Genomic DNA, 57,226 nt, shown 5'->3' on the forward strand with positions numbered 1-57,226 from the left:
CGGGACGCTGGAAGTCGTAGTCGTTGAGGCTCAGCGAGCCGGGCTGGACCTCGCGCGCCATGTGCCAGTCGAAGAAGTGGTCGCGCTCGCGGTGGCCGAGGCTCGGCGGGTAATAGGGCACGCTGGTGTAGCCGGCCGGGCTGTGGTGCGCGCCGTAGGCATCGGAGAGCACCAGGATGTGGCGCTTCTTCTCGTGGCGGAACCAGTAGTAGATGCCTTCCTGTTCCATCAACCGGCTGACGAAATCGAAGCTGGTCTCGCGGTATTGCACGCAGTATTCCCACTCGCGGTAGGAGCGGCTCAGGGCGTCCTCGAAGTCGGAGAAGCCGAGGTCGCGGAACACCTGCTTGATGATGTCCGGGACCTTCTGGTTCTGGAAGATGCGGCAGTCGGAGGTGCGCGTCAGCAGCCACAGCCAGGGGCGCAGGGTGACCTGGTAGCTGGCGAACTGGCCGGCGCCGGCGCCCTGGCTGCAGCGCGCGACGATGCCGTGGAAGTGCCGCCGGCTACCGCCGGGGAGTTCCAGCGCGAGGCTCATCGGCTTGCCCAACAGGGCATCCAGAGGCAAGGCGGGATTGCTCGAGACCAGTTCGAGTTCGTGGCTGAACAGCCGGCCCAGCTCCTCGCGGCCTTCCAGCCGTTGCAGTTGCAGGACCTCGGGGCCCAGCGGGGAGTCCACGTGCACCAGACGGGTATGTTGGGAGAACAGCATGGGCAATCTTCCTTGATAGTCACCTGCGGCGGGCGGCCCGAACAACGCGCCAGCGGCGCGCAAGATGATCGTACAACCCCGTGCCGTCGCGAAAGGCTAGCCAATAGCCACGACACCCCTGCCCGCCTCCTGCGGACCCGCCGACCCTAAGCCAGAAAAAAAACCGAAGCAACGACGGCTTTGTCGAAAAGTATTTCCGCTCCGTGCGCGATGCGTCGCATTGGCCCATTGCCCGATCCCCGGCAAAAATGAGATATTCACGAACGTGAATCATTCTCATATCTCAAACCCATCTCCCCGCCTGCTGCTGGTCGAAGACGACCCGCGCCTGCGCGAGGATCTCGACGCGCATTTCCGCCAGCGCGGCTTCCGCGTGACCGTCTGCGGCGATGGCTCGCACGGGCTGAAAGCCGCCGGGCGCGAAGCGTTCGACCTGGTGTTGCTGGACATCATGCTGCCCGGCCTCGACGGCCTAGCCCTGCTGGAGTCGCTGCGCCGCGAGCAGGCCACGCCGGTGATGCTGATGTCGGCCCTGGGCGCCGAACAGGATCGCATCAGCGGCTTCACCCGCGGCGCCGACGACTACCTGCCGAAGCCGTTCAGCCTGGCCGAGCTGGATGCCCGCACCGACGCCCTGCTGCGCCGTGTACGACTGGACCGCCTGCCGTCGGCGCAGCGGCGGGATACCCGGCTGGTGTTCGACGACCAGGCCCAGGATGTGCTCCACCAGGGCCTTCCGGCGGGGCTGACGCCATCCGAATACCGCCTCCTGGCGACGCTCCGCGAACATGCCGGCGAGGCGCTGAGCAAGCCGTTCCTCTACCGGAGCGTGCTGCGCCGCAGCTACACGCGCCTCGACCGCGGTCTCGACGTGCACGTCTGCAACCTGCGGCGCAAGCTCGCCGCCGTCGCCGTCCGTCACCTACAGATCCAGGCGGTGCGCGGCCAGGGCTACCTGCTGGTGGAGACGGAACACCCCTGATGCGCAGGCACCCGCTGTTATGGAAACTGGCGCTGCTGCAGGTCGGCTTCTGCCTGCTGCTGACCTGGCTGATCTACACCTGGGGCCTGTCGGTGGAGCGCAGCACCTACTTCCTCGCCCCGGCCGACCGCCACTACCTGGCGGATTACGCGCGGCAGGCGGAGGATGCCTGGCGCAGCGAGGGCGCCGCGGGCGCCGAACGCTTCCGCAAGGAACTGTCGGCGAAGGAAGATACCTGGGTGGCGCTGGTCGGACCGCACCTGGAAAGCCTCGGCAGCACGCCGCTAAGCGCCGAGGAGTCGAGCCACCTGACCTTCATGCGCAAGCTCGACTGGCCGATGAGCCGGCGCCTGCAGGACGAACTGCCGTACGTCAGCATCGAGTTCCCCGGACATCCCGAGCAGGGCCGGCTGGTAATCCAGTTACCGGAGCGCCTGCTGCCCGGCGGACTGACCCCCTGGACCCACCTGGTCACCCACGGCATAGTCCCGACCCTGCTGGCCGCCCTGCTCGGCCTGCTGCTCTATCGCCACCTGGTGGTGCCGCTGAACCGCTTGCGCGATCGCGCCGACGCCCTGCGCGCCGACGAACTGGAAAGCACTCCCCTCGCCGCACCGCTGGCGGCCCGCCGCGACGAACTGGGCGAGCTGGCCCAGGCCCTGGAGCACATGGCCGAGCGCCTGCGCCTGAGTCTCGCCCAGCAGCGCCTGCTGCTGCGCACCCTGTCCCACGAACTGCGCACGCCGCTGGCGCGCCTGCGCATCGCCCACGACAGCGAGCTACCGCCGGAACAGTTGCGCCAGCGCCTGGATCGCGAAATCGGCGACATGCAACGACTGCTGGAAGACACCCTCGACCTCGCCTGGATGGACACCGAGCGCCCGCAACTGCCCACCGAGCCGGTGCTGGCGCTGTCGGTGTGGGAAGCGCTGCGCGATGACGCCTGTTTCGAAAGCGGCTGGGACCCGGCGCGGCTACCCTGCCGCTTGGGCGTCGACTGTCGCGTCGAGGTCCACCTGGACAGCCTGGCCCAGGCCATGGAGAACCTCCTGCGCAACGCCATCCGTCACTCGCCCGAGGACGGCACGGTCAGCCTCGACGGCGAGCGCGAGGGCGACTTCTGGCACCTGCGCCTGCAGGACCAAGGCCCTGGCGTGGCGGAAGACCAGTTGGAACGCATCTTCCTCCCCTACCAGCGCCTGGACGATAGCGCCGGCGAAGGTTTCGGCCTCGGCCTGGCGATCGCCCGGCGCGCCATCGAGCTACAGGGCGGCCGGCTCTGGGCCAGCAACGGCAAGCCCGGATTGTGCCTGCACCTGTGGCTGCCGGCGGCCGCCTGAGGGCGAAGTGTTTAGAAAGTTAATGCGCTTTACTCTCAAATAACAATCAATATCATTCGTGATCTCTTGCATTTCGCTGCATTGCCCGGAGATCACCGATGTCCTCACGCGCCCTTCCCGCCGTTCCCTTCCTGCTGCTGTCCAGTTGCCTGCTCGCCAACGCCGTACACGCCGCCGGCCAGGGCGACGGCTCCGTCATCGAGCTGGGCGAGCAGACCGTGGTCGCCACCGCCCAGGAGGAAACCAAGCAGGCGCCGGGAGTTTCCATCATCACCGCCGAGGACATCGCCAAGCGACCGCCGAGCAACGACCTGTCGCAGATCATCCGGACCATGCCGGGGGTCAACCTGACCGGCAACAGCTCCAGCGGCCAGCGTGGCAACAACCGGCAGATCGACATCCGCGGCATGGGCCCGGAGAACACCCTGATCCTGGTCGACGGCAAGCCGGTCAGCTCGCGCAACTCGGTGCGCTACGGCTGGCGCGGCGAGCGCGACAGCCGCGGCGACACCAACTGGGTGCCGGCCGACCAGGTCGAGCGCATCGAAGTGATCCGCGGCCCGGCGGCGGCGCGCTACGGCAACGGCGCGGCGGGCGGCGTGGTGAACATCATCACCAAGCAGGCCGGCGCGGAAACCCACGGTAATCTCAGCGTCTACAGCAATTTCCCGCAGCACAAGGCCGAAGGCGCCAGCGAACGGATGAGCTTCGGTCTCAACGGGCCGCTCACGGAAAATCTCAGCTACCGCGTCTACGGCAACATCGCCAAGACCGACTCGGACGACTGGGACATCAACGCCGGCCACGAATCCAACCGCACCGGCAAGCAGGCCGGCACCCTCCCCGCCGGTCGCGAAGGCGTGCGCAACAAGGACATCGACGGGCTGCTCAGCTGGCGCCTGACGCCCGAGCAGACTCTCGAGTTCGAGGCCGGCTTCAGCCGCCAGGGCAACATCTACACCGGCGACACGCAGAACACCAACAGCAACAACTACGTGAAGCAGATGCTCGGCCACGAGACCAACCGCATGTACCGCGAGACCTACTCGGTCACCCATCGCGGCGAATGGGACTTCGGCAGCTCGCTGGCCTACCTGCAGTACGAGAAGACCCGCAACAGCCGGATCAACGAAGGCCTGGCCGGCGGCACCGAAGGTATCTTCGACCCCAACAACGCCGGCTTCTACACCGCCACCCTGCGCGACCTGACCGCCCACGGCGAGGTCAACCTGCCGCTGCACCTGGGCTACGAGCAGACCCTGACCCTCGGCAGCGAGTGGACCGAGCAGAAGCTCGACGACCCCAGCTCCAACACCCAGAACACCGAGGAAGGCGGCTCGATCCCCGGTCTCGCCGGAAAGAACCGCAGCAGCAGTTCCTCGGCGCGGATCTTCTCGCTGTTCGCCGAGGACAACATCGAGCTGATGCCCGGCACCATGCTCACCCCAGGCCTGCGCTGGGACCACCACGACATCGTCGGCGACAACTGGAGCCCATCGCTGAACCTGTCCCACGCGCTCACCGAGCGGGTCACCCTGAAGGCCGGTATCGCCCGCGCCTACAAGGCCCCCAACCTGTACCAGCTGAACCCCGACTACCTGCTCTACAGCCGTGGCCAGGGTTGCTACGGGCAAAGCACCAGTTGCTACCTGCGCGGCAACGACGGCCTCAAGGCCGAGACCAGCGTGAACAAGGAACTGGGCATCGAGTACAGCCACGACGGCCTGGTAGCGGGGCTGACCTACTTCCGCAACGACTACAAGAACAAGATCGAATCCGGCCTGTCACCGGTCGACCACGCCAGCGGCGGCAAGGGCGACTACGCCAACGCGGCGATCTACCAGTGGGAGAACGTGCCCAAGGCGGTGGTCGAGGGCCTCGAAGGCACCCTGACCCTGCCCCTGGCCGACGGCCTGAAGTGGAGCAACAACTTCACCTACATGCTGCAATCGAAGAACAAGGAAACCGGCGACGTGCTCTCGGTGACGCCGCGCTACACCCTCAACTCGATGCTCGACTGGCAGGCCACCGACGACCTCTCGCTGCAAGCCACGGTCACCTGGTACGGCAAGCAGAAGCCGAAGAAATACGACTATCACGGCGACCGTGTCACCGGCAGCGCCAACGACCAGCTCTCGCCCTACGCCATCGCCGGCCTCGGCGGCACCTATCGGTTGAGCAAGAACCTGAGCCTCGGCGCCGGCGTCGACAACCTGTTCGACAAGCGCCTGTTCCGCGCCGGCAATGCCCAGGGCGTGGTCGGCATCGACGGGGCCGGCGCGGCGACCTACAACGAGCCCGGACGGACCTTCTATACCAGCCTGACCGCGTCGTTCTGAGCCATAACGAGAAAGCCTGATGAGAACCTCCCTGCTCGTCGCCGCCCTGGGCCTCGCCCTGGCGGCGGCCCTGCCCGGCGGCGCGCCGCTGGCGCAACCGTACCCCGAGGCGACCATGGACCGCAGCCTGCTGCAACGCCAGGACCTGCCCTATCGCTTCAGCGCCGTGGACCTGGACTCCGTCGATGGCCAGCGGCATTACCGGCTGTGGCTCGGCCGACCGCTGCAGGCACCGCCCGCCGCCGGCTACCCGGTGGTCTGGATGCTCGACGGCAACGCCGCCGTCGGCGCCCTCGACGCGTCCACCCTGAGACGCCTGGCCGACGGCGACGCACCGCTGCTGGTCGCCATCGGCTACCGCACGCCGCTGCGCATCGACCGCGCCGGGCGTACCTTCGACTACACCCCGGCGAGTCCCGGCCAGGCCGATCAGCGCGACCCGCTCAACGGCCTGCCCAGCGGCGGCGCCGACGCCTTCCTCGACCTGCTGCGCGACGGCATGCGCCCCGCCGTGGCGGCGCAGGCGCCCCTGGACACTGCGCGACAAACCCTCTGGGGACACTCCTACGGCGGCTTGCTGGTGCTCCACGCACTGTTCACCCGTCCCGGCGAGTTCGCCCGCTACGCCGCGGCCAGCCCGTCGCTGTGGTGGCGCGACGGGGCGATCCTCGGCGAGCGAGCGGGGCTCGAACAGCGCCTGCGCGGAAAGCGCGCGGAACTCCTGCTCTGGCGCGGCAGCGCCGAACCGGCCAGCCCGCGCGGCTCGCTGAAAGCCGAGCCGGGCCAGGCGATGGCGCGGCTGGTAGATGACCTGCGCCGGGTTGCCGGGCTCACGCTGGACTTCCAGCCGCTCGACGGCCTGGGTCATGGCGAAACGCTGGGGGCCTCGTTGCGCCTTCTGCTCGCCCGTCCGGCGGTGGAACGCCAGCGCTGAAGGCGCACGCTCCCAAGAGAACCGAGGCAACGGCGGATAACCGCTTCGCGGTTATTCGCCCTACCGGAGGCCAGACATCCGCGCGCCGCGACATCCCTCTACGCTGCACGGCATCCTCTCCCGCCTGCGGGAGAGGGTTGGGGTGAGGGAAAATCGCCCTACGCCACCACCGGAATCAGCGGGTCGGCCGCCGCCAGCGCCACGGCGCGGTCCGCCGCCGGCGGGTAGATCCACACGCCATTGATCTCGGTCTTGATCTTCTTGCCCTCCTCGCGCACGAACCGTACCTGGCGGTCCCAGCCCTCGGTGAACACCGCGCCCCAGCCGCCGAGGTCGAGACAGGTCACGTACTTCACCTGGCTGTAGGGAATCGGCTCGACGCCGAGCAGGTCGGCGGCCACGTTATTGCCGGCCGAGCGACCCAGGGCGATGGCGTGCTGGCAGGTCATCAGGGCATGGTTGCCGAGGTCGTCGGTAGCCGCGCGGGCCACGTCGCCGGTGGCGTAGACATCGTCGAGACCGAGCACCTTGAGGTTGCGGTCGACATGCAGGCGACCCTGGGCATCGCGCTCGCCCGGAATCTGCCCGGTCAGTGTGCTGGCCCGCACGCCCACGGTCCAGACCACGGTCTTCGCCTCGATCCGCTGGCCGTCGTCGAGCGTCACGCCCTCGGCATCCACCGCCGCCACCGAACGCCCCAGGCACCACTCCACGCCCAGTTCCGCCGAGGCCTCGGCGATCAAGCCGCTCAGGTCCGCGCCCATCGATGCGCCGATGGCGGCGCCGCGGTCGACCACGATCACTCGCAGCGCCGCTTTCTCGCCGAGGATCGCCCGCAGGCGCGCCGGCATCTCGGTGGCGGTCTCGATGCCGGTGAAGCCGCCGCCGGCGACCACCACGGTGTTGCGTGCCGGCGAATCCGGCAAGTCGCGCAGGGCATGCAGGTGTGCCTCCAGGCGCAGGGCGTCTTCCAACTGGTCGACATCGAAGGCCGCGTCGATGCCGGCGACACTCGCCGGACGCCACACGCCGCTGCCGGCCGCCAGCACCAGGCGGTCGTAGTCCAGCTGCGCCAGCGTGCCCTCGGCATCGCGGTACTCCACTCGCTTGCCGGCCACGTCGATGCGCTGCGCGCTGCCCTGCACGAAACGCACGCCGACCGCGGCGAACAATTCGCCCAGCGGCGCCGCCATGCGCTGCACGTCAGGCTCGTAGAAACGCGGGCGGATGCGCAGCTCGGGCTGCGGCGCGAGCACCGCGACCTCGACGTCGTCGCGGCCCTGGCGGTCGAGCTGGCGCACTGCGCTCAGCGCGCTCCACATGCCGGCGAATCCGGCACCGACGATCAGGATACGTTGTTTCATTGGGGGCTCCTGGAGGGAAAGGACGGGATATCCGGAGAAAAGCCTCTCCGTAACTACGACTATATTTGTCGTAGTTAAGAAGATCAATCCCCGAAAAGCGTTCCGACAGGCAATCGCCCCTCGCCGTGAAAGAGAGGAAAAGACGTCGAAAACATACGAAAAGGATCGGAGATAGAGCGCTTCGAGGCGGAAGACAGCGAACGACCTGTCCTTGTGAGCGGCCTGAAAACCGCGCAGAATATTGCGAATATTTCTGTCGGAGTTAGTGATGGCTCTCTATAGCGCCGGCGTCGAATACGGCATCCACTGCCTGTTGTTCCTCGCCGACGAGAAAGGCGACAGCCGCGAGTCCAGCGTACGCACCCTCGCCGAGTTGCAGGGCGTGCCGCCGGAACTGCTGGCCAAGGTCTTCACCCGCCTGGCCAAGGCCGGCCTGGTGGCTGCCACCGAAGGCGTGCGCGGTGGCTTCCGCCTGGCACGGCCGGCCAACGAAATCAGCGTGCTCGACGTGGTCCGCGCCATCGACGGCGACAAATCGATCTTCGAATGCCGCGAGGTCCGCGAGCGCTGCGCGATCTTCGAAGGCAACCCGCCTTCCTGGGCGACCCGCAACACCTGCTCGATCCACGCGGTGATGCTCACCGCGCAGAAGCGCATGGAAGAAGCGCTGGCCCAGCAGACCATCCTCGACCTGGTACGCCGGGTGGGGCGTATCGCGCCACCGGAGTTCGGCGAAGAAGTGCTGCGCTGGATGGATGCCAGCCGGGAAGGACGCGGCGGCTCCCGCGACTAGCCCTTGGCGCATACGGAGCGGCGCCGCAAGCCCGTTTCGCGGAAAACACCATTGTCGACTGCGGTGCTAATCGCGCCGGCGTTTCTCCCTACCCTATCGCCAGAGGCCGCCGCAGAGCGGCCGCCGGCCCACTGCAATGGCCCGTGACCAACTTGCGTGATAGGTGAACGATGGAACCTGGCAGCTACCAACTGACCATGAGCGTGCTCATGACCCCCGACAAGGCGAACTTCTCCGGCAACGTCCACGGCGGCGCGCTGCTCAAGCTCCTCGACGAAGTGGCCTTTGCCTGCGCCAAGCGCTACGCCGGACGCTACGTGGTGACCCTGTCGGTGGATCAGGTGATCTTCCGCGAGCCGATCCATGTCGGCGAACTGGTGACCTTCCTCGCCTCGGTGAACTACACCGGGCGCACTTCGATGGAGGTCGGGGTGAAGGTGATGACCGAGAACATCCACGAGCGCACCGTGCGCCATACCAACAGTTGCTTCTTCACCATGGTGGCGATGGACGACCAGCGCCGGCCGGTGGCGGTGCGTCCGCTGGAACCGGAGACCGCGATCGAGAAACGCCGCTACGCCCAGGCCCTGGCCCGGCGCGAGCAGCGCAAGCTGATGGAACTGCGCTACCAGGAGATCCGCGAACAGGTGGATCACGCGATGCCGGCCTGAACGCCGCCCGGCCCGCGGGCCGGGTCCTCAGCCCTCGCCGACCAGGCTCTCGAACGCTTCTTCCAGCACGCTGGCGCTGCCGGGGCGGACCACCCGCGCCACCTCCCGGCCGTCGCGAAGAAAGACGAAGGTCGGCCACAGCTTGACCTGGAACGAGCGCCCCAGGCGGCGCCCGGGACCGTCCTCGACCTTCAGGTGGCCGACCTCCGGATAGTCGCTGAATACTTCCGCCAGCAGCGGCTGGGCGGCCTGGCAATGGCCGCACCAGTCGGTACCGAACTCCACCAGCGTCGGACCGGCGAGCCGGTCCAGTTCGTCGCGCGCCGGTGCCTCGGCGCTGTATCGGGTCTTCATACGCTGCTTCTCCATGAGCTTGGCTGACAGGACGGCAGACTCCCGCGGCGGCGCCAGGTTCGACCCGCGCGACCGCGCGACGATGGACTCAGCGTTTCCGCACGCGCGCCATGCAGCGCTGGTAGCGTTCGTCGACGCGCTTGGCGAACCAGGCGGTGGTCAGCTTGCGGGTGATCTTCGGGCTCTCCAGGGCGATCCCCGGCAGCACGGCGCGGGGCAGCGTCTTGCCGGTGGCGCTTTCGGCCAGGGCGAAGACCTTGCGGTACAGCGCGCTGTCGGCGAACTCCGGGCTGTCGCCCTGCTCCAGCGCCCGGCGGATCGCCGCGTCGCTCATGTCCAGGCGCTTGCCGAGGCTGCGCACGGCCAGTTCGGTGGAGCCCGGCGTGCGCGTGCCGTAGCGGATCAGATCGCCATCCAGCGCCAGCGGAATCCCCGAGACGCGACTCACCGCGCTCTGGAACGCGGCGTTGCGACTGGCATACCAGCCGGCGTTGAAGTCGGCGAAGCGGTACAGCGGCGCCGGGTAGTCCGCCGGATAGCCAAGCAGGTGGGCGATGCCGAAATACATGCCGCCGCGCCGGCTGAACACCTCGCGGCGGATGCTGCCGTCCAGCGGATAGGGATAGCCGTCCGCGTGCTGCTCGGCGAAAGCGATGCTGACCTGCATCGGCCCGCCGGTGTGTACCGGGTTGAAGCCGCCGAACAGCTTGCCGCCCATGGGCACGATGGCGATGAAATCGTCGAATGTCTCGCTCAGTTCCTTCTCCGTGCGCGCCGCGGCCAGGCGCTGGCTGTAGGTGCGGCCATCGGGCGACTTGATATTCAGCGCCGAGCTGACCAGGAACGCCGGCACGTGCAGCTTGCCGGCACGACGCTCGACCTCGCGGGTGGCGATCCTGCCCAGGCCGGCCACCGGCGGGTCGACCTGGTAGGTGGACTCCTGCTCGGTCACCGCCAGCACCGCACAGAGATTCTCGTCGCTGGGGTAGATCTGCTGGGCGGAAAAGGCCGCGTAGATATCGCTGGCCCACCCTTGGCGATCGCGCACCGTGGCCGGCATCAGGCGGACGATCTTCGCCCGTACTTCGTCGGGGTTGGGCGGCGGCGGCTCCGCCGACCGCGAACTGCACCCGGCCAGCGCCAGGAGCATGAGCAACCCCGTTACGCCGCGACCCTGGCGTACTGCTTTCATCTGCGATTCCCTGTTCCGTTGCGAAGTGGGCGGCCGGTGGCGACCGCCGAAGCCAGGGCATTCTAGCCGAGCATCCGGCGGCTTCCGTACCGTCCGTCACGCACGGTCGCGGTTCAGAGCGCTGCGTCGGTGCGCTGCCGCTTGACCCGACGCCAGGTCGAGGGCGAGGCGCCGGCCAGCCGGAGAAAGATCCGCGAGAAATGCGGCTGGTCGGAAAAGCCGCAGGCGACGCCGATCTGCGAAAGCGGTTCGTCGCTGCCCAGCATCAGCTCCTTGGCCCGGTCGACGCGCATGCGCATCAGCCATTCGTGGGGCGAAACACCGGTGCTGCACTTGAAGGCCTTGGTGAAATAGCTGCGCGAGAGCCCGCACTCCTCGGCCAGGCGCGCCACCGATACGCCCTCGGCCAGATGCCCGGCGATCAGCTCCTTGGCCCTGCGCAATTGCCAGGGCGCCAGGCCCTTGCCGGTGCAGACCGGGACCTGGGTCGAAGCGAAGCGATCCTGAACGTGGGTCAACAGCGCCAGCATGACCTGCTCGATGAACAGTTCGTTGCGCTCGCCCGCCCTGGCGAAGCTGGGCAGCAGCGCCAGCGCCAGGTGATAGACCACCGGATCGTCGACACCGATGATCCGCTCCGGCTCGGCGGACGCGCGTTGCCCTTCTTCGTAGAGAAACTCCTTTATCGAAGCGCGCGGCAACATGAAGCGGACATTGTCGTAAGTTGTCCGGTGCTGGCACTTTATTTCATCGCCAAGATAGGCGATGGAGATACTTTTCCGTGGATGTCCGCCATCGAAAACCAGTTTGTTTCCATTCCAGAGACGATGGGAATTGAAGTCGCGCAACTGAACGATGACGGAAAACGAATCGGCACAAGGAATATGGATCACCTTGTCCGGATCGGGAGTCGCCTCACTATTGCGAATCAAGGCGTACCCTTCTCCCCTTATGATGTTCCCTGGCGTGGATTGGTCGCCCTTTGTTCTGTCTATGGCAACAGTCATGACTCCCCCTGATTCCATGCGCCTGATGATCTCGTGACACTTTTCTCTCGACGCGAAAAACGACGCACGAAAGCTCCCCCAGAGATTAATCCGAGGGAGCCGTTCCGGGGAAATCTAACCGACGAAGATAACTACCAGATTACTGCGCTGTTACTCGATGATATAGCGCTCAACCCTTTTCCTTTTCCGACGGGCCAGCGGCCTGGTCGAGGCGATGCCGACCCGGTAGTTGCCCCAGCACATGGCCGACCGAACCCGCCTTGTCGCAGGCCGAGGCGAACGCGCAACCGCCGAGCAATTGCTTGCCGACCGGGATGACCTGCTCGCCGAGCAGGATGCCGAGCAACCCCACCAGCGCCACCAGCGGCGGAGCCGGCGAACGCACCTGCAGCAGGCTGTAGACGATCCCCACCAACAGTCCGGCGCCCAGCGACAATACGTAGAGCTTCATCTTCGTTCTCCTTCGCGGCCGTGCCGCCCGGCGGGCCGGAGCGGCACGGCCGGCATTCACTTGGCCGGATTCGGGCCGATGCGTTCGCCGTGGGTCACCCGCTCGGGCGCCTTGTGCATCATGGTGTAGGCGTAGTCCACGCCCATGCCGTAGGCCCCGGAATGCTCCTTGGCGATGGCCATCACGGCGTCGTAGGTATCCCGGCGGGCCCAGTCGCGCTGCCACTCCAGCAGGACCTGCTGCCAGGTCACCGGTACCACGCCGGCCTGGACCATGCGGTCCATGGCGTACTTGTGGGCGTCGCTGGAGGTGCCGCCCGAGGCATCGGCCACCATGTAGATCTCGTAGCCGCCCTCGAGCATGGCGCAGAGGGCGAAGGTGGTGTTGCAGACCTCGGTCCACAGCCCGGCGACCACGACCTTCTTGCGCCCCCCGGCGGCCAGCGAGTCGCGCACGTTCTGGTCGTCCCAGGAGTTCATCGAGGTGCGTTCGAGGATCTTCTGCTCGGGGAACACCGCCAGCAGCTCCGGATAGGTCGGGCCGGAGAAGCTGTCGGTTTCCACCGTGGTGATGGTGACCGGGATGTCGAATACCTTCGCCGCCTTGGCCAGGCCCACTACGTTGTTCTTCAGCGTCTGGCGATCGATGGACTGTACGCCGAATGCCATCTGTGGCTGCTGGTCGATGAAGATGATCTGGCTGTTCTGCGGAGTTAGAACTTCGAGATAGTGGCTCATGATTGTTTCCTGACAACGAACGATGAATTCCAGCTGTTGCGCACAACAGCACGCGGGCCAACAGATAATTTCCCGTGGCCGGCCAGACTATGAAGCATGGATATTGGAAAAAACAAACTTTTCGAGAAAATAAATCACTGAACTGCGGCCCCGGATAAAGTTGAACGGCGATATTCAAAATATTCGACACATCCATACAAAAAGCGCACACAGAGACAATAAAAGAAGGATTACCAGCTAGCAGAATCGACAGTCCGCCCTATAAGAAAAAGCCCCCATGAAGTTCAGGACATGTCTCGCGCCTTACTTGCTATCGACCACCAGCAAGTTGCGCTTGCAGGAGGATGCGTCATTCGGGAAAACCGCTCTTTCGTCCCGTACGTTTCCCGCCGCACCTATCCTGTCCGGTGGCCTCTCTCGCCGCCGCCCTCGCTGACCGATTCCGCCCCGCTGCCAGGAGCACGCCATGAGCCACGATCCGCCGAGCAAGGACCGCCGCCATTTCCTCACTACCAGTTCGGTGCTGGGCGCCGCCGGAGTCCTGTGGTCCGCCCTGCCCTTCGCCAACGCCGCCAGCCTTTCTCCCGCAAGCAACCCAGGAGGTTCCATGACCGCCGACCTGATCCTGCACAACGGCCGCTTCCACACCGTGGACCGCGACAACCCCACCGCCACCGCCGTGGCGATCAAGGACGGCAAGTTCCTTGCCGTCGGCAACGACGCCGAGGCGATGCTCCATCGCGGCAGCGCCACCCAGGTGATCGACCTGCAGAAGCGCACCGTGATCCCCGGTCTCAACGACTCGCACCTGCACCTGATCCGCGGTGGCCTCAACTACAACCTGGAGCTGCGCTGGGAAGGCGTGCCCTCCCTGGCCGACGCCTTGCGCATGCTCAAGAACCAGGCCGAACGCACGCCCAGCCCCCAGTGGGTGCGGGTGGTCGGCGGCTGGAACGAGTTCCAGTTCGCCGAGAAGCGCATGCCGACCCTGGAGGAATTGAACAAGGCCGCGCCGGACACCCCGGTGTTCGTCCTCCACCTGTACGATCGCGCCCTGCTCAACCGCGCCGCCCTGCGCGTGGTCGGCTACACCAAGGACACGCCCAACCCGCCCGGCGGCGAGATCGTCCGCGACAGCAGCGGCGAACCCACCGGCATGCTGATCGCCCGGCCCAACGCGATGATTCTCTACGCCACCCTGGCCAAGGGACCGAAGCTGCCGCTGGAGTACCAGGTCAACTCCACCCGCCAGTTCATGCGCGAACTCAACCGCCTCGGCCTGACCAGCGCGATCGACGCCGGCGGCGGCTTCCAGAACTACCCGGACGACTACCAGGTGATTCGCGAACTGGCCGACCAGGGCCAGCTCACCGTACGCATCGCCTACAACCTGTTCACCCAGAAACCGAAGGAAGAACTCGCCGACTTCAAGAACTGGACCGGCAGCGTCAAGTACGGCCAGGGCAGCGATTTCTTCCGCCACAACGGCGCCGGCGAGATGCTAGTGTTCTCCGCCGCCGACTTCGAGGACTTCCTCGAACCGCGCCCGGACCTGCCGCAGACCATGGAGCAGGAGCTGGAGCCGGTGGTCCGCCACCTGGTGGAGCAGCGCTGGCCGTTCCGCCTGCACGCCACCTACGACGAATCGATCTCGCGGATGCTCGACGTGTTCGAGAAGGTCGACCGCGACATTCCGTTCAACGGCCTGCCCTGGTTCTTCGACCACGCCGAGACCATCACCCCGCGCAACATCGAGCGGGTGCGGGCACTCGGCGGCGGCATCGCGATCCAGGACCGCATGGCCTTCCAGGGCGAGTACTTCGTCGACCGCTACGGTGCCAAAGCCGCCGAGGCCACGCCGCCGATCCAGCGCATGCTCGCCGAGGGCGTGCCGGTGGGTGCCGGCACCGACGCCACCCGGGTCTCCAGCTACAACCCCTGGACCTCGCTGTACTGGCTGGTCAGCGGCCGCACCGTCGGCGGCATGGCCCTGTATCCGCAGGGCCTGCCGCGGGAAACCGCGTTGCAGCTGTTCACCCACGGCAGCGCCTGGTTCTCCAGCGAGCAGGGCAAGAAAGGACAGATCAAGGTTGGCCAGCTCGCCGACCTGGCGGCGCTGTCGGCGGACTTCTTCGGCGTCGAGGAAGAGGCCATCAAGTGGATCGAGTCGGTGCTCACGGTGGTCGACGGCAAGATCGTCTATGCCGCCGCCGAGTTCGACAAGCTCGGTCCGCCGGCGCCGCCGGTGCTGCCGGACTGGTCGCCGGTGGCCAAGGTACCCGGCCACTGGCGGCAAGGCGCGCCGCTGACCGCCCAGGTCCACCAGTGCGTCGGTGCCTGCGCGGTACACGCCCACGAGCACAACCGCGCGCGCCACTCCAACGTACCGGTGAGCGACTTCCAGGGTTTCTGGGGCGCATTCGGCTGTTCCTGCTTCGCTTTCTGACGTACCCGGGCGGGCCCTTCGCGGCCCGCCTCGCCCGGAGTTTTCCCGATGATCCGCGTTCGACCGGTCGGCCGCCTGGCCCTTTTCCTGGCGCTGGGCGGCACCTCGCCGTGCCACGCCGCGACAGAGGAAGCCAAGGCGCCCGACTACCTGGAGTGGCGCCTGCTCAACCGCAACTACTTCCTCTACAACGACTATCGCCGCGCGGACGCCGGGCGCGGCTACCGCAAGGAATGGGCACACGGCCTGATCGCCGACCTGGAGTCGGCCTATACCCCCGGCCGCGTCGGTTTCGGCCTCGATCTCCACGGCTTCGCCGGCTTCAAGCTCGACGGCGGACGTGGCCATGCCGGCACCGGCCTGTTGCCGCTGGACTCATCCGGCGATAACGCCAGCGAGTATTCCGACGCCGGCGCCGCACTCAAGCTGCGGCTCGGCGAGAGCCTGCTCAAGGTCGGCGAAATGACCGTCGAGACCCCGGTCTTCGATACCAGCGACAAGCGCCTGCAACCCCAGTACGCCAGGGGCTTCTTCCTGCAGAGCGACGACCTCGACCGCGTGCGGATCCAGGCCGGGCGCTTCACCGCCTTCAAGGAACAGGCCTCCAGCTCCGGCCATGGCGACTTCGACGGCTACGGCGCTAGCACCGCCGGCAGCGCCATCGGCTTCGCCGGCGCCAGCCTGGCGGCCAGCGACAACCTGAGCGGTTCGCTGTTCGCCGCGCAACTGGACAACGTCTGGCGCCAGGTCTATCTCAACATGAACCTGCAACGTGCCGCGTTCAGCCTGGATGGCAACCTCTATCGCACGCGCGACCAGGGCCGCAGCCGGGCCGGCGCGATCGACACCCTGGCCTACAGCCTGCAACTGAAGTACCGCGCCGGCGCGCAGGGTTTCTCCCTGGCCTACCAGCGTGTCCATGGGGATACGCCGTTCGACTTCGTCGGAGGTGACTCCATCTACCTCGCCAACTCGATCAAGTACGCCGATTTCAACGGTCCGGGCGAACGCTCCTGGCAGGCCCGCTACGACCTCGACCTGGCCCCGTTCGGCCTGCCGGGGCTGAGCTTCATGGCGCGTTACGTCAGCGGCCGCGCCATCGACGGCAGCCATGCGCCGGCCGGCGGCGCCTACAACCCGCTGGGCGCCGATGGCCGCTACCGGCCCTTGCAGGGCAGCGGCGGCAAGCACTGGGAGCGCGACCTCGACCTGCGCTACGTGTTCGCCTCGGGCCCGCTCAAGGACCTCTCGCTGAACGTCTCGCACCTCAGCCACCGGGCCAACGCGGCCCAGGCCGGCGACGACATCGACCGCCTCTACCTGATCGTCGAATACCCACTCAAAGGCTCGCTCTGACCATGACCGCACCCGCCGCCTCACCCTGGAGTCCCCTGCGCCAAGCCACCTTCCGCTGGCTATGGCTGGCCAGCATCGCCTCGAACATCGGCACCTGGATGCACGAGGTGGGCGCCGGCTGGCTGATGACCTCGCTCTCCGCCAGCCCGCTGAACGTGGCCCTGGTGCAGGTCGCCGGATCGCTGCCGATGTTCTTCCTGGCCCTGCCGGCCGGCGCCCTCGCCGATATCGTCGACAAGCGCCGCTACCTGCTCGGCGTGCAATTGTGGATGGCCTTGGTGGCCACCCTGCTGGCCAGCCTCACCCTGCTCCAGTTGACCAGCGTCTGGCTGCTGCTCGGCCTGACCCTGTGCATGGGCATCGGCACCGCGCTGATGATGCCGGCCTGGAGCGCCACCACTCCGGAACTGGTGGGCAAGGACGAACTGCCGGCGGCGGTGGCGCTGTCCAGTGTCGGGGTCAACCTGGCGCGGGCGGTCGGACCGGCCATCGCCGGGGTGCTGGTGAGCCTGGTCGGCCCCTGGCTGACCTTCGCCCTCAACGCCCTCTCCTTCTTCGCGGTGATCGCCGTGCTGCTGGCCTGGAAACGCGAGGCCGTGCCCTCGGTGCTGCCGGCGGAACGCCTGTTCGGCGCCCTGCGCGCCGGCTGGCGCTACAGTCGCAGCTCGAGGCCGCTGCAATCGGTGTTGGTGCGCGCGGTGGCGTTCTTCCTCGGCGCCAGCGCCGGCATGTCGCTGCTGCCCCTGATCGTGCGCGGCGAACTGCATGGCAACGCCATGGACTTCGGCCTGCTGCTGGGCAGCGTCGGCGTCGGCGCGGTGCTCGGCGCCGCGTTCCTGCCGCGCCTGCGCGAACGCCTCGGCAGCGACCGCCTGGTGCTGCTCTCCAGCGTGCTCTACGCACTGGTGCTGGTGGCCCTGGCGCTGCTGCGCAACCTCTATTTGCTGGTGCCGGTGATGCTGCTCAGCGGCGCGGCATGGATCGCCGTGCTCTCCAGCCTGCAGGTCGCCGCGCAGACCTCCGTGCCGGCCTGGGTCCGCGCCCGCGCGCTGGCGGTCTACATCCTGGTGTTCTTCGGCAGCATGGCCGCCGGCGGCGCCCTGTGGGGTCTGCTCGCCAGCCACCTGTCGATCACCTTCGCCCTGCTCTGTGCCAGCGCCGCGCTGCTGCTCGGCCTGTTCGCGTCGCTGCGCTGCCGGCTGCCGGTCACCGAGGCCGAGGACCTCGCGCCGTCGCTGCACTGGCCGGCACCACTGGTCGACGAAGAGGTGGACCAGGAACGCGGCCCGGTGATGGTCACCCTCGAGTACGACATCGACCCGCAGGACGCCGCGGCATTCCAGGCGGCGATGGTCGAGGTGCGCGCCATGCGTCGGCGCAACGGCGCGGTGTCCTGGGGGCTGGTCCAGGACAGCGGCAACCGTCGCCTGTGGCTGGAGTTCTTCATCGACGAATCCTGGCTGGAGCACCTGCGCCACCACCAGCGGGTGACCCGCGGCGAGTTGCGGGTCGAGGCCGCCGCCCGGCGCTTCCAGAGTGCCGGCGTGGAGGTGCGCATCCGCCATTACCTGCACGGCGCGGCCAGGCCTTGAGCCTCCCGGGCGACGGTCGTCGCCTGCCCCTGGCGGATCCGCATACGGCTGTTATCCTGCTCGGCGATGGCGCCACAAGGACGGTGGTCGGTAGCGATGCCGCGCACCCGCGGCGCCGCAAACGCAACCCACAGGGAAGTCCACGCATGTCCTACGACTACGAGAAAACCAGCCTCACCCTCTACCGGGCGGTATTCAAGGCCAACTACGACGGCGACGTCGGTCGCTACCTGCGTCCCGACAAGGAACTCGCCGAGGCTGCGGAAGTCGCCCCGCTGCTGCATCCGACCTTCGACAGCCCCAACACCCCTGGCGTCCCCGCCCGCGCGCCGGACATCGTCGCCGGCCGCGACGGCCTCTACGCCCCGGACACCGGCGGCACCTCGGTGTTCGACCGCGCCGGCGTGCTGCGCCGCGCCGACGGCGACTTCGTGATACCCGACGGCACCGACATCCCGCCGGACCTTAAGGTGAAACAGGACAGCTACAACAAGCGCCTGCAAGCCACCCACTACACCATCATGCCGGCCAAGCCGATGTACCGGGAGGTCCTCATGGGCCAACTGGACAACTTCGTGCGCAACGCCATCCGCCGCCAATGGGAAAAAGCCCGCGGGCTCTAGGAGTGAACCATGAACCTGAAACCCCAGACCCTGATGGTGGCGATCCAGTGCGTCGCCGCGCGCACCCGCGAACTCGACGCGCAGTTGCAGAACGACGACCCGCAGAACGCCGCTGAACTCGAACAGTTGCTGGTCGGCTACGACCTCGCCGCCGACGACCTGAAGAACGCCTACGAGCAAGCCCTGGGCCAATACAGCGGCCTGCCGCCCTATGACCGGCTGATCGAAGAGCCGGTGTCCTGACGGCCCGTGGGCGGGCCGTCGTTGGCCCGCCCGCTCCAGCGCGCGCAGAGAAACGACAGATGGTCTTCGGCTGGCACGGCGACACCATCACCCGCGACACCGCAGTGTGCCGCGACTAGCGCAACACCCAGGACGTACGGCGCTTCCTCGCCGGGCTGCGCGGCGCCGACTTCCGCTTCGATCGTGCCTTCATGGCCTGGATTGGCGACGGCGCGGCAAAATCCCTGGGTGAGGTGGCGGACGAACGGCGGCGGCGCCACGCCGACACCAGCCCCTCCGCCTGAGCGAGCGCTCAGGCGCGGAAATGGCTCGGCGGCTGGCCGCTCCAGCGCTGGAAGGCATGGCGCAGGCTGGCGGTCTCGCTGAAGCCGAGTTCCTCGGCGATCCGGTAGATCGGCATGTCGCCGCTCTGCAACAACTCCTTGGCGCGGGCGAAGCGCAACTCGTCGAGCAATTGCTGATAGCTGGTGCGCTGCTGCTGAAGGTGCCGGCGCAGGCTGCGCGACGAACAGTTCAGGCGCCTGGCCAGTTCCTCCAGGCCGGGCGGGTCCTGCAAGCGCTCGGCGAGGATCGCCCGGACCTTGTCCAGCCAGGCACGACGCGCGGCCAGGTCGATGTTCTGCCGCCGGCACTGTTCCAGCATCTCCCGGTGGGTCACCGGGTCGGCCAGCGGCAACGGGCGCTCCAGCCATTCGGCGGCGAAGCCGATGGCGCTGCGCTCGCGTTCGAAGTGCAACTCGCAGGCGAAACCCTCGGCGTAGGCCCGCGCCATCGCCTCGTCGCCGGCATAGTCGAAGGCCGCTTCCAGCAAGGGCAGCGGCTGGCCGAGCAGGTCGGCGCAGGTGACCTTCAACGAGCCCAGGCAAAGCTCGGTGTTGAATGGCCGCAGCGCCTCGTCCTCGCCGTAACCGGTGGCCACCAGCCAGGCGCGGCCGTCGGCGACCTCCAGCGACAGGTGGAAGTAGGTGCCGAGCAAGACCGGATAGCTGAGGCCGATGCGCAGCGCCTCGCCGAGGGTCGGCGCGGAGAGCAGCGCTTAGCCGAGCAGGCCGTAGGCGGAAATCCGCGTGCGCAGCCCCAGGCGCAGGCCGAGGGCCGGCTCGTCGCTGAGCCGGCAGGCGTTGGCGAACACCTGCTGCTCCTGCCAGGGGCTGATCAGGCGCCGCAGGTCGAGCAGGTCGGCGGGGGTGATGCCACTGCCTTCGAGCAGTTGCTCGCGGGCGAACCCTTCCTTCTCCAGCAGCGAGAGAGTGAGGGTCGACATGTGCAGCGAGTTGAGCCAGGTGGCGCGGGAGAAGGTCGAATCGATCATGGCGTGCCCATCGTTACCGGTGGCCGCGCCGCGCTGTTACCGCGCGGACGGGATACACAGGGTAGGCAAGTTGCGTGCCGCCGCGCCTGTCGCCGGTCCCGCAGGCAGTTGGCTCAACCACGCGAGAGGAAGCGCATACCCTCCTCCAGGCCGCTCAGGGTCAACGGATACATCTGTTCCTTGACCAGTTCGCGGACCAGGCCGGTGGACGCCGTGTAGTTCCAGGTGTCCTTCGGATAGGGGTTGATCCAGATGAGCTTCTTGTACTTCTCCATGAAGCGCTGCATCCAGACGTAACCGGCTTCCTCGTTCCAGTGCTCGACGCTGCCGCCGGCCTGGGTGATTTCGTAGGGCGCCATCGCCGCGTCGCCGACGAACACCACCTTGTAGTCCGGACCGTACTTGTGCAGCAGGTCGAAGGTGGCGGTGCGTTCGCTGCTGCGGCGCAGGTTGTTCTTCCACACCGACTCGTAGATGAAGTTGTGGAAGTAGAAATACTCCAGGTGCTTGAACTCGGTCTTGCAGGCCGAGAACAGCTCCTCGCAGACCTTGACGTGGGCGTCCATCGAGCCGCCGATGTCCAGCAGCAGCAACAGCTTCACCGTGTTGCGCCGCTCCGGGCGCATCTGGATGTTGAGCAGCCCGGCGTCCTTCGCGGTGTGGTCGATGGTGCCGTCGATGTCCAGCTCCTCCGCCGCGCCCTCGCGGGCGAACTTGCGCAGGCGCCGCAGGGCGATCTTGATGTTGCGCGTACCCAGTTCGACCTGGTCGTCGAGGTTCTTGTATTCGCGCTGGTCCCAGACCTTGGCCGCCTTGCCCTGGCGCTTGCCGGCGTCGCCGACGCGGACGCCCTCCGGGTTGAAGCCGCCGGAGCCGAACGGACTGGTACCGCCGGTACCGATCCACTTGTTACCGCCGGCATGGCGCTCCTTCTGTTCCTCGAGGCGTTTCTTGAACTCCTCGATCAGCTTGTCCAGGCCGCCGAGGGACTGGATCTGCGCCTTTTCCTCGTCGGTCAACAGGCGCTCGAATTCCTTGCGCAGCCATTCCTCGGGGATCAGCGCCTTGAGGTGGTCGTCGAGCTTCTCCAGGCCCTTGAAGTAGGCGCCGAAGGCCCGGTCGAACTTGTCGAAGTGGCGCTCGTCCTTGACCATGATGGTGCGCGCCAGGTAGTAGAACTCGTCCATGTCGGCGAACACCACGCGGTGCTTCAGGGCGTCGATCAGGTCGAGCAGCTCGCGCACCGACACCGGCACCTTGGCTGCGCGCATTTCGTTGAACAGGTTGAGCAGCATGGCTGCGACCTCGTCTGTTGTCCGTTGATCCCGGCGCGCGAGCGCCGGTCAGTATTGGTGTTCCTGCGGCAGGTCGTCGGCGATGACGTACCAGTCGGCTTTCGAACCCACGTAGATGTGGCGCTGCGCTACCGATGGCAGCGGCGAGTCGAGGGTGCCGAGGGCGATAGAGGTGTACGTCGGGTCCTCGTTGCCGCCAAGCCACTGCAGGTTCGATCCGCAGTGGCGGCAGAAGGTACGGGTGACGCCTGGCGACGAGTGGTATTCGGCCACCGCGTCCGCCCCGGCGACATAGCGGAACGCCTCGCGACGCACCTTGCCGTAGGTGGCGAACGCCGCGCCGTGGGCCTTGCGGCACTGGCTGCAATGACAATGGCTGGCCGATTCAATGGGCGCGTCGATCTCGTAACGTACCGCGCCGCACAGGCAACTTCCGCTGAGCATGGGATGTTCCTCCGCTGTCTGGCGTGCCGCCCCGCGGCCCTTTCCCCGGAAAGGGCCGCCGCACTCAGCGGCTGGCGCGGCGGCTCATGAACGCCAGGCGCTCGAGAAGCTGCACGTCCTGCTCGTTCTTCACCAGGGCGCCGGCCAGCGGCGGGATCGCCTTCGTCGGATCGCGTTCGCGCAGCACCGCTTCGCCGATCTCGTCGGCCATCAGCAGCTTCAGCCAGTCGACCAGCTCGGAAGTCGAAGGTTTCTTTTTCAGGCCGGGCACCTTGCGCACGTCGAAGAAGATGTCCAGCGCCTCGCTGACCAGAGACTGCTTGATGTTCGGGTAGTGCACGTCGACGATCTTCTGCAACGTCTCGCGGTCGGGGAAGGCGATGTAATGGAAGAAGCAGCGGCGCAGGAAGGCGTCGGGCAGTTCCTTCTCGTTGTTCGAGGTGATGATGATGATCGGGCGCTGCTTCGCCTTGATGGTTTCGTTGGTCTCGTAGACGTAGAACTCCATCTTGTCGAGTTCCTGCAACAGGTCGTTGGGGAACTCGATGTCGGCCTTGTCGATCTCGTCGATCAGCAGGATCACCCTCTCCTCGGCCTCGAAGGCCTCCCAGAGCTTGCCCTTCTTGATGTAGTTGCGCACGTCGTGAACCTTGTCCACGCCCAGCTGCGAATCGCGCAGGCGGCTTACCGCATCGTACTCGTAGAGGCCCTGGTGGGCCTTGGTGGTGGACTTGATGTGCCAGGTGATCAGCTTGGCGCCGAAGGACTCGGCCAACTGCTCGGCGAGCATGGTCTTGCCGGTGCCCGGTTCGCCCTTCACCAGCAGCGGCCGCTGCAGGGTGATGGCGGCGTTGACCGCGAGCTTGAGGTCGTCGGTGGCGACGTAGGACTGGGTGCCTTCGAACTTCATCAGGAAATCCTCGAACGGTAACGCCCTGGCTGGAAAACCGGGCAGTTCAGTATTGTTTGAAAACCCGACTATAACGCGGGGACAAGCGCACTGTGAACGCAGACGGGTCATTCAGTCACTGAATGCCCGGCCACCTCGCGACCCGCCGTTCCGCCCGCGTCTTCAGCCGTCGTCGTCGCGCGTCGCCGGGGAACGCTCGAAACGAGCGTTGAACGCCTCGACGAACGCGTTGCGGAGAATCCCGAGGAACGCCTGGAACGCGCTGACGTCCCGCTGGTGGATATTACCGCTCAGGCTCACACGGGTTGCGAACTGGTCTTTGCGCTGGTTCTTCAGCACCGTCTCGCCCCCGCCGACCAGCGCCTCCCACACCGAGCGGAACAGGTTCTTGTCGCCATCCTCCACGTCCTGCCGCCAGTTGAACACGTCCACGTCGCGCAGCAGCGGCTTGATGTAGCCATCCAACTGGCCGCGCTTAGCCTGGGCCTCCAGCACCAGGTCGCCGGTGCCGGCATTGAAGTCGAACTTGCCATAGGCGCTGGCGAAGTCGTTGAGCCGCTTCAGCTCGACCCGGGTGACCCGCAGGCGCAGGTCGAAGTCCTCGAAGTCGCTCAGCGGGTCGAAATGCGCCGCCACTTCCAGCGGCGCCTGGCCGAGTATCCGCGCCGTGCCTTCGAGACGCGCCGGCCGCTCGCCCCGGGCGTCGGCCACGTTGGTCAGGTTATAGATGCTGGCGTTGAGCGCCGAGGCGTGCAGGTTTACCGGCGGCTTCGAAGTGAAGTTGCGGAAACGCAGGGTGCCGTCCACCACCCGCACCTCGTTGAGGGTGATCGGCAGCAGCTTGTCCAGTTGCTCGCGCCAGTCGGTGCCGGCACCGGTCTGCGAGGCGTCGCGGTCGCCGCCGGCATCGACGAAGTTGAGCTGCGGACGCTCGAAGACCACCCGCGCCACTACTGCGTGATCATCCCAGAGCGCCTGCCAGCTCACCGACAGGTCGATGCTCGGCGCGTCGAGGAACGGCACCGGCACCTTGCCGTTGTCCTTGACGATGCTCAGCCCGTCGATCCGATACGCGCCGCGCCAGAGCGCCAGGTCGACGTCGGCGATGTGCCCACGGTAGTCGCCCATGTCGGCCAGCTTGCCGTTCAGGTAGTCGCGCACCAGGTACGGCAGCGCCAGGTGCAGCGCCAGCAACAACAGAAGCAGCGCCGCCAGGCTGCCCAGGGGAATGGCATAGCGTTTCTTCATCGGTACGGCCCTCCTGGACAGTGGACACGCGCGGCGCGCCGCTGGTTCGAACGCGTCTGGACGCGCGGGCGGGGGCGGAATAGGCTGATTGATCTTTCTCCATGCGACAAGGACACCATCATGAGCCGCATCTTCGCAGACAACGCGCAGTCCATCGGCAACACGCCGCTGGTCCAGATCAACCGCATCGCCCCGCGCGGCGTCACCATCCTGGCCAAGATCGAAGGGCGCAACCCCGGCTATTCGGTGAAGTGCCGGATCGGCGCGAACATGATCTGGGATGCCGAAGCCAGCGGCAGACTGAAGTCCGGCATGACCCTGGTCGAGCCGACCTCCGGCAACACCGGCATCGGCCTCGCCTTCGTCGCCGCCGCGCGTGGCTACAAACTGATCCTGACCATGCCGGCGTCGATGAGCCTGGAGCGACGCAAGGTGCTCAAGGCGCTGGGCGCGGAGCTGGTCCTGACCGAACCGGCGAAGGGCATGAAGGGTGCGATCCAGAAGGCCGAGGAACTGGTCGCGGGGGATCCCGGGAAGTACTTCATGCCGCAGCAGTTCGACAACCCGGCCAACCCGGCGATCCATGAGAAGACCACCGGCCCGGAGATCTGGAACGATACCGAGGGCGCGGTGGACGTGCTGGTTTCCGGGGTCGGCACCGGCGGCACCCTCACCGGCGTCTCGCGCTACATCAAGAACACCCGGGGCAAGCCGATCCTCGCCGTGGCGGTGGAGCCGGTGACCTCGCCGGTGATCAGCCAGACCCTCGCCGGCGAGGAGGTCAAGCCCGCCCCGCACAAGATCCAGGGCATCGGCGCCGGCTTCGTGCCGAAGAACCTCGACCTGTCGCTGGTCGACCGGGTCGAGAAGATCGGCGACGACGAAGCGAAGAGCATGGCGCTGCGCCTGATGCAGGAAGAAGGCATCCTCTGCGGCATCTCCTCCGGCGCGGCGATGGCCGCCGCGGTGCGCCTGGCCGAGGAGCCGAACATGCAGGGCAAGACCATCGTGGTGATCCTCCCCGATTCCGGCGAGCGCTATCTTTCGAGCATGCTCTTCGACGGCCTGTTCAGCGAACAGGAACTGACCCAGTAACCACCGACCCGCGGCGCCGCAGCGAACCGGCGCCGCCTTGCGCCAGGCGTATCGAATCATGCTGGAAACCTCGCTCTTCGTAGCCACCCTCGCCACCCTGGGCATGCTCTCGCCCGGCCCGGACTTCTTCCTGATCATCCGCAACGCGGCGCGCTACCAGCGCTCGGCGGCGATGATGACCTCGCTGGGGGTGATCCTCGGCGTGGCCACCCACATGGCCTACTGCGTCGCCGGCCTGGCGGTGCTGATCACCACCACGCCGTGGCTGTTCAACGCGCTGAAGTACACCGGCGCGGTCTACCTGATCTGGATCGGCATCCAGGCCCTGCGCTCGCGCGGCGGCGGCACGCTCGACCTGGCGGTCGGCGGCGTGCAGCGCGTCGGCCACTGGAGCGCGTTCCTCCAGGGCTACCTGTGCAACCTGCTCAACCCCAAGGCCACGCTGTTCTTCCTCGCCGTGTTCACCCAGGTGCTGAGCCTGGACTCCAGCTTCGCCGAGAAGCTCTGGTACGCCGGCATCATCGTCGGCCTCGCCGCACTCTGGTGGCCGCTGCTGGTGGTGCTGATCCAGAGCGCGGTGGTGCGCCGCGGCCTGGCCAGGGCCCAGGGGGTGGTGGACAAGCTGCTCGGCGGCCTGCTGATCGCCCTCGGGGTCAAGGTCGCCCTGAGTTGAGGCAGGCGGGCGGAGCGACGCCCCGCTGCGGTGCCGGCGCCTGTCTGCGGGCCCGCAGGTAAAAGCCGCCCCTTTCCTCGCTTCCGGCAACGCGGGATAAAACCCGGGTGCCGGCCAGCGTTGCCGGCGCCCCCTGAGCGCCGGCGGCGAACCAGTCCGTCGCCGACGTTGTCGTCAGCCGACAGGACACCTACAACAATGAAGACCCGCATCGCTTCCCTCACCCTCCTCGCCCTCGCTTGCGGCAGCGGCGCAACCCTCGCCGCGGACAACCTGAAGATCTACAACTGGTCCGAATACATCGCTCCCGAAACCGTGGCGAACTTCGCCAAGGAAACCGGCATCCAGGCCACCTACGACGTCTACGACAGCAACGAGACCCTCGACGGCAAGCTGATGACCGGCCAATCCGGCTACGACGTGGTATTCCCGTCGAACCACTTCATGGCCAAGCAGATCCAGGCCGGCGCCCTGAAGAAGCTGGACAAGTCCCAGCTGCCCAACTGGAAGAACCTCAACCCGGTGCTGCTCAAGGCCCTGGAGGTCAACGATCCGGGCAACCAGTACGGCTTCCCCTACCTCTGGGGCACCACCGGCATCGGCTACAACCCGGCGAAGATCAAGGCGGTGCTCGGCGACGACGCGCCGCTGGACTCCTGGGATATCTTCTTCAAGCCCGAATACATGCAGAAACTGAGCAAGTGCGGGGTGGCGGTGCTGGACAACGGCCCCGAGCTGCTGCCCATCACCCTCAACTACCTCGGCCTGCCACACCACAGCCAGAAGGCCGACGACTACAAGCAGGCCCAGGCGGCGCTGCTGAAGGTGCGCCCGTACATCCGCTACTTCCACTCCTCGAAGTACGTCAGCGACCTGGCCAACGGCGAGATCTGCATGGTGGTCGGTTTCTCCGGCGACATCCTGCAGGCCGCGACCCGCGCCAAGGAGGCCAACAACGGCGTGGAAGTGCGCTACTCGACGCCGAAGGAAGGCTCGCCGCTGTGGTTCGACATGGTCTCGATGCCGGTCGATGCGCCCGACGAGAAGGCCGGCTACGCCTTCATGAACTACCTGCTGCGTCCCGAGGTGATGGCCGCGATCAGCAACCATGTGCACTACGCCAACGGCAACCTGGCCGCCGACCCGCTGGTGGACGCCGAGATCAAGGCCGACCCGGCGATCTACCCGCCGCAGGAGAAGATGGCCAAGCTGTTCGCCCTGGAATCCATGCCGCAGAAGATCGACCGCGTGCGCACGCGCACCTGGAACACGGTGAAGACCGGCAAGTGAAGCCCGGCGCCGGCCCGGTTTGTCGCCGGGCTGGCGTTTTAGCGCAAGGCTCGCCCACAGGCTCGTCAAATCCCGGACGGCCCGCTATAGTCCCTCTCGTTGTCTTCATCGACCGGATAGCCTCCATGAACCAGCGCTCGCACAGCTCGCTCCCCGCCCTTCCGGTAGCCACCGGCGAGGTCGGCGCGCTCCAGCCGTGCGCCAGCCTGGGCTGCGTTTCCCCTCCTGTAGTCGCCTCGCCTCCGCCTCCCCCTCCCGGTTCGGCCGCCTGCCCGCCGCCGGGCGTCAGTCCCTGACGAGCGCGGTAGCGCCCCAACTCTCTTCCACAGCCCGCCGCAAGCAGCGCCATCCGCTGCCGAGGCGTGCCGTCCGCCGCCGGCCCGAGCCCGCGGCATGCCCGACTACAAGGTGGCAGATCCATGTTTGCACTGAACAAATCCGCACTGGCCGGCCTGGCCAGCACCAGCCTCTTCGTCCTGCTCTGGAGCAGCGGGGCCATCGCCTCGAAATGGGGCCTGGCGCATTCCTCGCCGTTCGCCTTCCTGGTGTTCCGCTTCGGCATCGCCCTCGCCTGCCTGCTGCCGCTCGCCCCGCTGCTCAGGCTGCGCACGCCGCGCAGCGCGCGTGAGCGCGGCAAGGCCCTGCTCACCGGCCTGGTGATGCTGGGGATCTATCCGATCTTCTATATCTTCTCGCTGAAGCTGCAGGTCACTCCCGGCATGATGGCGACCATCCTCGGCGTGCAACCGATCCTCACCGCCGTCATCCTCGAACGCCGGCAGTCGCCGGCGCGCCTGTTCGGGCTGCTGCTGGGCCTGGCCGGCCTGGTGCTGGTGGTCTACCAGGGCATCGGTCTGGCCGGGATGTCCACGGCCGGCATCCTCTGCGCACTGCTGGCGCTGGCCGGCGTCACCGGCGGCTCGATCATGCAGAAGGGCATCCGCGAGAACCCGCTGGGCACCCTGCCCCTGCAGTACCTCGCCGGCCTCGGCCTGTGCCTGGCGTTCGTGCCCTTCCAGCCGTTCGAGTTCGAATGGAACGCCGGCTTCCTGGTCCCCGCGCTGTGGATGGGCGTAGTGGTCTCGGTGGGCGCGACCCTGCTGCTCTACCGGCTGATCGCCCAGGGCAACCTGGTCAACGTCACCAGCCTGTTCTACCTGGTGCCGGCGGTGACCGCGATCATGGACTTCATGGTCTTCGGCAACCGCCTCGGCTGGCTCAGCCTGCTGGGCATGGGGCTGATCGTGGTGGGTCTGATGTTCGTCTTCCGCAAGGCCGGCTGAGCGAACCGAGCGGGTCGCGGCCCGCCCATGGCAGAGCGCGCGCGGATTCAGTTCTGCGCGAGCTTGCCAGCCATCGCCGCGAACCCCGGCCCCGGCACCGCCGTCACATCGCGCGACCCCACCGGCTCGCCGCACTCCGGGCAGACCATGGTCGGCCGGAACTTGTGGCCACAGGCCTTGTGCACGTACTCCACCGGAGCGCCGCGGCCCTCGTCGAGCCAGCGGTCGCCCCAATTGGCCAGGGCCAGCAGCACCGGATGCAGGTCGTGGCCCATCTCGGTGAGGCGGTATTCGTAGCGCGGCGGTCGCTCCTGGTAAGGCACCTTCTTCAGCGCGCCCGCCTCCACCAGCCGGCTCAGGCGGTCGGCCAGTACCTGACGGGTGACCCCGAGGCTGGCCTGGAACTCATCGAAGCGGCGCATGCCGAGAAAGCAGTTGCGCAGGATCAGCAGCGTCCAGCGGTCGCCGAGGATCGCCAGGCTGCGCGCCATCGAACAGGGCGTTTCGCCGACTTCTTGCCATTTCATGGGGTTCTCCCGGAAAAACCTCCGTTCATTCTAGGGGGCCGCTTCGGAGCTTGACCAGTTCCAAATTGGAACTTAGTATCCGGCCGAAAAGGTCATGGACCCGGCGCGCTCCTGGCAGGATCGGACAAACCAGCACTACGGACGGGTCCCATATCAGTGTCCGCGTAGTAAGTTCCAATTCGGAACTGTAGAAGCGTCGAGCATGAGAGGGAAAGGCCGATACGACGGGGTTCCGTGTGCCGCCCGCGCGTCGTCCTTGCAGCACAGCGTCAGGCAGTCCCGAAAGAACGAAGCCCGCACGGCTGGGGTGCGCCCCAGGTTGCGCCGGCAACGACAACAACGAGGAACACACCGTGACTACGCCGTCCCCGCAATGGAAGAAGACCGCCTGTATCCTCTGCAGCCTCAACTGCGGGCTGGAAGTGCAGACCGAGAATGGCCGCATCAGCAAGATCCGCGGCGATGACGACCACCCCGCCTCGCAGGGCTACGTCTGCGAGAAATCGCAGCGCATGGACTACTACCAGAACGGCGCCGACCGCCTGGACACGCCGATGCGCCGGCGCCCCGATGGCAGCTACGAAGCCATCGACTGGGACACGGCGATCCGCGAGGTGGCGGAGAAGTTCCTCGCCATCAAGCGCAGGCATGGCGGCGAAAGCATCCTCTACTACGGCGGCGGCGCGCAGGGCAACCACCTCGGCGGCGCCTACGGCGACAGCACGCTGAAGGCCCTCGGGGTGAAGTACCGCTCCAACGCCCTGGCCCAGGAAAAGACCGGCGAGTTCTGGGTCCAGGGCAAGATGTTCGGTACCGGCGTGCACGGCGACTTCGAGCATTGCGAGGTGGCCATCCTGATCGGCAAGAATCCCTGGCAATCCCATGGTTTCGCCCGCGCCCGCGTGCTGCTCAACGCCATGGCCAAGGACCCCGCGCGCTCGATCATCGTGATCGACCCGCGCCTGAGCGAAACCGCCGCCCTGGCCGACTTCCACCTGCAGATCCGTCCGGGCACCGACGCCTGGTGCCTGGCGGCGCTGGTCGGGATCATCGTCCAGGACGGGATGCTGGCGCGCGACTGGCTGGCCGAGCACACCAGCGGCTACGAGCACATCGTCGACGAACTGAACGCCATCCCGGTGGCCTACTGCGCCGAGACCTGCGGGGTGGCGGAAGACAAGCTGCGCGCCGCCGCCCGGCGGATCGCCAGCGCCAGCAGCGTATCGGCGCTGGAAGACCTGGGCATGCAGATGAACCTGCACTCGACCCTCGGCAGCTACCTGCAACGCCTGGTCTGGTTGCTCACCGGCCATTACGGGCGCCCCGGCACCAGCAACGCCTTCGTGCCCTTCCTCTCGCTGTCCAAGGCCAGCAAGGGCGATACCTCGATGGGCAAGAAGGGCGCGCCACGCGTCGAGAAGCGCAGCCCGGTGGCCAATGCCAAGATCATCATCGGCCTGATTCCCTGCAACGTGATTCCAGAGGAAATCCTCACCGACCATCCCAAGCGCTATCGCGCCATGCTGGTGGAGACCGGCAACCCGCTGCATTCGCTGGCCGATAGCCAGCGCATGCGCGAAGCCATGCGCGCCCTGGAGCTGTCGGTGGTGATCGACGTGGCCATGACCGAGACCGCGCGCCACGCCGACTATGTGTTGCCGGCGGCGAGCCAGTTCGAAAAGGCCGAGGCGACCTTCTTCAACCTGGAATTCCCGCGCAACGCCTTCCATCTGCGCGCGCCGCTGTTCCCGGCGCGCCCCGGCACCCTGCCGGAAGCGGAGATCCACGCCCGCCTGCTGGAAGCCATGGGCGTGCTCGGCGAGAAAGACTACCGGCCGTTGCGCCTGGCCCTGAAGCTCGGGCGCAAGGCGTTCTCGGCGGCTTTCCTCGCCGCCGCGGCGACCCGCCCCAAGGTCATGAAATACGCGCCGGTCCTGCTCTACCGTACCCTCGGCCCGACCCTGCCCGCCGGCATGGAAGCGGCCGCGGCGATCTGGGGCATCTGCCAACTGCACGTGCTGAACAACCGCAAGACCGCTGCCCGCGCCGGCTTCGACGGCTTGCCGCCGCTGGCCGCCGACCGCCTGTTCCAGGCCATGCTCGACAACCCGTCCGGGGTGGTCTTCGCCGAAACCACCTACGCCGAAAGCTGGCAGGCCGTCGCCCGTCCCGAACAGCGGATCAACCTGCACATCCCCGAACTGTTGCCGGAACTGGCCAAGCTCGCCCACAGCGCGCCACCCCACGATCCGGCCTACCCGTTCATCCTCGCCGCCGGCGAGCGGCGCAGCGACACCAGCAATACCGCCGTGCGCGACACCGGCTGGCACCGCCGCGGGCGCTACGGCACCCTGCGCATCAGCCCGCAGGACGCCGAGGCGCTGGGCTGCGCCGACGGCGAGGTGCTGCGCGTGGTGACCCGCCGCGGCGACGTCGAGGCGGAAGTGGAGATCAGCGACATGATGCAGCCGGGCAATATTTCCCTGCCCAACGGCCAGGGCCTGGACTACCGCAACGCCGAGGGCGAGGTGGTGCGCCGGGGCGTGGCGCCCAACGAGGTGACCGACTGCACCCAGCGCGACTTCCTCGCCGGCACGCCCTGGCACAAGTACGTGCCGGCGCGCCTGGAACGGCTGGCGACGCCCGCCGCTACGAACGCCTGAGCCAGGGAGGACGATCATGACCTTCGTCGTGCTGGAAGAATGCATCCGCTGCAAACACACCGACTGCGTGGAAGTCTGTCCCGTGGACTGCTTCTACGAAGGCCCCAACTTCCTCGTCATCCACCCCGATGAATGCATCGACTGCGCGCTCTGCGAGCCGGAATGCCCGGTCGCCGCGATTCGCGCCGAGGACGAGGTGCCGCTCGGGCAACGGCAGTTCATCGCCCTCAATGGCGAACTCGCCGCGCATCCCAACTGGACGCAGATCACCCGCAAGAAGCCGGCGCCCGACGACCACGACGCCTGGTTCGGCCTGCCGGGCAAGCTGGCCGAACTCGACCGCAACGGCGCCTGAGGCGCTGACGGTGCTCAGGCTTCGGCGCGCGAACGCATGAGCCGCCGGTAACGGCGGGTCTGCAGGAGCGCGCCGGCCTGCTGCGCGAGCAACGCGCACAGCGGCGACACCCGTGGGTTGGTCGCCCTGCCCCGGCTCAGCTTGCGCAGCTGGAACTTCACCGCGGCCATGTTCGCCAGCGAGGCCAGGGGTTTGTTCTTCCAGGTTATCGGCCGCAACTGCGGCGCCGAGTCCTTGCCGGCGCGCCAGTCGCGCGGCAGGTTCGGCTCGATCGCCAGCGCCGTGCCGATGCCGACCATGTCCACCCCGCTAGCCAGCACCTGCTCGGCCACCGGCCGCCGGCGGATGCCGCCCGTGACCATTACCGGCATCCGCGCCGCCGCGCGGATGTCGCGGGCGAACTCGACGAAGTAGGCCTCGCGGGCCAGGGTCCGCCCGTCGCGCGCTTCGCCCTGCATGGCCGGCGCCTCGTAGCTGCCGCCCGACAGCTCGACCAGGTCGACGCCCAGGCCATCGAGCATCCGTACCACCTCGCGGGCATCGTCGGCGCTGAAGCCGCCGCGCTGGAAATCGGCGGAATTCAGCTTCACCGCCACCGCGAAGCCAGGGGCAACCTCGGCGCGCACCGCCCGGACGATCTCCAGCAGCAGGCGCGCGCGATTCTCCAGGGAGCCGCCCCAGGCGTCGCTGCGGCGGTTGCTCAGCGGCGAGAGGAACTGGCTGAGCAGGTAACCGTGGGCGGCATGGATCTCCACCCCGCTGAAGCCGGCCCGCTCGGCCAGGACGGCGCTGCGGGCGAACCGCTGGATCACCTCGGCGATCATCGCCTCGTCCATCGCCTTCGGCGTAGCGAAGTGCCTGGACATCCCGCCCAGTTCCAGCGGCACCGCCGAGGGCGCCCAGGCCTGCTGGCCGAGATTGGCCTGCATCTGCCGGCCGGGATGGTTGATCTGCAACCAGAACTGCGCGCCGGCGGAACGCCCGATGCGCGCCCAGCGGCGGAATTTCTCCAGTTGCGCGTCGTTTTCCAGGACCACCCCGCCGGGGCCGGTCATGGCACGGCTGTCGACCATCACGTTACCGCTGATCAGCAGCCCGGCGCCGCCGTCGGCCCAGGCCTGGTAGAGGCGCATCAGGCGTTCGGAGGGGGCCTGCGCGGCATCGGCCATGTTCTCCTCCATGGCGGCCTTGGCGAGGCGATTGAGAATGGTCGAGCCGTTGGGAAGCGTCAGCGTGTCGAACAGGTTCATGGGCCTACCTCATGAGGACAGTGGCCCGACGATAAGATTGAAGTCGACTTCAAGGTCAACGCTTTTTTTTCCGCGCCGCCCGGGCCCCGACCGGGTGCCGGGAGCGCGCCCCGGCACCCGGCGCGCTCAGCCGCGGATGAAGGCCAGCAGGTCGGCGTTGATCACCTCGGCCTGGGTGGTCGGCATGCCGTGCGGGAACCCCGGATAGATCTTCAGCGTGCCGTTGCGCAACAGCTTCGCCGAGAGTACGCCGGAATTCTCGTAGGGCACGATCTGGTCGTCGTCGCCATGCATCACCAGCACCGGGATGTCGATGCGCTTCAGGTCATCGCTGAAGTCGGTCTGGGAAAAGGCCACGATCCCATCGTAGTGGGCCTTGGCGCCGCCCATCATGCCCTGCCGCCACCAGTTGCGGACGATCCCTTCCGAGGGCTGCGCCCCGGGACGGTTGTAGCCATAGAACGGGCCGGCGGGAATGTCCTGGTAGAACTGCGCGCGATTGGCCGCGAGCTGCGCCTGGAGATCGTCGAAGACGCTCTTCGGCAGGCCGCCCGGATTGCCCTCGGTCTTCACCATCAGCGGCGGCACCGCGCTGATGATCGCCGCCTTCGGCACCGGGTCGTCGGGATAGCGGGCGATGTAGTGGACGACCTCGCCGCCGCCGGTGGAATGGCCGACATGGATCGCCCCGCGCACCCCGAGGCGCTCGACCACCGCCGCCACGTCGTCGGCGTAGTGGTCCATGTCATGGCCGTCCCAGACCTGGCTGGAGCGACCGTGGCCACGGCGGTCGTGAGCCACTACGCGAAAGCCCTCGGCGAGGAAGAACAGCATCTGCGCATCCCAGTCGTCGGAACTCAGTGGCCAGCCATGATGGAAGTAGATCACCTGGGCGTCGCGCGGCCCCCAGTCCTTGTAGAAGAGTTCGACGCCATCCTTCGTTGTCACGTAACCCATGTCGCTTCTCCCGATCGGTGTGGATGCAGGCAACGGCGCCACCCTGCGGCCGCCGTACCCCTGTGTAGAGTAGAAAGCCGCCTGCGTTGCGCCGCCTGGACGAGGAAAACGCGACCGGCGGTAGCGCCCATGCGGCCTGGCGAACCCGTCGATGGAGGCGAGTTCGTCGCCCGGCCGTGAAACCACCCTAGGCTTGAAGTAGGCTTGAAGGTCAACGCGTTTCGAGGTGCGACATGAAAATCGGCGAACTGGCCAAGCTCACCGGCCTGGCGACATCGCGCATCCGCTTCTATGAGGCCAGCGGCCTGATCCGCTCGCAGCGCAAGGCCAACGGCTACCGCGACTACGCGGCAGATACCGTGTGGATCCTGGAGTTGGTCACCGGCGCCCAGGGCGCCGGCTTCTCCCTGGAGGAGATCGCTCGCCTGCTGCCGAGCGGCGATGGCGCCTGGCAGCACGGCGAGCTGCTCGAAGGCTTGCGCCGCAAGGTGGCCGAGATCGAGGCCCTGCAACGACGCCTGGAACAGAACAAGGCACAATTGCTGGTGGCCATCGAAAGCATCGAGAACAAGCCGGACGGTCTGCAGTGCACGGAAAACACCCAGCGCGTGCTGGAGCGCCTGCGCGAGGAAGGCCCTCCACAGACGGTCGGGCGTCTACGGCAAACCCGCTCGCGGAGGGCCTCTTCCACGCCGGCGGAGCAGCGGCTTTCCGACGCTTGACCTTGAAGTCGACTTGAATCTTAGAGTGACGCCAACCCACCCGGACAGCCTGCCGAAACCGGCTGCCGAAGGGATCACTCACCGAGGAAGGTCAACGCAATGACCAAGCGCATCCTGCACGTCGTCACCAACGTCGCCCACTATGCCGATCCGACCCAGCCCACCGGGCTGTGGCTGTCGGAGTTGACCCATGCCTACGAGACCTTCGCCGCCCGGGGCTACCAGCAACGCCTGGTCAGCCCCCGCGGCGGCGAGTCGCCGCTGGAGCCGCGCGCCCTCGGCTGGCCCCACGCCGACGCCAGCGCCAAGGCCTGGCTGGCCGACGAGGCACGCCTGGCGCTGCTGGCCGACACCGCCGCTCCCGAGCAGGTCGACGCGGAGGCCTTCGACGCCATCTATTTCACCGGCGGCCACGGCGTGATGTGGGACTTCCCCGACGACGCCGGGCTGCAGCGCCTGACCCGCGAGATCTACCAGCGCGGCGGCATCGTCTCGTCGGTCTGCCACGGCTATTGCGGCCTGCTCAACACACGCCTGGACGATGGCCGCCTGCTGGTCGCCGGGCGCCGCCTCACCGGCTACTCCTGGATCGAGGAAGTGCTCGCCGGGGTCGCCCGCAAGGTGCCGTACAACGTCGAGGAAGAAATGAAACGACGCGGCGCGCTCTACGAAAGAAGCCTGCTGCCGTTCACCAGCAAGGTGGTGGTCGACGGCCGCCTGGTCACCGGGCAGAACCCGCAGTCGGCCAAGGCCACGGCCGAGCAGGTGGCCGCCCTGCTCGGCTGAACGCGGCGTGTCAGTCCTGCGCGCGCCTCATCTGGAAGTCGTGGCGCCGCTTGCCGATGAAGAACGACATCTGCATCGTGCCGTCGGCCAGGGGCCGCAGGATCGTCGCAGTGCTGGTCGTGTGGTAGGGGTCGAACTCGTCGAAGGGCGACCTGACAGGAATGGAGCCGCCATCGACGCCTTGCGGGCTGCGCGACGCGGCGGCCTACGCCAGTGGCTTGAGCATGAGGAAGTTGCGCACGCTGTAGTAGCCCTGCGAATCCTGCCAGTCGAGAGCGGCCAGGTTCTGCATGCCGGCTTCCCACGGCTGGTTGTCGAACAGCGCCTCCACCGTGCGCTGGTTGCCGAAGGCACAGAAGAAATGCCGGAACCAGTGCAGGCGCGCGTCCAGCGGCTCGGCGCGAATCGCCCGCTCGATGCTCGGGAACAGCCCGGCCGGCAGCGGCGGCGCCTTGCCCTCGGCGCCGCGCAGGCCGAGGTTGCCGATATGCACCTCGAAACGCCGCTCGCCGATCTCCCAGGTCTCCACCATCACCTGGTCCTCCTCGGCCTGGCCCCAGAGCGCGGAAAGCAGCACGTGGAAAGAGTTGGAGGCGAAGTTACGCAACGCGTCCTGCAAGCCGTCCTCGCCGCTGCCGATGCCGGCGAAGGCTTCCTGCAACTGGCGCTCGTCCTCCAGCAGCACGTCGACATCCAGCCGCCCGGTCTTCTCCCCCGCATACCAGGTGGCGCGGATCGCCGGTAGCCGCCCAGCTGGCGCCACCCATTCGCCGTGCACGACGCACTCGATCCGGTGGGATTCGAACAGAGCAGCCAGATGCTGCGAGACGGAGACCGCTTCCATGGGTTGTCCTTGCATGGTCGAGGGCGCGCCGCCGAGGCGCTGCCCGGAAAGCCCGGCGAGGCCGGGCGAAACGCGGCATAGGGTAGCGCAGATCGGAATCCTCGGCGCCGCCAGCTTCGTCACGCTGGCGCAGCGACAGCCAAGAGCCCTCCTGCCGTCGCTGCTGCGAGCGGGGCCTCGTCCACCTGGCTGGTCTGGCGCAGGCGTGGGACAGGTCGGGCCGAAGCCCCCTCCCAGGCCCTGGCCGAGAACTCGGGTGCATAGGCAGGGAAACGCATCGGTACCGACGAGCCGGACGTAGTGCGCAGGAACCCGGAAGGGAATGCGACATCAGATTTTCCTGTTTGGCAACGTCCGCGGCTGCTTCATGTGTTGGCCGAACAAGAATGACCATCGGCAAGCCCGCGACGTTGTTCTGCGTCTGTCCTTCAGACCGACTCGACGGTGACCCAGTAACGCGTCAGATAGCGCACGCGCACGGGCAGCGACTTGCCCAGGTTCTGCAGGACCGCGTCGATCCGGTCCAGGCGGTAGGTGCCGGAAAGGCGCATCTCCGCCACCTCGGCGGCGCAGCGCAACACTCCGGCGCGATAGCGGGACAGCTCGGCGATGAACTCGCCCAGCGGCCAGTCCACCACCGTCAGCACGCCCTGCGTCCAACTGCCTTCGCCTTCGCGCAAGGGCGTCGACGAGTAGCCGCGTCGCTCGTCGAAGAGAGCCTGCTGGCCGGCTGGCAGGCGCATCGGCCGGGTCGGCGTTTGCAACGGGCGTAGCTCCACTGCATGGCTGAGGACGCAAACGCGCGTGCGCGGCCCCTCGCAACGCACGCTGAAACGGGTTCCCAGCGCGCGCACGCTGCCTTGTGCGGTGTGCACGAGGAACGGGCGAGCGCTCTGCGCGCTTTCCACGAGGATCTCGCCCCGCCACAGGTACGCCTGGCGCAGGCTTTCGTCGTAGGCCAGGTCCAGCGCGGTGGCGCTGCTCAGGTCGACCCGGGTACCGTCCGCCAGGCGCAGTTGGCGGCGTTCGCCGACGCCCGTGCGCTCCCCGGCGAGGAGCGCACGGTAAGACAGGCCGCCGCTCGCCAGCCAGCCGCTACCCGCGGCGCAGGCCAGCAGGGCGAGCGTCTTGAGCAGCGCTCGGCGCCGCGCACGCACGCCTGCCAGCGTGTGCAGGGAGGTCTCCACCGGCAGCACCGCCCATTGGCCCTGCAAGCGCTCGATACGCTCCCAGGCCCGACGGTGTCGCGGGTCGGCCTCCAGCCATTCGCGCCAGGCCTGGCGCTCGCCATCGTTCGGCGGTTCCGCGCCGAAGCGCACGTACCAGGTGGCGGCGGCCTCCAGCACCTCGATCTCCAGTTCCATGGTCAGTCCTTGCAGAGCAACAGGCAGCGGGTCATGGCGCGAACCATGTGGTTCTCCACGGTGGTCATCGAGACGCCCAGGCGCTCGCCGGCCGACCTGTAGGTAAGCCCTTCGAGCTGTACCGCGAGGAACACCTGGCGGGTACGCTCGCCCATGCCGTCGAGGGCGAGGTCGATGGCAGTCAGGGTCTCCAGGATCGACAGTCGCGTTTGCGCTGGAATGTCCAGCGGCTCCGGCCGCGCGGCCAGGCTGTCCAGATAGGCCTGCTCGGTGGCGCAGCGGCGGAAGCTGTCGCTCATCAGCGCCCGGACGCTCGCGCTCAGGTAGCAGTGCGGTTCGCGGAGGGCCTCGGCGCTACGCGAGGCGAACACGCGCACGAAGGTGCCGTGGGCGAAATCGGCGGCATCCTGGGCATTGCCCAGGCACAGGCGAAGCCATTGCCGGAGCCGGCTTCCATGCTCGACGCGGGGTTTGCCTATCGAGGCCGTCGGGCACGCTGGCCGTTCTTCTTGCGGTGGATGGGGGCTGGCGGGAGGGAGCATGGCAGTTCACGACACTTATGATAATGAGTCTCATTCTATTTACGCCCGAAGCGGAACTGCAACTGCGCATGCGATCGCCCGGCAGCGCCACCGTTCGGCGCCCAGCACGGCTCGAAACGCCCGCAGGTCTAGACTTCCACGGTCGCCCCCCCCCATGGAGACCCAGCCATGATCAGCAAGAACACCATCTGCCTCTGGTACGACAGTGCCGCCCTGGAGGCCGCGACCTTCTACGCCGAGACATTTCCTGACAGCGCCGTGCTGGCTGTCCATCGTGCGCCCGGCGACTACCCTTCCGGCAAGGAGGGTGACGTGCTGACGGTGGAGTTCCGGGTGATGGGCATTCCCTGCCTCGGCCTCAACGGCGGCCCGGCCTTCCGCCACAGCGAAGCGTTCTCCTTCCAGGTCGCCACCGACGACCAGGCCGAGACCGACCGCCTGTGGAACGCCATCGTCGACAATGGCGGCGAGGAAAGCGCCTGCGGCTGGTGCCGCGACAAATGGGGCATCTCCTGGCAGATCACCCCGCGCGTTCTCAGCGAAGCCATCGCCAGCCCCGACCGCGCGGCGGCCAGGCGCGCCTTCGAGGCGATGATGACGATGGGCAGGATCGATATCGCCACCATAGAGAAGGCCTTCAAGGGCTGAGCGCCCCAACGCCTTGCAGAGGAGTACCGAAATGGATCGATTCACCGGCGGCTGCCTCTGCGGCAAGGTCCGCCTGGTGGCGAGCGGCCAGCCCTATCGGGTCGGCCTCTGCCACTGCCTCGACTGCCGCAAGCACCACGGCGCGTTGTTCCACGCTTCGGCGATCTTCCCCGAGGAGGCGGTGAGCATCGAGGGCGAGACCCGCGACTACGCCGGGCGTTTCTTCTGTCCGCAGTGCGGCTCGTCGGTGTTCTCGCGCAGCGCCGACGAGATCGAGGTCAGCCTCGGCGCCCTCGACGCTCCCGACCAGTTCCAGCCCACCTACGAACTCTGGACCATCCGCCGCGAGGGCTGGTTGCCGGCGTTTCCGCTGGCACGGCACTATGAAAGGGATCGCGAAGGCGACGGCCGTAGCGAAGAGTGACGTTATTCCGCCAGGAGAAGGGAGGCAGCATGGACGAACTGTTCGAAGAGCACCTGGAGATCGCCAAGGCGCTGTTCGCCCAGCGCTTGCCGTACTGGTGCGATGTCTTTCTGCGCCCGGCCGACCAGGCTTTCAACGCCTACCTGAATGCCCGCGGCCAGGCCTCCACCTACCTGGTGCTCGAAGGCTTCGATCCGGTCTATATTCCTCGCGGCTGCGACCTCGACGCCGTGCGCGCGACCGCCAGGGCCAGGGCGCGACTGAGAGAAGCGGGGCTGGGCGAAGACGCGCTGCCCGTACTGCTCTGAGCGCAGGCCGCCAGTATCGCGGAAGCATCTGCTGGCAATTCCTCCCACCGCACTGTCCGCCAACGGAAGGCTACATGAACGCCCACCCCTACCTGCTCCGTCTCGCCGCCGGCCTGGCGCTGCTTCTGCCGGCCGCCTGCACGTCCCCTGCCCCGCCAGCACCGAACCTGACCGCGCTGTTCGCCGACGCCCTGCACTGCCGCGGCGACTTCCCCGACGCCCGCTTCCGCGCAACCGCCGAGCGCCTGCGCGCCGAGGGCGTCGAAGTGCTGGATCGCGCGCCCGGCGAGACCCTCGACCTGCTCTACCGCTTCGCCACCCCGCTGCGCATCGACGGCAGCCTGGTGAACGCGGTGCGGGTACGCGGCGACAGCGGCGTGCTGGTGATGGCCTACGCCGAGGGCGACCTCGAAGACTTCGCCCGGCGCCAGGGCGCGACGCCGCACCCGGCGGAACGCGCCGCGCTGGATGGTTTCGGCGAGCTGGAGGTGCTCTACAGCCGGCCGCTGTCGCCGCGTCCCGGCCTCGACGAAAGCCCGCCGCGCCTGGTGATCGGGCGCGGGATCGAGGCGGCGGCGCAGGCGTTCCGCTGGGGCTGCCGGAGCTACGACGGTTGAGCAGGCGCTCCGCCAAGCCTGGCACCCGGAACTCGTAGCGGTTTTTGTCGCCTCCGGCGAGGTCAGGGTTGGAGACATGGCCCTCGGGGCAATATGCTGTGGCCACGACACACGCTGTGAGCGACTATCGATGCCAGGGACTGCACTGTTCGAAAAGCCACGCTGGTTGCGCGACCTCCTGCGCTTCCTGCCCCTCAAGAGTCAATTCGTCCTCTCCGGGAACATCCGCGACCTGCAAGCCTGCGAAGTGGTGCCGGGCACGGTCACCGCGCAGAGCTTCAACCAGACCCTCTGCGACGCCCTGCTGGACGCCGGCTACGCCCAGGTGCTGGCCTGGGATCCGCTGGCCGGGTTCCGCGTGCTCGGCCGGCCGGGCAGCGAGGCGGGCGCCACTCCGCAGGTGCTTCTCGACCTCGGCCTGACCCCGGTGGATGGCGCCGCGCCGGCCGGCACCGACCTGCTCGGCGCAACCCTGCAACGCCTGGTCAACCGTAGCGGCGAGCCGATCGCCCTGATCGTCGACTTCGCCTCGCGCCTGGCGGTGCGCAACGACGCCCTGAGCGCCGCCGAGCATCAGTTGTTCACCCAGGCCCTGGTACTCTCCCACCAGGCCCGCAGCCGTCCCGCCGGGGAACAGCGCAAACCGTTCTTCAACAGCGTGCTGTGGGTGGTGGAAAAGGAAGGCGACCTGCCCGACTGGCTGCTGGTGGACAACCCGCGCCTGCGCCATATCCCGGTGTCGAAGCCCGACCAGGCGGCGCGCCGGGCCCTGGCCCCGACGCTGCTCCGCGGGCTCGGCGGCGCGGGCGTCGCCGAGGAGGCCCTGCAACAGGCCGCCGCGACCTTCGTCGAGAACACCGAAGGCCTGCTGCTCCTCGATCTCAACGCCATCGTCCAGCTGGCGCGCGTGGAAGGCCTGGCCATGGAACGCATCGCCGACGCCGTGCGCCGCTACAAGGTCGGCGTCACCGAAGACCCCTGGCTGAAGATCGACCGCCAGCGCATCCGCCAGGCCGACGAGATCGTCCGCCGCCGGGTCAAGGGCCAGCAGCACGCGGTGACCCACATGCTGGACATCGTCAAGCGCGCGATGACCGGGGTCGGCGCCAGCCGCAAGGGCAACCGCCCGCGCGGCGTGGCCTTCCTCGCCGGGCCCACCGGGGTCGGCAAGACCGAGCTGGCGAAGACCGTCACCAGCCTGCTGTTCGGCGACGAGAGCGCCTACATCCGCTTCGACATGTCCGAGTTCAGCGCCGAGCATGCCGACCAGCGCCTGATCGGCGCGCCGCCCGGCTACGTCGGCTACGACGTCGGCGGCGAACTGACCAACGCGATCCGCGAAAAACCCTTCAGCGTGGTGCTCTTCGACGAGATCGAGAAAGCCCACCCCCGGATCCTCGACAAGTTCCTGCAGATCCTCGACGACGGCGTGCTCACCTCCGGGCGCGGCGATCGCGTGTACTTCTCCGAGGCGCTGATCGTGTTCACCTCGAACCTGGGCATCTACCGCCAGGGGGAAAACGGCGAACGGGTCGCCAACGTGCTCCCCGGCGAGCCCTTCGAAGCGGTGCAGGGCAAGGTCCACGGCGAGATCGAGCGCTACTTCAAGCTGGTTCTCAACCGCCCGGAAATCCTCAACCGGATCGGCGAGAACATCATCGTCTTCGACTTCATCCGCGCCGACGTCGCCGAGCAGATCTTCACCCAGATGGTCGACGGCACCTTCGCCGACCTCCGCGAGCAGCGCCTCGTCATCGAACTGGCCGAGGCGCCGCGACAGGCGCTGCACGACCTCTGCCTGGGCGACCTGTCCAACGGCGGCCGCGGCATCCGCAACCAGCTCGAAGCGCGCCTGCTCAACCCGTTGTCGCGGGCGCTGTTCGACCAGGACGCGCAGCCGGGCGAGCGCTTCCTGATCAGCGCCCTGGACGCCGACGGCCTGACCCTGGAACGCCGCTGAGATGGAACTGAGCCTGTCGCGGGTGCACTTCCCGGTGACCACCCTGGGCCCGGGACGGCGCCTGGGCATCTGGTTCCAGGGCTGTAGCATCCGCTGCCCCGGCTGCATCTCCGCCGATACCTGGGGGCCGGGCAGGCGGCGCATCGCCCTGGCACGCCTGCTCGCCGACATCCAGCCATGGCTGGAGCAGGCCGAGGGCATCACCGTCTCCGGCGGCGAACCCTTCGAGCAGTTCGCTGCCCTCCTCGCCCTGCTCGGCGAACTGCGCCAGCGCAGCCGCGCCGACATCCTGGTCTACAGCGGCTACCCGCTGGAGCATCTGCACGCGCAACTGGAACAGGCCGCCGGGCTGATCGACGCGCTGATCAGCGACCCCTACCAACAGCACGCCGAACAGAGCCTGGCCCTGCGCGGCAGCGACAACCAGCGCCTGAGCCTGCTCACCGAACTCGGCCGCGCGCGCCTCGGCGGCTACCAGCGGCCACTGCGCGAAGACGACAAGGCCCTCGACCTGATGTTCGACCACGACGGCAGCGTGTGGATGGCCGGCATCCCGCGCCGCGACGACCTGCTGCGGCTGCAGGACCTGCTGCGCGAACAGGGCCACCAACTTAGCGTCAGCGCCCACCGGCCGCGCTGAATGGATCGATACCGATGATACGTTTCTGCCCCAACTGCCAGAGCGAACGCTCGCTTTCGGAAATCTTCTGCGAAGGCTCGATCCAGGGCCAGCCCTGCGGCTGGGACCTTTCCGCCGAAGCCATCCATCCCGCCGGCTGGCGACCACAGCCGGTGCTGACCCAGGAGGCCATCGCGCCGCCCGCCAGCGAGCCGCCAGCGGCGTCCGCCCCGCTCTGCGCCAACGGCCACCCGCTGCAACCCGGCGACCTGATGTGCCTGGAGTGCGGCGCCGCGCCGGCCGAAGGTCCACTGCCGATGCAGGCCGAGGCCACGCCGCAGCCCGCCGTCACGGAAACCCTGATCGACGGCTGGCGCCTGCTGCGGCAGATCGCCAGCAGCGACGGCGTGCGCGAGCGCTACCTGGCCGAACATGCGGAAAGCGCCCGCCAGGCGGTGCTCACCCTGTATCGCCCGGGCGCCGAGCCGGACCCGGCGATCTACGACGTGATCCGCCGCCTGCCGCGCGAACACGTGCCGGAAATCCTCGCCACCGGCCGCTGGGACGAGCGCGCCTACGAAGTGGTCGAGGAACTCACCGGCGGCAGCCTCGCCGACCTCGGCACCGTGCTGGAGGACCGCGAGGCGGTGCGCCACGTGGTCCGCGAGCTGGGCCACGCCCTGCACGTGTTCAACGAAGCCGGCCTGCGCCACCGCGACCTGCGCCCGGCCAGCCTGCTGGTGCGCAGCCACGAGCCGCTGGACCTGGTGATCAGCGGCTTCGGCTCGGCGCGCCTGTCGGAATTCGACCTGGATATCGTCTCGCCGCTGGAGACCAGCCGCTACATGGCCCCCGAGGCGATCGCCGGCGGCGTGGCGGCGGCTTCCGACTGGTGGAGCCTGGGCATGATCCTGCTGGAGCAGCTGACCCGCGGCGCCTGCTTCGAAGGGGTCAACGCCAACGCCTTCCTGATCCACGTGCTGGCCAACGGCGTAGCGCTGCCCGACGACCTCGACCCGCAGTTGCACCTGCTGCTGCGCGGCCTGCTTGCACGCGACCGCCACCAGCGCTGGCAGTGGCCGCAGGTACAGGCCTGGCTGAACGGCGAGGCGGTGGACGCGCCGGCCTCGGCGGACAGCGAAAAGGACGACGCCGAAGGCGCCAGCATCGCCCTCGGCGCCCGGCGTTTCCGCAAGCCAACGGTCTTCGCCCTGGCCGCGGCCCAGGCCGAGCACTGGGCGGAGGCCCTCGACCACCTGCTGCGCGGGGCGATCGTCACCTGGGCCGAGCACATCGGCCTGTCGCCCAGGCTGCTCGCCGGCCTGCGCCAGGTGGCCCAGCACGAGGGGCTGGAGGACGACTTCCGGCTGATGCTGGCGCTCAAGCTGCTGAACCCGGAAATCCCGCTGATCCAGCGCGGCGAGATCGTCACCCCCGGCTGGCTGCTGGAGCATCCGCTGGAGGGCTACCGGCTGATCAGCGGCTCGGTGCCCGACCTGCTCGAACAGTTGCACACCGAAAGCTGGCTGTCGCGGCTCAAGACCCGCGCCGAGAACGTCCGCCAGCGCGCCCTGCACCAGCACATCGAACTCGCCGAAGAACAGTTGCGCATCTACCTGCTGTCGACCTCGCGGGCGCGCCTCGCCGCGCAGTGGCAGGAGCGCCAGCGCCTCCTGCCGGACACCGAGCACCCCGGCCTGCTGGCCCTGGCCGAGCGCCGGGTGATCGCCGAGGAAGACCTGATCGTCCTGCTCAGCGCCAACATCGGCCAGTTCCGTGCCGCCGAGGCGATCGTCGAGGAAGCCGCCGGCCTGGCCCGCGACGCCGATGTGCACCTGTTCGACGCGGAGACCGCGCGCGGCCTGTTGCAGCACTCGCGGCAGGAGCTGTACCGCCGCGTCGACGAACGCATCAGCGGCTTCGCCCGCAGCGGCGTGCCCAGGGTCGACGAATGGGCCGAGCAGTTCCGCCTGGAGCGGCGCATGCCGTTGGCGAGGCTCCTGGTGCTGCTGGCGATCCCGCCGGAACAGTGGCTGGAACCGCAGAAGCAGCAGTACGTGTCGCAGATCCTCGATTTCTTCGAGAAGAAAGTGGTCGCCGCGGTGATGCGCGGGCCGCTGGTGCGCATGAGCATCGGCAAGAGCACCCCACGCATCGACCTCAACGAACTGCACAGCGCGCGACGCCCCGCCGCCGCCCTGCTCGACCATCTGCTGCAACGCAACGCCCGCGCGGTGAGCCTCGACCCGGACAGCTTCCTCGCCAACCCGCAACTGGAAGTGCGGCTCAACGCGCTGTCCCGGCAAAGCTCGCTGTACAAGCGCGACACCGGCATCGACGGCCTCTACCTGGGCTTCCCCTTCCTGCTCAACCGCGACCCGCGCGGCACCACCCGCACGCGCATCGTGCCGCTGCTACTGTGGCCGCTGAAGCTGCAACTGGAAGTCGGCAGCCGCGGCCAGGTGGCGCTGGCCTTCGACGGCGAGCGCGAGGAAGTGCGCCTCAACCCGGCCCTGGAAAGCCTGCTCGGCCCCGAGCCGTGCAAGCGCTGGCGCAAGGTCGCCGACGAATTGCTCGGCCGCTCCGCGCTGCGCGCCGCCGATGTGATGGATGCCTTCGGCCTGCTCGCCACGCCGCGTGCTAGGGTGCCGGAAGGATTGCCACCGAGTTCCACCGAGGTCACGCCCTACCAGGACCAACTGGCCTGCGCCGCGGTGCTGTTCCACGTCACCTTCATGGGCCAGGCGATCGGCGAGGACCTGCGCCAGCTGAAGAGCCTGCCGCCCTCCGGCACCGGCCTGGAGACCGCGCTGCGCCTGCGCGAGAACGGCGAGCCGGAAGCCCGCGAGAGCCCGCCGGAGTTGCAGCGCTACTTCACCGTGGCCAGCGACCCGTCCCAGGAGGCCGCCGTGCTGCAGGCCCGGCAGAGCCCGGGGCTGCTGGTGGAGGGCCCGCCCGGCACCGGCAAGAGCCAGACCATCGTCAACATGGTCGCCGACGCCATCGGCCGCCAGCGCAGCCTGCTGATCGTCTGCCAGAAGCACGCCGCCCTGGAAGTGGTGCACAAGCGCCTGGTGGCCGAGGGCCTGGGCCAGCGCATCGTCATGCTCAACGACGTCAACCGCGACCGCGAACCGGTGATCCGCAACATCCGCGAGCAGCTCGAAGCGCTGTTCGCCGACGCCGGCGGCGCCCAGGGCTGGGAGCGCCAGCGCGAGCGCCTGGCGGCGCGTATCGAGGCGCTGGAAGGCGAACTGGACCGCTACCACCAGAGCCTGCACCGCGTGGACGAGGCCACCGGGCTGAGCTACCGGCGCCTGCTCGGCGAACTGATCGAGCTGGAGAAAGGCTCGCCGCCGCTGGACTTCCCGGCCCTGCGCCAGCGCCTGGCGGCGCTGGACATCGGCAGCCTGGCGCGCCTGGAGGAAAACTGCGCGCCGCTGGTCCGCCTCTGGCTACCGGCCCGCTACGAAGGTAGCCCGCTGGCGCAACTGCGCGCCTTCGCCACCGACCAGGCCACCCTGCAAGCCTTCGCCGACAGCCTGCGCGCCTTCGGCGAAGCGGAGAACGCCCGGCAGAAAGCCCTCGACGAACACCCGGCGAGCTTCGAGGTCGACGACCCGACGCCCTACCGCGCCTGGCTGGCAAGCCAGGTCGGTACCCTGCTGAATTTGCGCGAGGAGCAGCGCCAGCGCCTGGCCCACTGGCTGCCGCTGTTCCGCGACGCCACGCCAGGGCAGCCGAGCCGTGGCGACGGCCTGTTGGCGGAGGCCGAGCAGATCGAACGGCAACTGCGCCAGCTCGACCTCGAACGGCATGCGCCGCTGCTTTCGCCGGCTCTCGCCATGCTCGAAGAGAACAACCTCGAACGCTTCCAGGCCCACGCCCGCCAGGTGCTCGAGGCACGCACCTGGCTGGCCCGGCTCAACCCGCTGCGCCTGCTGCGGCGCGGCCGCCTGCGGCGCTTCCTGCGCGAGCACGGCGAGGCCGACGACGACAGCCGCCTGGCCGCCCTCCTCGGCGCCTGCGACCTGGAGCGCCAGTGGCGGCCGCTGCGCCGGCGACTGGCGGCGCTGCAACAGAGCCTGGGGCTGGCGACAGTCGCCACCGATGCCGGTCCGGAACTGACCGGCCTGGCCGGCAGCGCCAGCCAGCAACTGCGCGAGATCCAGACCCTGGCTCGCAGCCTGGCCCAAGCGCCGCGCGCCGAGCAGCTCGACGCGGTGATCCTCACCGGCGAGAAACAGCGCTTCGAAGCGCTGCTCGGCGACCTCGACGCCGCGCTGATCCGCCAAGCCGCACGCCAGCTCAGCCTGGACAAACTCAAGGTGCTCGCCGACTGGCTCGGCGACGAACTGCTGGAACAGCTGCACCGCGCCATCGCCGGCAACCAGAGCAACCTGCCGGCCCTCGGCCGCCTGCGCGAGGCGCTGCCGCAACTGGTCGCCTACCAGCGCTTCCGTGGCCGCGCCAACCAGCTCGAAGCCACCGACCTGGAATTCCTGGCCCTGCTGCGCCAGCGCCAGGAACGACTCGACGCGATTCCCGCCGAAGCACTCGAAGCCACGGTGCGCCGCATGCTCAACCGCGAAGCGCGGCTGGGCTGGAAGCAACGCCTGGAACAAGACAATCCGGAACTGCTGTTCAGCCAGGACGAAGCCAGGGCCAGGGTCGCCAGCCTCGCCGAAGCCGATGTGCAGATGCGCGCGCTGAACCGCGAACTGCTCGGCAAGGGCATCGACGCCGCGCGCCTGGGCAGCCGCAAGCAGTGGGAAGACGTCACCCGCCTGACCGGCAAGCGCTCGCGGCGCCTGCGCGAGTTCATCGAGCTGGGCACCGAACTCGGCCTGATGAGCCTGCGCCCGGTCTGGCTGATGAACCCCGACCTGGCCAGCCGCGTGCTGCCGCTCAAGGCCGGGCTGTTCGACATGGTGATCTACGACGAAGCCTCGCAGATGCCGGTGGAGTTCGCCCTGCCGACCCTCTATCGCGGGCGGGTCACGGTGGTCAGCGGCGACGAGAAGCAGATGCCGCCGACCGCGTTCTTCTCCAGCCGCGTGGAAAGCGACGAGGCCGAGCTGTTCGACGGCGAAGCGCCCGACGAGGACGCCGACGAGGAGCAGCGCGAAGCCTACGAGGACACCTGGAACCGCCGCGAGATCAAGGACTGCCCGGACCTCCTGCAACTGGCGCGCAACGCTCTGCCCAGCACCACCTTGCAGATCCACTACCGCTCGGCCTACCGCGAGCTGATCGGCTTTTCCAACGCCTCGTTCTACGGCAACCGCCTGAGCGTGCCGGTACGCCATCCGCAGGCCAACATACTGCGCATCAAGCCGCTGGAACTGATCCAGGTGAACGGCCTGTACCAGAACCAGAGCAACGAGCGCGAGGCCGAGCGAGTCGTCGACTACCTCGCCGAACTCTGGCGCCAACCCTACGCGGCGCGGCCGTCGGTGGGCGTGGTCACCTTCAACCGCAAGCAAGCCGACCTCATCGAGGAGCGCCTGGAACTGCGCGCCGAGCAGGACGAGGCGTTCCGCGCCGCCTACAGCGAGGAGCGCGAGCGCAGCGAAGACGGCGAGGACATGGGCGTGTTCGTGAAGAACGTGGAGAACGTGCAGGGCGACGAGCGCGACGTGATCGTCTTCTCCTCCACCTTCGGCCGCAACGGCCAGGGCAGCTTCCGGCGCAACTTCGGCGTGCTCGGGCAGACCGGCGGCGAGCGCCGCCTCAACGTGGCGGTGACCCGCGCGCGGCGCAAGGTGGTGATGATCACCTCGATGCCGATCGGCGACATCTCCGACATGCTCGGCACCCAGCGCTCGCCGAGCAGCCCGCGCGACTACCTGCAAGGCTACCTGGAATACGCCCGGGCACTGTCCGCCGGCGAGTTCGCCGGTACCGGCCAACTGCTCGAGCGCCTGCACACCGACCGCAGCGACCAGCGCCGCCAGCACTACCAGCGGCACGACGGCTTCAGCGAGATCGTCGGCGAGTACATCCGCTCGCTGGGCTGGTCCGCCGCACCCGCCAGCGAAGGCGACGCCTTCGGCCTCGACTTCGCCATCGAGAACCCGGCCACCGGCCTCTACGCCATCGGCATCGAATGCGACGCCCCCTGCCACCCGCTGCTGGAACGCGCCCGCGCCCGGGAAATCTGGCGACCCTCGGTGCTGCGGCGGGCGATCCCGCACCTCCACCGGGTTTCCTCCCAGGGCTGGTACCACGACGGCGACAACGAACGCGCGCGACTGCGCGCCGCCATCGAGAAAGCCCTGGCGCCTAGCGCGGAAACCCATCCCACGGCAGCAGCGGAGGCCTCCCAATGAGCGGACCGAAAGTTGTAAGAATCGTCACCCGGGAAGAAGCCATCGCCACCTGCGAGCGCGACCTGCAACGCCTGGACAAGGCCCTCGCGCGCTGGGAAAACCAGGCCAGCCGGCTCGCCCAGCTCAGCGACGCCGAGCGCGCCGCCGCCCACGCCCGCCGCGCCAGCCTGCACGCCCTGCTCGAACAGGAACGCTGGCTGGATGTGCAATTGCAGGTGAAGATCGAAAGCGAATTCCTCAAGCGCGACCTCGCCGAACGCGAAGAGCGCGCCATTCGCCAGGCCGCGGAAACGCGCCAGCAACACCGCCGCCTCCAGGAAAACGCCAGCGCCCTGCTCCAGGCCCTCGACGCCAGGCCCGATGCCGCCAGCGCGGCACTCCGGCAAACCCTGCAAGCGCTGGCCGACGGCGCCCTCCGCGACGACGCGGAAGCCCTGCTCGCCCAAGGCTTCGCCGCCCTCGCCAGCGCCCCCGTCGAAGAACGCCTCAGCGCAGCCCAGCACGAACTCGCCCAGCGCCTGAAGACCGACGAAACGCCCATCACCCTGGAACAGTGGCGCGCCCGCCAGCAACAGGACGCCCCGCGCGAACAGCGCCTGGCGCGCATCGACCGGCACATCGCCGAACTGCAACTGCTGCAAGGCGAGGCCAGCGCCCAAGCGTTCCTCGAGCGACTGGCCCGCGCCGAAGCCGAACAGCGGCCGGAGCGCCGCAACCTGCTGCTCGACAGCCTGGTTCTCGACCTCGCCCAGGCCGCCCGCGAACACCAGCAGCAACGCCAGCGACTGGAACACCTGCAAGACCTCGCCAGCGAAGTCGCCGCCCTGGGCGCCGCCGAACACGCCGAACTGCTCCAGCGCGCCGCCGCCTGCCAGCCCGACAGCGATCCGCAGCAACTCGCCGAACTCACCGAGCGATGCAACGCCATCCTCACCGCCCACCTCCAACAACAGGCCGCCCTCGCCCGCCGCCAAGCCGTGCTCCAGGGCCTCGCCAGCCTCGGCTACGAAGTCCGCGAAGGCATGGCCACCGCCTGGGCGCAGACCGGCAGGGTCGTCCTGCGCAAACCCGCCACCCCCGGCTACGGCCTGGAAGTCGGCGGCAAGGCCGACAACGGCCGCCTGCAACTGCGCGCCGTCGCCCTCAACGCCAACCGCGACAGCCAGCGCGACCGCGACATCGAAACCCTCTGGTGCGGCGAGTTCCAACGCCTCCAGGCCCTGCTCGCCGCCCAGGGCGGCGAACTCAGCGTGGAACGCGCGCTGGGAGTGGGAGAAGTGGCGTTGAAGGAGATTGGCGAGGAGGAGCAGCGGGAGATGGGGGTGGCGCGGCAGAGGGGGTTGTGAAGGGGCCGGCTGGCGCCTCGGCGAGGCATTCGATCCGGGCAGCCCATCGCTTGCCCCCTGGATGCCCCCTCGCTACCCTGCCGGCCAGGTGCTGAACACACCTTCTCTAGGCGGTTAGCCGCTCCCGAAAGCCAAGCGGTTTTTTACCTACACAGGAAAAAATCATGGCTACCCAGAAATCTCCTCTTTCGAACTCTCGACTTCTAACGATCGGCTACCAGCTCTATGAAAGCCGTCATAGCGATTGGGAACGTCGTGGCAAGCCACGGCCAGTTCCCTACCTGCGCTTGAGTGGCGACTGGCTGGAGGCTGCGGGCTTTGAGGTTGGCTGCAAGGTGAGCATTCAGGTCACCAGGCGGCGCCTTGTCATGCACGTAGTTGAGGATTGAGGCCAAGCGCCCCTCGGGCAGAGGGTATCTGCTCAGGGGGCGCTGGTTTCTCTGTGAACCTTCATCCCATTCCTGCCGCATCTCGCCCTGCGCTCGCGCACCAGGCATCGTAGGAAAACGTCGCTCAGACACCCTTGTCTCCTCGAGCTGAAGCCAGCATGGGAGAGCAAGCTCAGCGTGAAGCGAACTCCTGGACTACAGGTAGCAGCAAAAAACCTATGGGTGGCTGACGATTCGCCAGGAGCATATCCTACAGCTTGTAGCCCCCCTATCCCATGAAGAATCCCTACGATCTTTCTCCCTTCGTCTGAAGGAAGTATGGTGGCGGGCAATGGCGTCGCAGACGCCCGAGGCCCCGCCTCGCCGCCAGCCCGAAAAGATTCCTGGATATCGCCGTGACAAACGCATCGCCCCCCTCCTCCCTGGTAGACGTCGGCCAGCTCGCCGCCGCCCTCGAACGTTTCGCCGCCGAGCGCAACTGGGCCCAGTTCCACTCGCCGAAGAACCTGGTCATGGCCCTGACCGGCGAGGTTGGCGAACTCAGCGAGATCTTCCAATGGATGGACGAGGAGCAGTCGAAAAACGCCGCGCGCCATCCCGATACCGCCCAGGCGGTGCAGGACGAACTGGCCGACGTGCTCATGTACCTGGTGCGCCTCGCCTCGGTCCTCGGCGTCGACCTGGATGCCGCCGCCCGGCAGAAGCTGGAGCAGAACAACCGGAAATACCCGGTAGAAAAAGCCCGGAATAGCAGCAAGAAATACGACCAGTTCTGAAGAAAGGCCATATCAGGGAAGATCGACGTGATCGTTTACGAAGCGACCAAGAAGCAGTTCCTGCAAGACAGCGACAACGACGATATCGAAGAGGTGATCCTCCAGCATTTCAAGGCGGTCACCGGCAAAAGCGTCGGCAACTCGGAAATCAACTCGTGGAAAGGCTCCCTCGGCTACATGGCCAAGGTGCTGCGCGACGAGGAAGTGCCCGACGACACAGGCCTGGCCATCGAGCTGCATATCCCCCAGACCTCCAAGCGCATCGACATCACCCTCACCGGGCGCGACGAGTCGGGAGCCAAGAACGCGGTGCTGGTCGAACTGAAGCAGTGGAGCAAGGCCAGCGCCACCGGCAAGGACGCCATCGTCCGCACCGCCCTGGGCAATGGCCTGCGCGAGGTCGTCCACCCCTCCTACCAGGCCTGGTCCTACGCTACCCTGCTGGAGGGCTTCAACGAGGCGGTCTACGAAGCAAGCATTTCCGTCCGCCCCTGCGCCTACCTGCACAACTATCCGCGCGACGGAGTGATCGACTCCCCGCACTACCGCGACTACATGGAAAAGGCCCCGCTGTTCCTCAAGGGCAAGGACGAACTGGCGCGCCTGCGCAGCTTCATCAAGCAGCACATCAGGACCGGCGACGCCAAGGAAGTGCTCTACGAGCTGGCCAACGGCCGGATCCGCCCGTCCAAGGCCCTGGCCGACTCGCTCAAGGGCCTGCTCGCCGCCCAACCGGAGTTCGTACTGATCGACGACCAGAAGGAAATCTACGAGTCCGCCATCGCCGCGGCCAGGTCAGCCTCCGAGACGCATCCCCGTGTACTGATCATCGAGGGCGGCCCGGGCACCGGCAAGACGGTGGTCGCGATCAACCTGCTGGTCCACCTCACCGGGCTCGGCCTGGTCGGCAAGTACGTGTCCAAGAACGCCGCGCCACGCAAGGTCTACGAATCCAGGCTGGTGGGTTCCATCACCCGCAGCCGCTTCTCCCACATGTTCACCGGCTCCGGCGGTTTCATCGAGACCGAGCCCAACACCTTCGACATGCTGATCGTCGACGAAGCCCACCGCCTGAACGAGAAGAGCGGGCTCTACGGCAACCTCGGCGAGAACCAGATCAAGGAACTGATCGAAGCCTCCAAGTGCGTCATCTTCTTCATCGACGAAGACCAACGCGTCACCCTCAGCGACATCGGCAGCAAGCAGGCCATCCGCGAGTTCGCCAAGGCGAAAGGCGCCACGATCGAGGAATACAGCCTCGCCTCGCAGTTCCGCTGCAATGGCTCGGACAGCTACCTCGCCTGGCTCGACGACGTGCTCGACATCCGCCCGACCGCCAACCAGCAACTCGACGCCAGCCAGTACGACTTCAAGGTCTTCGACACCCCCGAGGCCCTGCACGCCGCCATCGCCGCCCGGAATCAGGACAACAAGGCCCGCGTCGTGGCCGGCTACTGCTGGCCGTGGCGCAGCAAGAAGGATCCCCGGCAACAGGACATCGTCATCGGCGACTACCAGCGCCAATGGAACCTCGACCAGGACGGCAGCCTCTGGATCATCGCCGAGAACTCCATCGAACAGGTCGGCTGCATCCATACCTGCCAGGGCCTGGAGGTCGACTACATCGGCGTCATCATCGGCCCGGACCTGATCGTCCGCGACGGCAAGATCATCACCGCCCCCGAACAACGTGACCGCCACGACAAGTCCATCCGCGGCTACAAGAAGCTGATGAAGGAAAACCCGGAACTGGCGCGCAAGGAGACCGACCTGATCATCAAGAACACCTACCGGACGCTGATGACCCGGGGGATGAAGGGGTGCTACGTGTTTTGTACGGATGAGGAGACGGCGAGGTATTTTCGGGGGCGTGGCGGAAGGTAGGACAGCTTCCAGGGCATCGTGGACGCGTCATGCAAAGAGATGAGGATGAGGAATTTTAATATTCTACCCCTTGTACCCCATGCGCTTATTTGGTGGATTTCCATGGATGTCCATGGACGCTGACGGAACACCTATAACCTAGTAAATACGGGGCATACAGGCTATATTGGCGTCCATCGCGATCCACCAGCATCCACCGACAGCCAAGCGATTCGGTGGGGCAAAAGTGGGGCAAAATTCCAGGGCGACCGAATCAGGCAAGGGATAGGAAGTGGCAAAACTGACGGCGAAGCAATTGGAGGCGCTCACCTCGGCCGACGACGGCAAGACGTTGCGTGAAGACGGCGGCCTGGTCGCCAAGGTTCGTGCGGGTGTACGCGGCGTCACCGTCCTGTTTCGCTACGAGTTCAAACTCGATGGAGCCAAGCGCGATCACCGCCTGGGCAGTTGGCCCAAGAAATCGCTGGCGCAGATCCGTGCCGAGCGCGACGAAGTCAGAGCGACCGTCACCAAAGGCATCGATCCCACCACCGCCCGCAAGGCCGCCAAGATCGAAGCCCAGGCCGCCATCGCCGCCACCATTGCCGAGGCCGAACGCCAGGCCGCGGAGAACAAGACGGTCGCCGACCTTTTCGAAGAGTGGATGCACGACGGCGTATCCCGCCAGGACGGCAACGCCGAACTGCGCCGCAGCTTCACCAAGGATGTGCTGCCACTCATTGGCAAGAAGCCTCTGCGCACCCTGACCGAGAAAGACCTGCTCAACGTCCTGCGCTCGGTCAAGGCCCGTGGCCTGAACCGCACCGTAGTGATCCGCAGCAAGGACATCGGCCAGATGCTGCGCTGGGCGGAGAAACGCAAGCCGTGGCGCACCCTGATGGCCGACGGCAACCCGGCCGACCTGATCGACGTCAACAAGCTGCTCGACCACGACTACGAGGAACAGCGCGATCGCCTGCTCTCTCCTGACGAAATCCGCGAGCTGCGCGATATCTTCGCCCGCCTGGAGCGTGACTACGACGCCCTCCCCGCCGGCCAGAAATACTCCGGCATCCGCCCCGTCAATCCACGTGTGCAATGCGCCGTCTGGATCTGCCTAAGCACTCTCTGCCGTATCGGCGAGCTGCTCAAATCAGAATGGCGCTATGTGGATCTGGACAAAGGCACCTGGTTTATCCCTGCCGAAGCTACCAAGGGACACAAGGGCAAGCGCCAGGATCATCACGTATTCTTGTCGCCATTCGCGCTGAATCAGTTCAAGCGCCTGAAGGAAGAAACCGGCCACACCCCATTCTGCTTCCCCAGCAAGGACGAGAAAAACCACGTCGACACCAAGACGGTCAGCAAACTGATCGGCGACCGGCAGTGTCGCTTCAAGAACCGTAGCAAGCCCCTAGCTGGGCGCCATAATGACGACTCACTGGTGCTAAACAAAGGTACCAGGGGAGAATGGACACCACATGATTTGCGCCGCACCGGTGCAACGATGATGCAGGAGCTCGGCGTGACACTGGAGATCATCGACCGCTGCCAGAACCACTTGCTGGGTGGATCCAAGGTGCGCCGGCATTACTTGCATCACGACTATGCAAAAGAGAAAACCGAAGCTTGGGGGCTACTGGGCGAGCGTATCAAGGCCATCCTAACTGACCACACCCGCCCCCGCTGCAGCGCCAAGTTAACGGCGTGATAGCACAAGCCCTCAATCAAGCAAACCGAGGCGGACACTGAAAAGAACATGTACTAGATGGAGATCTGTATTGAAGAGAGCTAAGGGCCTTCTGCCAATAAAGGACGACTACGTGAACCCCAGCAAAGGCAAGGCACTATGCCATCACGCGATAATGGCGTCTGAGATTGACGTGACGCGTCACGGGATTGATGATCTTGCACAACGAAGAACGCCAAGGATGACTAGAAATGTACTGGATTGAAATCTGCACCGACGGCAGCTACGTGATCAATGGGCAAGAATATCCACTGCTCTCCGAGGGTATCGAAGAGCATGAGAGCTACGATGGCGAGCGCTCTGGCAACGATTGGGCAAAGAGCATCATTCCTTTCGAGCTCGAAACCGAGCATGGCGTTTTCGTCTGGGAAGTGGAGATCATCGAATATCTGGGGCGAGATGTCGCCAGCCTCTTAGGCTACCGGATCACTGAGTACCCAGACCACGTTCTCCTAAAAGACGAGGTCATGTTCCGTATGCAGGACGGATGGGCTTACCCGAAAGAGCCGACACTCGACTTGAAGCCCAAAGTGACTAAAATGCGGCTCGTTTGAAAGAAGATCTCCCCCATGATTGATGCAGTTGACCTCTTCTGTGGCGCTGGTGGCCTAACCGCTGGCATGCGTAATGCTGGTATCGACGTTCACGCTGGCTACGACATTGAGGCCCAGTGCAAGCACGCCTACGAAGTCAACAATAATGCAGTTTTCGTAGCCAAAGACGTCAAAAATCTCACCAAGAAGGAGCTGAACGCCTGGTACCCAAGGAGAGCTGAAGGTCGCTACCGCTTGCTTGCTGGCTGCGCCCCCTGCCAACCCTTCTCCACTTACAACCAAGGGCGCGATACCAGCACCGACAGCAAATGGCCTTTGCTTTATCATTTCGCCCGCCTGATCCGCCAGGTCAAGCCGGAGCTGGTCACGATGGAAAACGTACCGGATGTGACTAAGCACAAAGTCTATGGCGACTTCGTAAAAAACCTTGAGCAGCAGGGCTACAAGGTATGGGCCAACCGTGTAGCTTGCGTCGAATATGGCTTACCTCAGCACCGTCGTCGCCATGTATTGCTAGCATCCAGGCTCGGCCCAATCGAACTCATTGAGCCTACTCACCGTGATGCGCCTGTCAGCGTCATGGAAATGATCGGCGACTTACCCCGAATCGCAGCAGGCGATTGTGACCCGGAAGATCCGATGCATCGCGCCGCTACGCTGACACCGATCAATCTTCAGCGAATCCTGCACTCTCGCGAAGGCGGTACCTGGCGGGACTGGCCTCCGCATCTCGTTGCAGAATGCCATCGCAGAACCAGCGGCAAGAGCTATCCCAGTGTCTATGGACGAATGAAAAGGGATGAACCGAGTCCGACCATGACTACACTCTGTTATGGCTTCGGTAATGGCCGCTTCGGCCACTACGAGCAAGCTCGAGCATTATCGTTGCGCGAGGCCGCTATTCTTCAATCCTTTCCACGAAACTATGAGTTCATGCCCCCAGA

The 57,226-nt window shown here is 67.0% G+C and carries 50 protein-coding genes and 2 pseudogenes (1 of these 52 running past the window's edge); 34 read left to right on the forward strand and 18 right to left on the reverse strand.

Features of this window, described 5'->3' with window-relative positions:
- The coding region (locus HMPREF2914_RS13860) for a type VI secretion system Vgr family protein (protein WP_139148214.1) at positions 1-712 on the reverse strand (712 nt) is incomplete at its 3' end.
- A 265-nt stretch (positions 713-977) separates the two neighbouring features.
- Here HMPREF2914_RS13860 and HMPREF2914_RS13865 point away from each other — a divergent pair.
- The 4 genes from HMPREF2914_RS13865 (at position 978) to pfeE (ending at position 6,307) form a co-directional block, all read left to right on the forward strand.
- Positions 978-1,694, forward strand: coding sequence for a response regulator transcription factor (locus tag HMPREF2914_RS13865; protein ID WP_023091662.1), 717 nt, complete (start codon positions 978-980; stop codon positions 1,692-1,694).
- On the forward strand, positions 1,694-3,034 hold the full coding sequence (gene pfeS, locus HMPREF2914_RS13870) for a two-component system sensor histidine kinase PfeS (RefSeq protein WP_023091661.1): 1,341 nt from the start codon (positions 1,694-1,696) through the stop codon (positions 3,032-3,034). The genes HMPREF2914_RS13865 and pfeS overlap by 1 nt, the downstream gene beginning before the upstream one ends.
- 98 nt (positions 3,035-3,132) lie before the next feature.
- Positions 3,133-5,373 (forward strand): siderophore enterobactin receptor PfeA, encoded by a 2,241-nt coding sequence (pfeA, locus tag HMPREF2914_RS13875; RefSeq protein ID WP_003090548.1) that lies wholly within the window; start codon positions 3,133-3,135, stop codon positions 5,371-5,373.
- A 19-nt stretch (positions 5,374-5,392) separates the two neighbouring features.
- Positions 5,393-6,307: a ferric enterobactin esterase PfeE gene (gene pfeE, locus HMPREF2914_RS13880; protein WP_023091660.1), complete on the forward strand. Its 915-nt coding sequence runs from the start codon at positions 5,393-5,395 to the stop codon at positions 6,305-6,307.
- A gap of 158 nt (positions 6,308-6,465) precedes the next feature.
- Here pfeE and HMPREF2914_RS13885 read toward each other — a convergent pair whose 3' ends face one another.
- Positions 6,466-7,671: an NAD(P)/FAD-dependent oxidoreductase gene (locus tag HMPREF2914_RS13885; protein ID WP_003101497.1), complete on the reverse strand. Its 1,206-nt coding sequence runs from the start codon at positions 7,669-7,671 to the stop codon at positions 6,466-6,468.
- A gap of 268 nt (positions 7,672-7,939) precedes the next feature.
- Here HMPREF2914_RS13885 and HMPREF2914_RS13890 point away from each other — a divergent pair, with 268 nt between their 5' ends.
- Complete coding sequence (locus tag HMPREF2914_RS13890) at positions 7,940-8,464, forward strand: RrF2 family transcriptional regulator (protein ID WP_003090553.1); 525 nt, start codon at positions 7,940-7,942, stop codon at positions 8,462-8,464.
- Between the two features lie 170 nt (positions 8,465-8,634).
- Positions 8,635-9,135, forward strand: coding sequence for an acyl-CoA thioesterase (locus HMPREF2914_RS13895; RefSeq protein WP_003090555.1), 501 nt, complete (start codon positions 8,635-8,637; stop codon positions 9,133-9,135).
- A gap of 27 nt (positions 9,136-9,162) precedes the next feature.
- On the opposite strand, the gene HMPREF2914_RS13900 is transcribed toward HMPREF2914_RS13895, so the two are convergent.
- The 5 genes from HMPREF2914_RS13900 to HMPREF2914_RS13920 all read right to left on the reverse strand — a co-directional run bounded on the left by HMPREF2914_RS13900 (position 9,163) and on the right by HMPREF2914_RS13920 (position 12,876).
- On the reverse strand, positions 9,163-9,489 hold the full coding sequence (locus HMPREF2914_RS13900; RefSeq protein ID WP_003101499.1) for a thioredoxin family protein: 327 nt from the start codon (positions 9,487-9,489) through the stop codon (positions 9,163-9,165).
- Between the two features lie 88 nt (positions 9,490-9,577).
- On the reverse strand, positions 9,578-10,681 hold the full coding sequence (locus HMPREF2914_RS13905) for a DUF1615 domain-containing protein (RefSeq protein WP_003119474.1): 1,104 nt from the start codon (positions 10,679-10,681) through the stop codon (positions 9,578-9,580).
- A 113-nt stretch (positions 10,682-10,794) separates the two neighbouring features.
- Positions 10,795-11,688 (reverse strand): helix-turn-helix domain-containing protein, encoded by an 894-nt coding sequence (locus HMPREF2914_RS13910; protein WP_003119473.1) that lies wholly within the window; start codon positions 11,686-11,688, stop codon positions 10,795-10,797.
- A 169-nt stretch (positions 11,689-11,857) separates the two neighbouring features.
- Entirely contained in the window at positions 11,858-12,139 is a 282-nt protein-coding gene (locus HMPREF2914_RS13915) for a XapX domain-containing protein (RefSeq protein WP_003101509.1), read from the reverse strand.
- A 56-nt stretch (positions 12,140-12,195) separates the two neighbouring features.
- Positions 12,196-12,876 (reverse strand): hydrolase, encoded by a 681-nt coding sequence (locus HMPREF2914_RS13920; protein WP_023981098.1) that lies wholly within the window; start codon positions 12,874-12,876, stop codon positions 12,196-12,198.
- A gap of 607 nt (positions 12,877-13,483) precedes the next feature.
- Here HMPREF2914_RS13920 and HMPREF2914_RS13925 point away from each other — a divergent pair.
- The 6 genes and pseudogenes from HMPREF2914_RS13925 to HMPREF2914_RS32970 form a co-directional block, all read left to right on the forward strand.
- Positions 13,484-15,322, forward strand: coding sequence for an amidohydrolase (locus HMPREF2914_RS13925; protein WP_003110530.1), 1,839 nt, complete (start codon positions 13,484-13,486; stop codon positions 15,320-15,322).
- Between the two features lie 48 nt (positions 15,323-15,370).
- A complete protein-coding gene (locus HMPREF2914_RS13930) occupies positions 15,371-16,678 on the forward strand; it encodes an OprD family porin (protein ID WP_023091658.1) in 1,308 nt (435 codons plus the stop codon).
- A gap of 2 nt (positions 16,679-16,680) precedes the next feature.
- Positions 16,681-18,270 (forward strand): MFS transporter, encoded by a 1,590-nt coding sequence (locus HMPREF2914_RS13935; protein ID WP_003090564.1) that lies wholly within the window; start codon positions 16,681-16,683, stop codon positions 18,268-18,270.
- 146 nt (positions 18,271-18,416) lie between these two features.
- Complete coding sequence (gene tse2, locus HMPREF2914_RS13940) at positions 18,417-18,893, forward strand: type VI secretion system effector Tse2 (protein WP_003119469.1); 477 nt, start codon at positions 18,417-18,419, stop codon at positions 18,891-18,893.
- Positions 18,894-18,902: 9 nt separating this feature from the next.
- On the forward strand, positions 18,903-19,136 hold the full coding sequence (gene tsi2, locus HMPREF2914_RS13945; RefSeq protein ID WP_009313967.1) for a type IV secretion system immunity protein Tsi2: 234 nt from the start codon (positions 18,903-18,905) through the stop codon (positions 19,134-19,136).
- Positions 19,137-19,267: 131 nt separating this feature from the next.
- Positions 19,268-19,420, forward strand: a pseudogene (locus HMPREF2914_RS32970) (DUF6434 domain-containing protein); the annotation flags it as partial.
- Positions 19,421-19,428: 8 nt separating this feature from the next.
- On the opposite strand, the pseudogene HMPREF2914_RS13950 reads toward HMPREF2914_RS32970, so the two are convergent.
- The 5 genes and pseudogenes from HMPREF2914_RS13950 to HMPREF2914_RS13970 form a co-directional block, all read right to left on the reverse strand.
- Positions 19,429-20,448 (reverse strand): annotated as a pseudogene (locus HMPREF2914_RS13950) (AraC family transcriptional regulator).
- Positions 20,449-20,561: 113 nt separating this feature from the next.
- On the reverse strand, positions 20,562-21,743 hold the full coding sequence (locus HMPREF2914_RS13955) for a vWA domain-containing protein (RefSeq protein WP_003090569.1): 1,182 nt from the start codon (positions 21,741-21,743) through the stop codon (positions 20,562-20,564).
- Between the two features lie 48 nt (positions 21,744-21,791).
- Positions 21,792-22,187, reverse strand: coding sequence for a GFA family protein (locus HMPREF2914_RS13960; protein WP_003131045.1), 396 nt, complete (start codon positions 22,185-22,187; stop codon positions 21,792-21,794).
- A gap of 64 nt (positions 22,188-22,251) precedes the next feature.
- Entirely contained in the window at positions 22,252-23,097 is an 846-nt protein-coding gene (locus tag HMPREF2914_RS13965; RefSeq protein WP_003090571.1) for an AAA family ATPase, read from the reverse strand.
- Between the two features lie 162 nt (positions 23,098-23,259).
- Complete coding sequence (locus tag HMPREF2914_RS13970; RefSeq protein ID WP_003090572.1) at positions 23,260-24,345, reverse strand: DUF748 domain-containing protein; 1,086 nt, start codon at positions 24,343-24,345, stop codon at positions 23,260-23,262.
- Between the two features lie 120 nt (positions 24,346-24,465).
- Here HMPREF2914_RS13970 and cysK point away from each other — a divergent pair, with 120 nt between their 5' ends.
- The 4 genes from cysK to HMPREF2914_RS13990 all read left to right on the forward strand — a co-directional run bounded on the left by cysK (position 24,466) and on the right by HMPREF2914_RS13990 (position 28,686).
- On the forward strand, positions 24,466-25,440 hold the full coding sequence (gene cysK / locus HMPREF2914_RS13975) for a cysteine synthase A (RefSeq protein ID WP_023091657.1): 975 nt from the start codon (positions 24,466-24,468) through the stop codon (positions 25,438-25,440).
- A gap of 58 nt (positions 25,441-25,498) precedes the next feature.
- Entirely contained in the window at positions 25,499-26,113 is a 615-nt protein-coding gene (locus HMPREF2914_RS13980) for a LysE family translocator (protein WP_003090574.1), read from the forward strand.
- Positions 26,114-26,311: 198 nt separating this feature from the next.
- The gene (locus HMPREF2914_RS13985; protein WP_003090575.1) at positions 26,312-27,403 is read left to right on the forward strand and encodes a polyamine ABC transporter substrate-binding protein; all 1,092 of its coding nucleotides are present in this window, start codon (positions 26,312-26,314) and stop codon (positions 27,401-27,403) included.
- Positions 27,404-27,822: 419 nt separating this feature from the next.
- Positions 27,823-28,686: a DMT family transporter gene (locus tag HMPREF2914_RS13990; RefSeq protein ID WP_003090576.1), complete on the forward strand. Its 864-nt coding sequence runs from the start codon at positions 27,823-27,825 to the stop codon at positions 28,684-28,686.
- Between the two features lie 47 nt (positions 28,687-28,733).
- Here HMPREF2914_RS13990 and HMPREF2914_RS13995 read toward each other — a convergent pair whose 3' ends face one another.
- The gene (locus tag HMPREF2914_RS13995; protein WP_003090577.1) at positions 28,734-29,213 is read right to left on the reverse strand and encodes a winged helix-turn-helix transcriptional regulator; all 480 of its coding nucleotides are present in this window, start codon (positions 29,211-29,213) and stop codon (positions 28,734-28,736) included.
- A gap of 353 nt (positions 29,214-29,566) precedes the next feature.
- On the opposite strand from HMPREF2914_RS13995, the gene HMPREF2914_RS14000 reads away from it, so the two are divergent.
- Both HMPREF2914_RS14000 and fdxA read left to right on the forward strand, forming a co-directional pair.
- Positions 29,567-31,876: a molybdopterin oxidoreductase family protein gene (locus HMPREF2914_RS14000; protein WP_023091656.1), complete on the forward strand. Its 2,310-nt coding sequence runs from the start codon at positions 29,567-29,569 to the stop codon at positions 31,874-31,876.
- Between the two features lie 16 nt (positions 31,877-31,892).
- On the forward strand, positions 31,893-32,231 hold the full coding sequence (gene fdxA / locus HMPREF2914_RS14005; protein ID WP_003090580.1) for a ferredoxin FdxA: 339 nt from the start codon (positions 31,893-31,895) through the stop codon (positions 32,229-32,231).
- A 14-nt stretch (positions 32,232-32,245) separates the two neighbouring features.
- On the opposite strand, the gene HMPREF2914_RS14010 is transcribed toward fdxA, so the two are convergent.
- Both HMPREF2914_RS14010 and HMPREF2914_RS14015 read right to left on the reverse strand, forming a co-directional pair.
- A complete protein-coding gene (locus HMPREF2914_RS14010; protein ID WP_023091655.1) occupies positions 32,246-33,481 on the reverse strand; it encodes an NADH:flavin oxidoreductase/NADH oxidase family protein in 1,236 nt (411 codons plus the stop codon).
- A 126-nt stretch (positions 33,482-33,607) separates the two neighbouring features.
- Positions 33,608-34,438 carry an alpha/beta fold hydrolase gene (locus HMPREF2914_RS14015; protein ID WP_003116692.1) on the reverse strand — a complete coding sequence of 277 codons (831 nt, stop codon included), beginning with the start codon at positions 34,436-34,438 and terminating at the stop codon, positions 33,608-33,610.
- Positions 34,439-34,671: 233 nt separating this feature from the next.
- On the opposite strand from HMPREF2914_RS14015, the gene HMPREF2914_RS14020 reads away from it, so the two are divergent.
- Positions 34,672-35,160: a MerR family transcriptional regulator gene (locus HMPREF2914_RS14020; RefSeq protein WP_023091654.1), complete on the forward strand. Its 489-nt coding sequence runs from the start codon at positions 34,672-34,674 to the stop codon at positions 35,158-35,160.
- 99 nt (positions 35,161-35,259) lie between these two features.
- Positions 35,260-35,946 (forward strand): type 1 glutamine amidotransferase domain-containing protein, encoded by a 687-nt coding sequence (locus HMPREF2914_RS14025; protein WP_023091653.1) that lies wholly within the window; start codon positions 35,260-35,262, stop codon positions 35,944-35,946.
- A gap of 205 nt (positions 35,947-36,151) precedes the next feature.
- Here the strand turns inward: HMPREF2914_RS14025 and HMPREF2914_RS14030 are convergent, their stop codons facing one another.
- From HMPREF2914_RS14030 to HMPREF2914_RS14040, 3 genes are all read right to left on the reverse strand, one after another.
- Complete coding sequence (locus HMPREF2914_RS14030; protein ID WP_003090593.1) at positions 36,152-36,790, reverse strand: DUF6348 family protein; 639 nt, start codon at positions 36,788-36,790, stop codon at positions 36,152-36,154.
- A 428-nt stretch (positions 36,791-37,218) separates the two neighbouring features.
- Entirely contained in the window at positions 37,219-38,154 is a 936-nt protein-coding gene (locus HMPREF2914_RS14035) for a FecR domain-containing protein (protein ID WP_023091652.1), read from the reverse strand.
- A 2-nt stretch (positions 38,155-38,156) separates the two neighbouring features.
- On the reverse strand, positions 38,157-38,696 hold the full coding sequence (locus tag HMPREF2914_RS14040) for a sigma-70 family RNA polymerase sigma factor (protein WP_023091651.1): 540 nt from the start codon (positions 38,694-38,696) through the stop codon (positions 38,157-38,159).
- A 168-nt stretch (positions 38,697-38,864) separates the two neighbouring features.
- Between HMPREF2914_RS14040 and HMPREF2914_RS14045 the strand changes: the two genes are divergently transcribed.
- The 14 genes from HMPREF2914_RS14045 to HMPREF2914_RS31595 all read left to right on the forward strand — a co-directional run.
- Positions 38,865-39,344, forward strand: coding sequence for a VOC family protein (locus tag HMPREF2914_RS14045; protein WP_003090600.1), 480 nt, complete (start codon positions 38,865-38,867; stop codon positions 39,342-39,344).
- Between the two features lie 31 nt (positions 39,345-39,375).
- Positions 39,376-39,768, forward strand: a complete 393-nt coding sequence (locus HMPREF2914_RS14050) for a GFA family protein (protein WP_003090602.1) — start codon at positions 39,376-39,378, stop codon at positions 39,766-39,768.
- 29 nt (positions 39,769-39,797) lie between these two features.
- Entirely contained in the window at positions 39,798-40,076 is a 279-nt protein-coding gene (locus HMPREF2914_RS14055) for a hypothetical protein (RefSeq protein ID WP_003119461.1), read from the forward strand.
- A gap of 74 nt (positions 40,077-40,150) precedes the next feature.
- Positions 40,151-40,693 (forward strand): hypothetical protein, encoded by a 543-nt coding sequence (locus HMPREF2914_RS14060; protein WP_023091650.1) that lies wholly within the window; start codon positions 40,151-40,153, stop codon positions 40,691-40,693.
- 76 nt (positions 40,694-40,769) lie between these two features.
- Positions 40,770-42,653, forward strand: a complete 1,884-nt coding sequence (locus tag HMPREF2914_RS14065) for an AAA family ATPase (protein WP_031278574.1) — start codon at positions 40,770-40,772, stop codon at positions 42,651-42,653.
- A 1-nt stretch (position 42,654) separates the two neighbouring features.
- The gene (locus HMPREF2914_RS14070; protein ID WP_003090610.1) at positions 42,655-43,293 is read left to right on the forward strand and encodes a 4Fe-4S single cluster domain-containing protein; all 639 of its coding nucleotides are present in this window, start codon (positions 42,655-42,657) and stop codon (positions 43,291-43,293) included.
- 14 nt (positions 43,294-43,307) lie between these two features.
- Positions 43,308-49,604, forward strand: coding sequence for an AAA domain-containing protein (locus tag HMPREF2914_RS14075; RefSeq protein ID WP_023091648.1), 6,297 nt, complete (start codon positions 43,308-43,310; stop codon positions 49,602-49,604).
- Entirely contained in the window at positions 49,601-50,950 is a 1,350-nt protein-coding gene (locus HMPREF2914_RS14080; RefSeq protein WP_023091647.1) for a coiled-coil domain-containing protein, read from the forward strand. The genes HMPREF2914_RS14075 and HMPREF2914_RS14080 overlap by 4 nt, the downstream gene beginning before the upstream one ends.
- A 164-nt stretch (positions 50,951-51,114) precedes the next feature.
- Positions 51,115-51,339: a SymE family type I addiction module toxin gene (locus HMPREF2914_RS31590; RefSeq protein ID WP_023091646.1), complete on the forward strand. Its 225-nt coding sequence runs from the start codon at positions 51,115-51,117 to the stop codon at positions 51,337-51,339.
- A gap of 395 nt (positions 51,340-51,734) precedes the next feature.
- Entirely contained in the window at positions 51,735-52,115 is a 381-nt protein-coding gene (locus tag HMPREF2914_RS14090) for a nucleotide pyrophosphohydrolase (RefSeq protein ID WP_023091645.1), read from the forward strand.
- Positions 52,116-52,142: 27 nt separating this feature from the next.
- Complete coding sequence (locus tag HMPREF2914_RS14095; protein WP_023091644.1) at positions 52,143-53,999, forward strand: DUF2075 domain-containing protein; 1,857 nt, start codon at positions 52,143-52,145, stop codon at positions 53,997-53,999.
- A 271-nt stretch (positions 54,000-54,270) separates the two neighbouring features.
- Positions 54,271-55,689, forward strand: coding sequence for a tyrosine-type recombinase/integrase (locus tag HMPREF2914_RS14100; protein ID WP_023091643.1), 1,419 nt, complete (start codon positions 54,271-54,273; stop codon positions 55,687-55,689).
- A 230-nt stretch (positions 55,690-55,919) separates the two neighbouring features.
- Positions 55,920-56,282 carry a hypothetical protein gene (locus HMPREF2914_RS14105; protein WP_023091642.1) on the forward strand — a complete coding sequence of 121 codons (363 nt, stop codon included), beginning with the start codon at positions 55,920-55,922 and terminating at the stop codon, positions 56,280-56,282.
- Between the two features lie 15 nt (positions 56,283-56,297).
- Positions 56,298-57,226, forward strand: the 5' portion of a protein-coding gene (locus HMPREF2914_RS31595) for a DNA cytosine methyltransferase (RefSeq protein ID WP_023091641.1). The gene runs 136 nt beyond the window's last position; the window shows 929 of its 1,065 coding nt (coding positions 1-929); the start codon lies at positions 56,298-56,300; its stop codon lies off the right edge, out of view.

It is taken from the genome of Pseudomonas sp. HMSC067G02, from assembly GCF_001813485.1.
GTDB lineage: Bacteria > Pseudomonadota > Gammaproteobacteria > Pseudomonadales > Pseudomonadaceae > Pseudomonas > Pseudomonas aeruginosa.

Coding starts and splice junctions, on each gene's coding strand:
- HMPREF2914_RS13970 (WP_003090572.1), bottom strand. CDS start 24,345: ATGAAGAAACGCTATGCCATTCCCCTGGGCAGCCTGGCGGCGCTGCTT.
- HMPREF2914_RS13915 (WP_003101509.1), bottom strand. CDS start 12,139: ATGAAGCTCTACGTATTGTCGCTGGGCGCCGGACTGTTGGTGGGGATC.
- HMPREF2914_RS14065 (WP_031278574.1), top strand. CDS start 40,770: ATGGCCCTCGGGGCAATATGCTGTGGCCACGACACACGCTGTGAGCGA.
- HMPREF2914_RS13990 (WP_003090576.1), top strand. CDS start 27,823: ATGTTTGCACTGAACAAATCCGCACTGGCCGGCCTGGCCAGCACCAGC.
- pfeS (WP_023091661.1), top strand. CDS start 1,694: ATGCGCAGGCACCCGCTGTTATGGAAACTGGCGCTGCTGCAGGTCGGC.
- HMPREF2914_RS14015 (WP_003116692.1), bottom strand. CDS start 34,438: ATGGGTTACGTGACAACGAAGGATGGCGTCGAACTCTTCTACAAGGAC.
- HMPREF2914_RS14055 (WP_003119461.1), top strand. CDS start 39,798: ATGGACGAACTGTTCGAAGAGCACCTGGAGATCGCCAAGGCGCTGTTC.
- HMPREF2914_RS13885 (WP_003101497.1), bottom strand. CDS start 7,671: ATGAAACAACGTATCCTGATCGTCGGTGCCGGATTCGCCGGCATGTGG.
- HMPREF2914_RS14025 (WP_023091653.1), top strand. CDS start 35,260: ATGACCAAGCGCATCCTGCACGTCGTCACCAACGTCGCCCACTATGCC.
- tse2 (WP_003119469.1), top strand. CDS start 18,417: ATGTCCTACGACTACGAGAAAACCAGCCTCACCCTCTACCGGGCGGTA.
- HMPREF2914_RS13980 (WP_003090574.1), top strand. CDS start 25,499: ATGCTGGAAACCTCGCTCTTCGTAGCCACCCTCGCCACCCTGGGCATG.
- HMPREF2914_RS31590 (WP_023091646.1), top strand. CDS start 51,115: ATGGCTACCCAGAAATCTCCTCTTTCGAACTCTCGACTTCTAACGATC.
- HMPREF2914_RS13910 (WP_003119473.1), bottom strand. CDS start 11,688: ATGACTGTTGCCATAGACAGAACAAAGGGCGACCAATCCACGCCAGGG.
- HMPREF2914_RS13955 (WP_003090569.1), bottom strand. CDS start 21,743: ATGCTGCTCAACCTGTTCAACGAAATGCGCGCAGCCAAGGTGCCGGTG.
- HMPREF2914_RS13905 (WP_003119474.1), bottom strand. CDS start 10,681: ATGAAAGCAGTACGCCAGGGTCGCGGCGTAACGGGGTTGCTCATGCTC.
- cysK (WP_023091657.1), top strand. CDS start 24,466: ATGAGCCGCATCTTCGCAGACAACGCGCAGTCCATCGGCAACACGCCG.
- HMPREF2914_RS14010 (WP_023091655.1), bottom strand. CDS start 33,481: ATGAACCTGTTCGACACGCTGACGCTTCCCAACGGCTCGACCATTCTC.
- HMPREF2914_RS14040 (WP_023091651.1), bottom strand. CDS start 38,696: ATGCTCCCTCCCGCCAGCCCCCATCCACCGCAAGAAGAACGGCCAGCG.
- HMPREF2914_RS13920 (WP_023981098.1), bottom strand. CDS start 12,876: ATGAGCCACTATCTCGAAGTTCTAACTCCGCAGAACAGCCAGATCATC.
- HMPREF2914_RS14080 (WP_023091647.1), top strand. CDS start 49,601: ATGAGCGGACCGAAAGTTGTAAGAATCGTCACCCGGGAAGAAGCCATC.
- pfeA (WP_003090548.1), top strand. CDS start 3,133: ATGTCCTCACGCGCCCTTCCCGCCGTTCCCTTCCTGCTGCTGTCCAGT.
- HMPREF2914_RS13895 (WP_003090555.1), top strand. CDS start 8,635: ATGGAACCTGGCAGCTACCAACTGACCATGAGCGTGCTCATGACCCCC.
- HMPREF2914_RS13960 (WP_003131045.1), bottom strand. CDS start 22,187: ATGCTCAGCGGAAGTTGCCTGTGCGGCGCGGTACGTTACGAGATCGAC.
- HMPREF2914_RS13930 (WP_023091658.1), top strand. CDS start 15,371: ATGATCCGCGTTCGACCGGTCGGCCGCCTGGCCCTTTTCCTGGCGCTG.
- HMPREF2914_RS14020 (WP_023091654.1), top strand. CDS start 34,672: ATGAAAATCGGCGAACTGGCCAAGCTCACCGGCCTGGCGACATCGCGC.
- HMPREF2914_RS13985 (WP_003090575.1), top strand. CDS start 26,312: ATGAAGACCCGCATCGCTTCCCTCACCCTCCTCGCCCTCGCTTGCGGC.
- pfeE (WP_023091660.1), top strand. CDS start 5,393: ATGAGAACCTCCCTGCTCGTCGCCGCCCTGGGCCTCGCCCTGGCGGCG.
- HMPREF2914_RS13965 (WP_003090571.1), bottom strand. CDS start 23,097: ATGAAGTTCGAAGGCACCCAGTCCTACGTCGCCACCGACGACCTCAAG.
- HMPREF2914_RS14075 (WP_023091648.1), top strand. CDS start 43,308: ATGATACGTTTCTGCCCCAACTGCCAGAGCGAACGCTCGCTTTCGGAA.
- HMPREF2914_RS13925 (WP_003110530.1), top strand. CDS start 13,484: ATGACCGCCGACCTGATCCTGCACAACGGCCGCTTCCACACCGTGGAC.
- HMPREF2914_RS14060 (WP_023091650.1), top strand. CDS start 40,151: ATGAACGCCCACCCCTACCTGCTCCGTCTCGCCGCCGGCCTGGCGCTG.
- HMPREF2914_RS13900 (WP_003101499.1), bottom strand. CDS start 9,489: ATGAAGACCCGATACAGCGCCGAGGCACCGGCGCGCGACGAACTGGAC.
- HMPREF2914_RS14070 (WP_003090610.1), top strand. CDS start 42,655: ATGGAACTGAGCCTGTCGCGGGTGCACTTCCCGGTGACCACCCTGGGC.
- HMPREF2914_RS13995 (WP_003090577.1), bottom strand. CDS start 29,213: ATGAAATGGCAAGAAGTCGGCGAAACGCCCTGTTCGATGGCGCGCAGC.
- HMPREF2914_RS14045 (WP_003090600.1), top strand. CDS start 38,865: ATGATCAGCAAGAACACCATCTGCCTCTGGTACGACAGTGCCGCCCTG.
- HMPREF2914_RS14105 (WP_023091642.1), top strand. CDS start 55,920: ATGTACTGGATTGAAATCTGCACCGACGGCAGCTACGTGATCAATGGG.
- HMPREF2914_RS14035 (WP_023091652.1), bottom strand. CDS start 38,154: ATGGAACTGGAGATCGAGGTGCTGGAGGCCGCCGCCACCTGGTACGTG.
- tsi2 (WP_009313967.1), top strand. CDS start 18,903: ATGAACCTGAAACCCCAGACCCTGATGGTGGCGATCCAGTGCGTCGCC.
- HMPREF2914_RS13890 (WP_003090553.1), top strand. CDS start 7,940: ATGGCTCTCTATAGCGCCGGCGTCGAATACGGCATCCACTGCCTGTTG.
- fdxA (WP_003090580.1), top strand. CDS start 31,893: ATGACCTTCGTCGTGCTGGAAGAATGCATCCGCTGCAAACACACCGAC.
- HMPREF2914_RS14050 (WP_003090602.1), top strand. CDS start 39,376: ATGGATCGATTCACCGGCGGCTGCCTCTGCGGCAAGGTCCGCCTGGTG.
- HMPREF2914_RS14030 (WP_003090593.1), bottom strand. CDS start 36,790: ATGGAAGCGGTCTCCGTCTCGCAGCATCTGGCTGCTCTGTTCGAATCC.
- HMPREF2914_RS13935 (WP_003090564.1), top strand. CDS start 16,681: ATGACCGCACCCGCCGCCTCACCCTGGAGTCCCCTGCGCCAAGCCACC.